Source organism: Bradyrhizobium sp. G127 (genome assembly GCF_021502575.1).
Lineage (GTDB): Bacteria > Pseudomonadota > Alphaproteobacteria > Rhizobiales > Xanthobacteraceae > Afipia.
The window spans coordinates 226,504-280,731 of sequence record NZ_JAKFGN010000001.1; the positions used below are offsets into that span (position 1 = coordinate 226,504).

The window sequence follows — 54,228 nt, forward strand, 5'->3', positions numbered from 1 at the left end:
GCGCGTCACGCCGCGCGGCGGGGCGGACGCCATCGACGGCATTGAAACGCTGACCGATGGCCGCAGCGTCGTGAAGGTCCGGGTCCGCGCCATTGCCGATGGCGGCGCCGCCAACCGCGCGGTGACCGAACTGCTTGCCAAGGCGCTGCGCGTGCCGAAAAGCCATGTGCGGGTCTTGTCCGGCACGACTTCGCGCCACAAGCAGGTGGCGGTGGATGGCGATCCGAAACAACTGGGTGAGGCCATGAGCGCTCTCACCGCCGCCAAAGGGGCCTGACGAAAGAAATTTGATGCCGGCAAAAATCATCGATGGAAAAATCATCGCCGCCGATCTGCGCGCGCGGGTTGCGGGCGAGGTGGCGAGGGTGAGCCGTGATCACGGCCTCGTGCCGGGCCTGGCTGTGGTGCTGGTCGGCAACGATCCTGCCTCCGAAGTCTACGTCCGCAACAAGGCCAAACAGACCGAAGCTGCGGGTATGGCGTCGTTCGAGCACAAGCTCGCTGCGGACACGCCGCAAAAGGATTTGCTGACGCTGATCGCGAAGCTCAACGCCGATACAAACGTGCACGGCATTCTGGTGCAGTTGCCGCTGCCGACGGGGCTCGACACCCAGACCGTCATCAACGCCATCGATCCGGCGAAGGATGTCGACGGCCTGCATCCGATCAACGCCGGGCGGCTTGCCACCGGCCTGCCGGCACTGACGCCGTGCACGCCGCTCGGCTGCATTATTCTCGCGAAAACCGTTCACGACTCTCTGGAAGGTATGAATGCGGTGATCGTTGGCCGCTCCAATCTGGTGGGCCGCCCGCTGGTGCAACTGCTGCTCAATGAAAACGCTACGGTCACCATCGCGCATTCGCGCACCCGCGATCTCGCCGATATCTGCAAGCGCGCCGATCTGCTGCTCGCGGCGGTCGGCAAGCCCGAGATGATCAAGGCGTCGTGGATCAAGCCGGGCGCGACGGTGATCGATGTCGGCATCAACCGGATTCCCGGTGCGGATGGCAAGAACAAGCTGGTCGGCGATGTGGCCTATCAGGAAGCGTTGGAGGTCGCTGGCGCGATCACCCCGGTGCCCGGCGGCGTCGGGCAGATGACGGTGGCGTGCCTCTTGGTCAATACGCTGCGCGCGGCTTGCGCACTCAAGGGGATCGCGGCGCCGGGAGTGTAGCGCGTCGTCCTCCTTCGAAGCTCGCCGAAGACGGCTCGCACCTCAGGAAGACGTTGTTTGCTTTGCCGGGATGACGACAGAATTTACTGCGCCGTATTCTGCACCAGCCGCCGGTAGAAGCGGATCATGTCCGCATAATTCTCCACGCTGAGCCGCTCGTTGGTGCCGTGAAAGCGCGCCAGATCCTCGGTGGCCGCGCGCACCGGCGAAAAGCGGAAGATATTGTCGGTCACGTCGAGATAGTTTCGCGAGTCCGTCGCCGCGACCATCAGACCGGGCACCACAAGCACATCGGGAAAGATTTCGCGGATGGTGCGCGCCACAGTCTGATAGGCGGGGCCGGCGCTGGATGTCACCGGCGGCGGATTGGTGTTGCCGGGACGCGGCGTCACCTTGACGCCGTCGTCCGCGACGACGGATTTGACCCGTGCGATCACGGTGTCTTCGGTCTCGCCCGGCAGCAGGCGGAAATTCACCGTTGCTTCCGCACGGCCGGGCAGCACGTTTTCCTTGTTGCCGGCGTTGAAGATCGTGGGCGCGGTGGTGGTGCGGATCGTCGCCGCTGTTTGCGGCGACCTTTCCAGTTGCATCCGCACCAGCGGTTCGAGCAACCACAGGTTGGACAGTGCGAGCCGGTTGGTGAATTTCATTTCCGGCGCGGTGGCTTCCAGCGTATCGCGCATCACGCCGCTGACCGATGCAGGAAACGGCTTGCTTTCCAGCCGTGCCAGCGCCGCGCTCAACTGGCCGATGGCGGTGGCGCGCGGCGGCAGCGAGGAATGGCCCGGCGTCGCCCGCGTGGCGAGATCGAGCGTGACGTAACCCTTCTCGGCGATGCCGATCAGCGCGACCGGCTTGTCGACGCCTTTGAGAATGCCTTCGGTAATCAGCAGGCCCTCGTCAAACACGAAGTCGAGGCGCACCCCGCGCGCTTGCATCAGCTTTGAGATCGCGGTCGCGCCGCGTTTGCCGGAGACTTCCTCGTCGTGACCGACGGCGAGATAGATCGTCCGCTTCGGGCGAAAATTCTCCTTCGCCAACTGCTCGGCGGCTTCGAGCATGGCGAACAGGTTGCCCTTGTCGTCCCACGAGCCGCGGCCCCAGATAAAGCCGTCTTTTACAATACCCGCGAACGGCGGCACCTGCCAGTCGCCCTCGGTGCCCGGCGCAATCGGCACCACGTCCTGATGCGCGAGCAGCGCGATCGGCGCGGCCTTCGGGTCAGTGCCTTCCCAGGTGTAGAGCAGGCTGTAGTTGGCGACGATTTCTCGCTTTGCCGCGGCATGAAACGCCGGGAAGCTCGCGGCGATGTGGTCATGCAGCGCGCGGAAGGTGTCCGCGCCCTGATCGGCGTCGGTGGCGCTGGCGATGGTCTGGAATTGCACAGCCTTGCCGAGCCGCTCCGCCGCGGCCTGTACGTCAACGGGCGCGCGTGCGACCGGTATGGCTGCGATCTGCTGCGACGGCTTGCGCCATGCATTCGCGACCATCACGGCGGCGAGCACAACGGCGGCGGTAATCAGGACGAGGGCGACGCTGCGGATGATCCTGATCAGGCGGCGCATCGATCGATCTCCCACCGCGCCCGGCCGCGCCGCGTTACTTCTTCTTCGCGCGCTCGATGCCTTCGAGAATCAGCTTGCGGGCATCGTCGGCATTGCCCCAGCGCAGCACCTTGACCCATTTGTTGGGCTCGAGATCCTTGTAGTGTTCGAAGAAGTGCTGGATCTGCTGCAAGGTGATTTCGGGCAGGTCGCTGTAGTTCTGCACCTTGTCGTAGCGCTGCGTCAGTTTCGATGTCGGCACCGCGATGATCTTTTCATCGCCGCCGGCCTCGTCCTCCATGAACAGCACGCCGACCGGGCGCACCGCGATCACTGCGCCGGGCACGATGGCGCGGGTGTTGGCGACCAGCACGTCGCATGGATCGCCGTCGTCCGACAACGTGTGCGGAATGAAGCCGTAGTTCCCCGGATAGCGCATCGCGGTGTAGAGAAAGCGGTCGACCACCAGCGTGCCGGCTTCCTTGTCCATCTCGTACTTGATCGGTTCGCCGCCAACCGGCACTTCAATGATGACGTTCACCTCAAGGGGTGGATTTTTTCCGATCGAGATCGCGTCGATGCGCATGACAGGCCTTGTGTGGGTTGGGCGAATGCGCGGACTGGTGTCCCGTATCCGACGTTCGCTTCAATCCGCCGCGCCTTCCGAGCGAACGTCGGATACGAACGGATACCAGCAAACAATAACTTCAGTGATCCTTTGATTCTGGCATTCGTAAATGTACCTGCAACGAAGGTCAGAACCGGATCACTGGTTAGCGAATCGGGACGAGCGCCGAAAGCCGAAAAAACGGTCTAAAAGTATCAGGCCGGACGTCTCGAACGGATTTGCCGGGTTCAGCCTTGAATATAGGACCATTTCGGCCTTAGGCCGTCCAGGCGAAGGCCACCTTGTCGAGCGACTTGCCGCCGAATCGCTCCGAGGAGCGCGCGACCATGCGGCCACCGAGGTTGCGGTAGAACTCGACTGCCGGCTCGTTGTCCGACAGCGCCCAGATCACCATGCTTTTCAGCCCGCTCTGGATCAGGTCGCGCTTGGCGGCCGAAAACAAACGGCGGCCGAAGCCGAGGCCCTGGAATTCCGGACGCAGGTAGAGCTCATAGATCTCGCCTTCGAAATGCAGGCTGCGGGCGCGGTTGCGGCCGTAATTGGCATAGCCCGCGACCCTGTCGCCGAACGACAACACGCTGACGCGGCTGCCCTTTCGGATCGCTGAGTCCCACCACTGCGGGCCTCGGCGATTGATCAGTTTCTCGAGTTCGGCGCCGGGAATAATGCCCTGATAGGCAGAGCGCCACGCTTCATCATGCGTCGAAGCGACAGCTGACGCATCAGAGGCCTTGGCTGGCCGGACTTCGATAAGGGTTGTGCTCATGGTGCAATCAAAGCAAGACAGCGCGCCGCCTTCAAGGTCCATCGTTAATTATCGGTTAATATGTGGGCTTTTTGCATCAGGTGAAAGGGCCGTTGTTCCGAAAGAGGACAGGCAAGCCGCCAAACCGCTTGGCTTGGCCGACCGGCGCGGGCAATGATCCCGCCAGATGAACGGAATGGATTCGATCAGGGCTGCGGCCATACTTCTTGCGGTTGGACTTTGGTCGGCTGTACCCGCGTGGGGCGAAACCCGGCTGGGTGCGCAGGGCGCTGAAGGAACGCCGAACCGGCGACAGGACTGGCTGGTGCCGACCCAGGACCAGATCACACCTTCGCGAGCGGTTCTGTTCCGGCCGCCGGGTAGGGGGCCGTTCCGGCTGGCCGTCATCGCGCACGCCTCGACCCAGAACCGGCTCGCGCGGGCGCAGATGCCGCAGCCGGAGTATTCGGCGCTCGCGGCGGCTTTGGTGGCACGCGGCTTTGCAGTGCTGGTTCCGCAGCGGCTCGGCCACGGCAAGACCGGCGGGCCTTATCTCGAAGACCAGGAAGGCTGCGACAACGCCGAATACGCGATGTCAGCGCACACCACTGCCGAGGCGATCACCACGGCACTGACCTTCATGCGCGCGCAGGCCTTCGTGCGGAAGGATGCGGCGGTGCTGGCCGGACATTCGGCGGGCGGCTGGGGCGCGCTGTCGCTGGCCGATCACAGTCCGAAGGAGATTTCATCCATCATCGTGTTCGCGCCGGGACGCGGCGGCCGCGCCAATGATCGCGCGGGCAACATCTGCGCGCCGGACAAACTCGTTGCTGCCGCCGCCGAGTTCGGCGATGGCGCGAAAATTCCGGTGACATGGCTGGTAGCGGAGAACGATTCGTATTTCCCGCCGGAATTCTCGAAAAAAATGGCCGACGCCTTTACCGAGGCCGGCGACGGCAAGGTCGATTTCCGCATGATTCCCGCGTTTGGCAATGAGGGGCACTGGGTGGCGGAAGCGGGGGAACAGCCGCTGTTCGATTCGATCATCGCGAATGCTGCGGGACTGAATGTTCAGGCGCCGGCGGTGCAGGGTGTCGCGGTTAAGGGCAAGAAGTAACTGGATTGCTTCGTCGCAAGCGCTCCTCGCAATGACGAAGCATTACCGGCTGTCAATTCTGCTCACCTCTCCCGTGGGGAAAGGGAGCCCATCTCGTCTCAGGTGGCATCGAAGCAAACGGTTCAATTCTGGTGAATCAGATTCTAGGCGTGTGATTGCGTAATAGGCTCGCCGCCGCCCATCGCTTCCCTCGCCGCCCGCACGCCGCTTTCCTGTGCGCCGTGGGCCGTCGTGAAGAAATCCGGCGACGTGGCTTCGCCCGCGAAAAACAAACGTCCGTCGATCGGCGCGGCCAGCGCCGCGCGTTTGTCGGCATGGCCTGGCAGCGCGTGGGAATAGGAGCCGCGCGCAAATGGATCGCGCGACCAGTGCGATTCGCCGAGCGGTGTCAGCTTGCTGCGATAGTTTGAGCCGAGCAGGCCGACGATTTCGTCGATGGCCGCCGCCGCCATTGCGCCGCCGCCCGCGTCTTCCAGCTCGCGCGCATAGCGGCCGCCGAAAAAGCCTTCGATGCAATTCCGGCCGAACGGGCGCAGATGATAGGTGCCCATGGCCGTGCGCATCGCCGGCGCGCGCAGGTTGCCGTCCTTCGGCAGATCGTTGTCGCCGTCGAGCGCCAGCATCACCTTGTCGTCGGCGCCGAGCGGCAGCATCGCCGCGGCATGCACCTTGTCCGGCAGGGCGGGATGAAAGCGGATTGCTTCCGCGGCCATCAGGTCGGTCGGGACGCAGACGATCACCTTGCCCGCGGTCAGCGTGCCGCGCGAGGTTTCGATTTTGATACGCGCGCCGGAATGATCGATGAGCGTGACGTTGCAATTCAGGGCGACGTTGCACCGCGCGCCGTAGGCGGCGATCAATGCGCCATAGCCGCGCGGCACGCGCCAGTTGATTTCGGTGTCTTCGTATTCCTCGAAATCCTTCACCGAGACTTGATCGAGCTCGCAGCCGTTGATGTAGGTCGAGACGGCGTCGATCATCGGATTCCAGCGGTTGCCGGGTTCGAGATAGTCGGCGGCGGCGCTGTCCTGCGCGGCTTGCGAAGCGGCATGGGTGCGCATGAAGAACGCATCGAGCGCGGCAAAGAAATCGTCGCGCTCTGCCTGCGGAAACACGTCCTTGTAGCTGCGTTGCCGCCATGGCGGCAGCGACCGGTCGATCTCGAAGCCGAGGCCTTCCGCGATGGCAACGAACGGATTCCTGTCGGCGGAATGCAGCCAGCCGCAGCCGAGATCGAACGGAATGCCTGCGCTTGTCATGATGGTGTGAGCCCGTCCGCCGATGCGGTCGCGCGCTTCCAGCACGAGGGACGAGAGGCCCGAGCGTTCGAGCGTGTGCGCGGCGGCGAGGCCGGCGGCGCCGGCGCCGATGATGGCCACATCGATGTCGGAGGGGAGGGTCATGAGCGGAGGCAACAATTGCTTTTCGGAAACGGCGTGTCTTGGGACATTGCTCAATTCAACCTTTGGCGGTTTCGCGCATGACATCGGACCAAGCGGCGAACGCGCGCGCGCCGCCACGCTCGAACGCGCGGGCCATCACGCGGCGCTCGTGCTCCGAAGCCTGATGCTCCACCTTCCGTCCGGCCGCGGTGAGGCGCAGCACTTTGAAGCGATGAAGAGTCGGATGCGCCGTCGCGGTGGCATAGCCTTTCTCGATCAGCAGCGTCATGGGCCGGTGCAGCGCTTGCTTCGAGATGTCGAGGATCGCGAGCAGGTCGGAGACCGTCAGATCGTTGCCGCGCGCGATCGAATACAGGATGCGGTGATGGACCCGCGTCAGGCCCACGGTGGCCAGATAGCGGTCCGCCTCGCGCGTCATCCCGCGCCAGCCGAAATACATCAGCTCCAGCGCCTCATCCATGGGATGGAGTTTTTTCAGGTCAACTATATTGACGTGTGAATTGGAAGGCTTCATGGTGGCGACAGTCCCGCGGGAGGCTGGTCATAACCGAGTTGGGAGAGATATCCCGTCTCGGCAGCAGGATAACTTGTTTTGAAGACTTCGCCCAATCGTGGATTGCAGCGGACGGCGCGATGGGTTTGCGGGTCGGACTGCGTGATCGCGGGAATATTAGGGTTGCTGCGGCGACAGCCGCGGCAGCGAACTATCAAAGGGAGAGAGCCGCATGCGCTTTGATATCGTCATTCTCGCCGCCAACATGCTGTGGTTCTGCGCGGCCTTCGTACAGTTCAGCTTGATGCAGGCCAACACCGTGAAAATTCTGGTGCCCCGCGAGGAGCGAAGCAATCCGATCGCGCCCACGCTGGGCGCCAGCGTTGCGTTTCTCGGCGGCATGAATCTGCCGATCGGATTGCTGAACGCCTATCTCCTGACCCGGCCGGAGTGGTTCGCATCGCCCGGCGCGGCGGCGGTGATGTTCCTGTTTTTCGGCTGCTGTCATCTCAGCCAGACCGCCTTCAACATTCCCGTGCTGCTGCGCGGCGGCCGTGTCGGGGCGGCCTACTGGCCGGTGCTGACCGGGCCGATGCTGCGCATTTTCGTGATCGACACGGTTTTGAGCGTGGCGAATTTCGGCTATGCGGCGTCGATTGCCGCCCGATAGGGTGGCCCCGTGATACAAAATGCCCGGCACGGGAGCCGGGCATCCACGTCTTCATTTTTATAGTCCCAAAACGTGGATGGCCGGGACGAGCCCGGCCATGACGCAGTCTCAAAGATGATCGCCGGGGCCTCAGCCGACCAGCGCGACCTTGCTCTTCTCGGCGCGCTTGCGCTCGTTCGGATCGAGGTGGCGCTTGCGCAGGCGGATCGACTTCGGCGTGATCTCCACCAGCTCGTCGTCCTCGATATAGGCTAGCGCCTTTTCCAGCGTCATGCGGATCGGCGGCGTCAGGCGCACCGCTTCGTCCTTCGAGGTGGTGCGGATGTTGGTGAGCTGCTTGCCCTTGAGAACGTTGATCTCGAGATCGTTCTCGCGGGTGTGCTCGCCAACGATCATGCCCTTGTAGACCTTCCAGCCCGGCTCGATCATCATCGGGCCGCGGTCTTCCAGCTTGAACATCGCATAGGCCACCGCCTCGCCCTGTTCGTTGGAAATCAGCACGCCGTTGCGGCGGCCCTGGATCTCGCCCTTGTAAGGGAGATAATCGTGGAACAGGCGGTTCATGATCGCGGTGCCGCGGGTGTCGGTCATCAGTTCGCCCTGATAGCCGATCAGGCCGCGGGTCGGCGCGTAGAACACCAGACGCAGGCGGTTGCCGCCGGAGGGGCGCATCTCGATCATCTCGGCCTTGCGCTCGCTCATTTTCTGAACGACCACGCCGGAGAATTCCTCGTCGACGTCGATCACGACTTCCTCGACCGGCTCCAGAATCTTGCCGTCGTCATCCTTGGTCAGAACCACACGCGGACGCGACACGGAAAGCTCAAAGCCTTCGCGGCGCATGTTTTCGATCAGGATCGCGAGCTGCAATTCGCCGCGGCCGGAGACCTCCATCGAATCCTTGTCGGCGGCCTCCACCACGCGCAGCGCGACGTTGCCTTCGGCCTCGCGCAGCAAACGGTCGCGGATCAGGCGGCTGGTGACCTTGTCGCCTTCGGTGCCGGCGAGCGGCGAGTTGTTGACGATGAACGACATCGACACGGTCGGCGGATCGATCGGCTGCGCCTGGATCGGTGTTTCCACCGACGGATCGCAGAACGTATCGGCGACGGTGCCCTTGGTGAGGCCCGCGATGGCGACGATGTCGCCGGCCTCCGCGAGATCGACCGGCTGGCGCTCGAGACCGCGGAACGCGAGGATCTTGGTGATACGTCCGGTTTCAACCACCTTGCCGTCGCGCGACAGCACCTTCACGGCCTGGTTCGGTTTCACCGAACCGGATGCGATGCGGCCGGTGATGATGCGGCCGAGATAGGGGTTGGCTTCGAGGATGGTGCCGAGCAGGCGGAACGGGCCTTCTTCCACCACCGGCGGCGCGACATGCTTGATGACGAGGTCGAACAGCGGCTTCATGCCGTTGCCGTTGTCGTCAGGCGCGGTGCCCATCCAGCCGTTCTTGCCGGAACCGTAGAGAATCGGGAAGTCGAGCTGTTCGTCGGTGGCGTCGAGGGCTGCGAACAGATCGAACACCTCGTTGACCACTTCGGTGACGCGCGCGTCGGGGCGGTCCACCTTGTTGATGGCGACGATCGGCTTGAGGCCGAGCTTGAGCGCCTTGCCGACCACGAACTTGGTCTGCGGCATCGGACCTTCGGCGGCATCGACCAGCACGATCACGCCATCGACCATCGACAGGATGCGCTCGACCTCGCCGCCGAAATCGGCGTGGCCCGGCGTGTCGACGATGTTGATGCGGGTGTCTTCCCACTCGACCGAGGTGCACTTGGCCAGAATGGTGATGCCGCGCTCGCGCTCGATATCGTTGGAGTCCATCGCGCGCTCGACCTGGCGCTGGTTCTCGCGGTAGGTGCCCGACTGCTGGAGCAGTTTGTCGACGAGAGTGGTCTTGCCATGGTCGACGTGCGCGATGATGGCGATATTTCGCAGATTCATGTTCGTTTCGTTCTGGCCGCCTTGAGCGCGGTCCGTAAAATGGGGGTCACCAAAAGACCCGCCCAAAAAGAGGTTGCCCGGTCCATGATGAACCGGGCAACTCGAATACCGTTGCGGCGCAATATAGTCAGGATTTCGCGAAAAACAATGCATTTCCGGGGGTCCGGAGCGGCAATTTCAGGCGGCAAAAGTGCCCTCAGGCCCCGTTTTCGACGGTCGGATAGACCCCGCGCAGCACTTCCTCGAAATGATATTTGACAGCTTCGTTACAGAGGCATGACCGAATCGCCAGCGCATCCGAATTGCGGATCAGGATCGCCCCCCGGCGGGTCTCCAGGATGCCCTCGGCCTTCAGGGTCTGGATCACGCGGCTGGTGTAGCTGCGGCCGACGCCCAGCATGGTGGAGAGCTGCTCGTGGGTCAGCGGAACGAGATCGCTGTCGATCCGCTCCCGCGCCGACATGATCCATTTCGCGGTTCGCTGCTCGATGGAATGGATCGCATTGCAGGCGGTGGACTGGAATATCTGCGCCAGCATGCAGTCGGCATAGCGCGCGAACAGATGGCGCATCGTCGGCGATTTCTCCTTTGCCGCGTCAAGTTTCGAGACACGCAGGCGTGCGCATGGGCCGCCGACCTTGACGACGATGCGCGTGTAGGCGGGCAGGTAGCCCTGACTGACGATGCCGCCCACCGCGCCTTCGCGGCCGACCAGAATGGTCTCGACATCGCGGCCGTCCTCGTTCGGCACGACGAAGGACACGAGGCTGGGACCACAGGGAAAATGCACGGTCTCGACGTCGTCGCCGGGGTTGTAGAGCAAGTCGTCCGCCTGCGCCTCGGCCATCTCAAGGAACGGCTCGATCAGGGCGAAGTCCGCGGCGTTCAGATGGCGCAGCAGATTGTTGAACGGACGGTCTCCGCTTTTGGTCGCAACCGGTGATCTTGCCATGGTCTCCCCTTGCCGCGCGCACCTTAGCGTGGCGCGTCGCGGGCTTGTGTTCAGAACTGCACAGACTACGCCCGGAATATGTGGTCGGTTCCGCGTGGGAACCGGCCTCGCGGCTATTTCAGCGCGAGGCCCGGGGTTCCAGCGGGCTTCTTCGCCATTCACCGGGACATGACCCATGACATCCATCGACCCCGAGGGGCCGACGGCCGCGAGCCCTGCCGATCTGCCGGATGATGTGCTGGTGGTGGAGGACGATCCGCTGATCGCCCTCGATGTCAGCGAGACGATCGTCGATTTCGGCGTGGCAACGGTGCGAACGGCACGTACCGTCGCGGCGGCGCTGCAACTGATTGCCGAGCGCGCACCGAAATTTGTGCTGCTGGATGTCGGGCTTGTCCGGGAAAAGAGTTTTGCCGTCGCCGAACAACTCGCAATCCGGAAAATTCCGTTCGTGTTCGTCACCGGATACTCCGGCGACGGAAAAATCCCGGCGGCGTTTGCGCGCATTCCGGTGCTGACCAAACCCTATATGCGCGATGCATTGCGGAATGCACTGCGCGCCTGGCGCGCGCAGACGTAAGCGTCAGGCGACGTGGCTGCGCACCGGCGGCACGACCTTCGACCCCATATCGAGCAGGAAGGTCTTCCGGTCGGCGACGGCGTTGTGGAATTGTTCGAGCGCGATGCTGAATGCAGTCAGCGAGCCTTCCTCGATGGCGCCGTCCTCGAAGCAATGCAGCGTATCGCGCATGATCTCGTCGGCCTCCGCCTGCATACCGTCGAGTTCGTCGATCGAGGTGGACTTGCGCGCGGCGGTCAGCATTTCCAGCAGGCGCTCGCGCAGGCCTGAATTGGTGACGCGCTCGTCCTTGCGCAGATAGCTCGCAAACCACGCGCCCGCCGAACCCAGCGCGGACAGCGCCATCAGGCTGCCCCAGATGTAATCGCTGTATTTGTCGAGGAAGGATTTCTCCTCGCCATCGACATAGGCGGCAGCACCCGGATGGGCCGGAATCGCGGCGTCCTTGTCGGTGTCGGGGGTTTCCAGCTTGGCGGTCTGCGGAAATTCATTCTGCACGGCCTGACGGATGGAGAACAGTTCGCGCGTCAGTGCGCCGACGGTGACTTCCGACAGCGATTTCCGCGCCACGATATGGTGCGCGAAGCTGATGGTGTCGATCTTGTCCTCGGGCCGCACCGGTTTCGCGCCGAAGGTGCCGGCAGGAATCTCGCCGGATTCGTAGACCGGATATTTCTGCGCGATGGCGTCGGCGGTATCGAGCGTCAGGAACGTGGCTGTCTTGCCGTCGCGGGTGGTCGCGGCGATGGCGTCCGCGGTGATCTTGCTGTTGAGCGGACCCACCGCGAGGAAGGCGTCGAGCTTTTCGTTCTTCACCGCGTCGGCGAAACCGGTGGTGGTGAACTGGACAACCTGGACGCTTTCCGGCTTCACGCCGGACTGGGTGAGGATCACCTTCAGCAGATTGACGTTGGCCTGGGTGCGGCCGATCACGCCGACGCGCTTGCCGGCAAGCTGCTCGATCTTGGTGATCGCGCCTTTCTTCTTGCCGGTGCCGATGGCCCACAGCACCGCGAAATTTTTGCGGATGCTGGCGACCGCCATTGCATCCTTCGGCAGTTCGGTATCGCCGCGGATCACGGCGAGATCGGTGGTGCCGGCGTTGAAGCTTGCAGCGCTTGCGCTGGTGCCTTCGGTTACGATCGGACGAAGTCGGACATACTTGCGGTCGCGCGACAGGGTCTGCGCGATCGACTGAATGACCTTGACGTCATCGCTGTAAGGAGGTCCGACCGCGATCCGCAGATGAACCGGGCGGTTCAGGTAATAGATCGTGCCGCCCACCGCCGCGACGGTCGCCAGCACCGCGGCGACGATCATCATCATGGCCTTCATCTTGTGAGGCCGCGGCGTGCTGGCCGGGCGCAGCCCGTCGCCGGCCGTCGATCTGGAAAACATGTCGCTGAAGCTCATGGTCCACCGCGCCTCCCGGCATTCGTCCTATTATACCAGATGTGCAGATGTTTCGCAGGTTCCATACCGTCATGGTTAGCGACCCGAGCGCGGCTTTTCCGTGACCCGGCCGGGACCCATTACCGTTCATATTCGTTTGAAGGGCGGGGGCGGCAGTTCTAACCTCCGGCTAAAGCAAGGGAGAAGGCGATGGTTGAACGGCTTACCGCTGATGCGCGCCGCGCGGCGCTGGCGAAACTGACCGGCTGGTCGGAGGTGCCGGCCCGCGACGCCATCGTGCGGACGTTCACGTTCAGGGATTTCAATGAGGCGTTCGGCTTCATGACCCGCGCCGCGCTGGTGGCGGAGAAGAGCGACCATCATCCGGAGTGGCGCAACGTCTACAAGACGGTGGAGGTGGTGCTGTCCACCCACGACGCCGGCGGCGTCACCAGCCGCGACATCGCGCTGGCCGAGGCGATGAACCGGCTCGCGGGTGCATGATCCCGATCTTGTGATGGCGCGCGCAATCCTTAACTAGAGCCTGCGGCGCTGTCAGCTCCGCCTGAGGGACTTGAACCATGACATCCGACCACACGGCCCATTTCGAGCGCGCGGAAAAGCTCGCGAAGGATCCGGAGCGCGTGCGCAGGAATTTCTGGATCAAGCTCAAGCGCGTCGCGGTGAAACTGCCGTTCGCGGAGGATTTGCTGGCGGCGTATTACTGCGCGTTCGACCGGGAGACGCCGCGCCATGTGCAGGCGGCGCTGTTAGGTGCGATCGCCTACTTCGTGCTGCCATTCGATTTTCTTCCCGACATGCTGCCGGTGCTCGGCTTCACCGACGACGCGGCGGTGCTCGCCACCGCGATCCGCATGGTGTCGAGCCACATCACGCCGGCGCACCGCAAGGCCGCGCACGCGGCGATGACGTGGGGACTGGAAGAGGCGGACGCGTAACTGATTCTCGAAATCAAATACCGTCATGGCCGGGCTTGACCCGGCCATCCACGACTGCTCGGCTTGTCTCCAAGACGTGGATGCCCGGCACAAGGCCGGGCATGACGAGTTGAGAGATAGAGTTGCGGCTTAAACTCTCACGGATGCAGGATCACCTTGCCCATGGCCTTGCGCTCGGCAAGCACCTTGAGCGCGTCGGTGGTCTTTTCCAGCGGGAAGGTGCTGTCGACATGGGATGAAATCTTGCCCTCGGCGGCCCACTTCATCAGCTTCTCGAGCGCGGCGCGGCCCTGCTTCGGCTCGCGCTTCATGTGCGCGCCCCAGAACACGCCGCGAATGTCGCAGCCCTTGAGCAGTGCGAGGTTGAGCGGGATTTTCGGAATATCGCCCGCGGCGAAACCGATCACCAGGAAGCGTCCCTTCCATCCGAGCGAGCGCACGCCGATTTCGGCATAGCTGCCGCCGACCGGATCGAACACGATGTCGATGCCCTTGTCGCCGCCGACCCGCTTGAGCGCTTCCTTCAGATCTTCCTTGGCGTAGTTGATGGTGAGATCGGCGCCGTGCTTTTTCGCAAACTCCAGCTTCTCGTCGCTCGATGCGCAGGCGATCACTTTGAGGCCAAGCACCTTGCCGAGTTCGCAGGCAGCTAAGCCGACGCCGCCGGCGGCGCCGAACACCACAAGCGTCTCGCCGGGCTTCGGATCGGCGCGGTCTTCCAGCGCATGCAGCGCGGTGCCGTAGATCACGATGACGCCGGCGGCGCGGTCGAAGTCGAGCGCGTCGGGAATCTTCACGATCGAATTCGCGGGCAGCGCGATCTTCTGGCGCGCGCCGTTATGTCCGCATGAGGCTGCGACGCGATCGCCCGGCTTGAGATCGGTGACGCCGGCGCCGACGCTCTCGACCACGCCCGCGATCTCGGCGGCCGGCGAAAACGGAAACGGCGGCTTGACCTGATACTTGCCCTGAATCATCAGCAGGTCGAAGAAATTCAGCGCCGCCGCCTTGATGGCGATGACAGCTTCGCCGGGACCCGCGACGGGATCAGGAATATCGCTCAGCACGAGATCGTCGGGACCGCAGTACTGCGAGCAGAGAATGGCTTTCATCGAAACACCTGACGTTCAAGGAAGTAGGCGGACTTCATGCCGGATTTGGCGGGGCGCGACAATCTGAATCGCGCGCGGCTTGCGTGGTATAACTATGTTTGAAACAGTGCGGCCGCTAAGTAAGATGGGTCGCGCGATCCGTCGCCGGTTGCTGCGTGCGGTCGCGCCGGTTTTCACCGGCGGCTGCGGCAAAGCGCGGCGGCGGGGGTTAACTTTCCGACAAGCGGTTTGGGGTCTATTGCACATCCCCACGCAACGGCGAGCCATCTTCCAGTCACAATATTGAAGGAACGAGTTCCGGTGATGTCCTTGCAGCGAACGATGGTCATTCTGGCGGCAGCCTTGCCGGTTTTCGGCTTTGCACATGCCGCCTCCGCGCAGACGCCGCCGAGCAAATCCGCCAAACCCGCGCCGAAAGCTGCGGCACCCGCCAAGCCTGCGCCGAAGAGCGCTGCGCCCGCCAAGCCCGCTGCCGCGCCAGCCGTGGCCGGCAATGCCGAGCCGTCGCTGATTGGACAATTCGGCACCTGGGGCGCCTACACCGCGACGCCGAACGGCAGGAAGGTTTGCTTCGCGCTGGCCAAGCCCGGCTCATCGAAGACCAATCCGCCGAACCGGCCGCGCGATCCGTCCTATGCGTTCATTTCGTCGCGTCCCGGCGAGAAGGTCTCGAACGAAGTCTCGATCATGATCGGCTACACGCTGAAGCCCGGCTCGGAAGGGTCGGTGGAGGTCGGCGGGTCGCGCTACGCGATGTACACCCAGGGCGACGGGCTCTGGATCAAGAATGCGGCCGAGGAAGATCGCCTCGTGGAGGCGCTGCGCAAGGGCGCGGACGCCGTGGTGAAGGGCGTCTCCGCCAAGGGCACCGAGACCATCGACACCTTCCCGCTGAAGGGTCTGGCGCAGGCGCTGGATAAGCTGGCGCAGGAGTGCCGGCGCTAAAGACGGGTCGCAATTGCCCGGTATTGGCTCTATATAGCGGGTTACGGAGCCCAGGTTCCGTCACGCCCGGCCCTGTGCCGCTGCAATTTCCCGAGACACGTATCGATATGACTATGACCGAAGCGACCGGCGTCCTCGAAAAGACAGCCATTGAAACCTACGTGCCGCCGGCCAAGCCGTCGCTGGTCGGGCTGTCGCGCGAGGAACTGGCCGAACGTCTCGGCGAGATCGGCGTCGCGTCAGGCCAGCGCAAGATGCGCGTGCAGCAGTTGTGGCACTGGATGTATGTGCGCGGCGCGCAGACCTTCGCCGACATGACTAACGTGTCGAAGGACATGCGCGCGCAGCTCGAACAGCATTTCACCGTGGACCGGCCCGAAGTCGTCGCCGAGCAAATCTCCAACGACGGCACCCGCAAGTGGCTGCTGCGCCTGCCAGGCGATGCCGCCGGGCGCGCGCACGAGGTCGAGTGCGTCTACATTCCTGAAACCGACCGCGGCACGTTGTGTGTGTCGTCGCAGGTCGGCTGCACGCTCAACTGTTCATTCTGCCACACCGGCACCCAGCGGCTGGTGCGCAATCTCACCGCCGGTGAAATTCTCGGGCAGGTGATGGTGGCGCGGGATCGTCTGAATGACTGGATCGACCGCGAGACGCCGAACGGTAATCGCCTCGTCACCAACGTCGTGATGATGGGCATGGGCGAGCCGCTGTACAATTTCGATGCGGTGCGCGACGCGCTGCTGATTGTTTCAGATAACGAAGGCATCGGCATTTCCCGCCGCCGCATCACGCTCTCGACCTCCGGCGTGGTGCCGAACATCGCGCGCACGGGAGATGAAATCGGCGTGATGCTGGCGATCTCGCTGCATGCGGTGCGCGATGAGCTGCGCAACGAGCTGGTGCCGCTGAACAAGAAATATCCGATCAAGGAACTGCTGGACGCCTGCCGCGCCTATCCCGGTTCGTCGAACTCGCGCCGCATCACGTTTGAATACGTCATGCTGAAGGGCGTCAACGACTCGCTCGACGATGCCAAGTTGCTGGTCAAGCTGCTCAAGGGTATTCCCGCCAAGATCAATCTGATTCCGTTCAATCCGTGGCCGGGCACGAAATATGAATGCTCGGACTGGGACCAGATCGAGAAGTTCTCCGAATATGTCTTCAATGCGGGTTATTCGTCGCCGGTGCGCACGCCGCGCGGACGAGATATTCTGGCCGCCTGTGGACAGCTGAAATCGGAAACTGAGAAGCTGTCGGCGCGCGAACGTCAGGCGCTGCGCGCGATGGCGATGACGGATTGAAGTGGATGGGCCTTGCTCGCAACTTGCTCCGTCGTCATGGCCGGGCTTGTCCCGGCCATCCACGTCTTGGGCTACGGACGCAAGAAAGGCGCGGATGCCCGGCATAAAGCCGGGCATGACGAACGAGAGAATTGTGCTCGTTGTTGAGATGCTAAAGTGACGGACTGACTCATGGCTTTGATCGGACGATTGTTCGCGGTGTTCTTCGGTTTCCTCGCCGCATGCATTGTTGCGAGCATCGTGGTGCTGTGGGCACTGTTCTTTCCGGAGGTGAGCGACATGTCGCTCGATGTCGATCAGGGCGCGATCAACATGGTGCTTGGATTCGGCTTTATCCTGGTGAGCGGATTCGCGCTGCTGCCGGCGGCGATCATCGCGCTGATCACCGAGGCGTTTTCGATCCGGCACATTCTGGCCTATGCGGTCGGCGGCGGCCTCGCCGGCCTGTTCTGTTATCTCGGTTTCATTCCGTTCGACACCGTGAACATGACATTCAACGGTATCGTGCGGCGGCATCTGGAAGTGATGGTCGGCGCGGGCGTTCTCGGCGGCGTGGTGTACTGGCTGATCGCCGGGCGCAATGCCGGCGGCTGGCGCGCCACCACGGCCGCGCCGCCGCCATTGCCGCCGCTCCCGCGCTAACGTTAACGCGGCGATGCGCCGCTTTTCATCGATGATCCCCTCGGCTAAACACCGGCCATGAACCGCACCGGCCTTATCATCGCGCTCGCGATCTCGCTTGCTTTCGGCTTGCTGTTCGGGCTTTACCCCGAACTCGATCTGAAGGTTTCCGCGTTTTTCTACAACGCAGCCACCAGGACATTTCCGATGAAGGACGTGACATGGGCGGCGTTTTTTCGTGATGCCGCGATGTGGATCGCGTGGGGATTCGTGGTGCCGTCGATCGTGGCCCTGATCGTCAAGCTGATCCGTCCGGTGAAGCCGCTGATCATGTCGGGCCGTGCCATGGTGTTTCTGATCGTCACCATGCTGCTCTGCGCCGTGGTTCTGTCCAATGTTGTGTTCAAGGGATATTGGGGCCGGCCGCGTCCGGTGCTGGTGACGGAGTTCAACGGCAAGCTCGAGTTCAAGCCGTGGTGGGACCCGCGCGGTGCCTGCCCGACGAATTGCTCGTTCTTCTCCGGCGAAGGCGCCACCGCGTTCTGGACCTATGCCCCCGCGGCGCTGGCGCCGCCGGCGTGGCGCCCGCTGGCCTATGTCGCTGCCACGGCCTTCGGCATTTTGACCGGCGGTCTGCGCATGTCGTTCGGCGGACACTTCTTCACCGACGTGCTGTTCTCCGGCACCGTCTCGTTCATCGTGATCTGGCTGGCCTATGCCCTGATCTATCGCTGGCCGTCGACGCGGCTCACCGATTACGGCATTGACGCGTGGCTGACGCGCTTCGGCTGGCCGGGCTACCGCTGGCGGCAGAAGCTGCTCGGCCGCGATGTCGGGGATTCGCCGCGCATGAGGCCGGTGGCGGAGGACGCCGCTGGCGAGACCGGCGCGCCGGTGCTGCGGCCTTAGCGCTCCATCGTCGTCCCTGCCGGGCCTTCCCATCACGCCTCAATCTTTCTATACCGGCACGTCAGCCGCCAATAGACGCGTTCCCGGCCGCGCGAGGTTTGTTCGTCGCGCATCCAGACCGCCACACAAAACTGCCCGAATGGACGTTCGATGACGACGATTCTGAAGAGCCTTCCCAAAGGAGAAAATGTCGGCATCGCTTTCTCGGGCGGGCTCGACACCAGCGCGGCGCTGCTTTGGATGAAGCAGAAGGGCGCGCGCGTCTTTGCCTATACGGCCAATCTCGGCCAGCCTGACGAGGCCGACTACGACGAGATTCCGCGTAAAGCGCGTGAGTTCGGCGCCGAGAAGGCGCGCCTCGTGGATTGCCGCACGCAACTGGTTCACGAAGGAATTGCCGCGATTCAATCCGGCGCGTTCCACGTCTCGACCGGCGGCATCGCCTACTTCAACACCACGCCGCTCGGCCGCGCCGTGACCGGCACGATGCTGGTCTCCGCCATGAAGGAAGACGGCGTCAACATCTGGGGCGACGGCTCGACCTACAAGGGCAACGATATCGAGCGGTTCTATCGCTACGGCCTGCTGACCAATCCGCAGCTGAAGATTTACAAGCCCTGGCTCGATCAGCTGTTCATCGACGAACTGGGCGGCCGCGCGGAAATGTCGGCGTTCATGACCGCGCATGGTTTCGCCTACAAGATGAGCGCCGAGAAGGCGTATTCGACCGACAGCAATATTCTCGGCGCGACGCACGAAGCCAAGGATCTCGAACATCTCGACAGCGGCATCAAGATCGTCAATCCGATCATGGGCGTTCCGTTCTGGCGTGACGACTGCGCCGTCAAGGCCGAAAAGGTCTCGGTGCGATTTGTCGAAGGTCAGCCGGTTGCGCTGAACGGCAAGACCTTTAGCGATCCTGTCGCGCTGTTCCTCGAGGCCAATGCCGTCGGCGGACGGCATGGCCTCGGCATGAGCGACCAGATCGAGAACCGGATCATCGAGGCGAAGAGCCGCGGTATCTACGAGGCGCCGGCCATGGCGCTGCTTCACATCGCCTATGAGCGTCTGGTCACCGGCATTCACAACGAAGACACCATCGAGCAATACCGGATCAGCGGCATGCGGCTTGGCCGCTTGCTCTATCAGGGGCGCTGGTTCGACTCTCAGGCCTTGATGCTGCGCGAAACCGCGCAGCGCTGGGTGGCGCGCGCGATCACCGGCGAGGTGACGCTCGAACTGCGCCGCGGCAATGACTACTCGATCCTCAACACCGAGAGTCCCAATCTGACCTATGCGCCGGAGCGGCTGAGCATGGAGAAGGTCGAGGATGCGCCGTTCACGCCGGCCGATCGCATCGGTCAGTTGACCATGCGCAACCTCGATATTTCCGATACGCGCGGCAAGCTCAATCTCTATACCAAGACCGGCTTGCTGTCGGCCGGCGAGGGCTCGCACATCCCGAAGCTCGATAACGACAAGAGCTGACACGCGGCTCAAATCGGAAGCGGGAGTGCACATGGGCTGGGAGCACATTGCTGCGGACGGCGAGATCTTCACGCCGCATCGATATCCGAACGGACTCTTCCGTGTGGCCGATCCCGCTTTGGGTGACGTCAAGCATCACGCCAAGAATCAGCTTTCGGTCCGGGAGGACCAGATCGAGGGCTATTTGCAGAAGGGTTTCCTGCTGCGCATGAAAGGCGATGTTGCGGGTAAAGTGGTTCTCATCGCGCCGGATGACATCAAGCGGACCTGAGAAGGCTTGCGCGTTGTATCTGCGATGACGCGTTTCCTCGCGTCACGCCTGCACCGGTGAAAACACCAGCTTCACGAAACTGCGGAACACCAGAATCTGCCGCTCGAGGCGGCGCGGATCGTTCAATGTCTTCGACATGATGATGCCGCCGTCGACGATGCATGACATGGTGTCGGCGAGATCGCCGAGATCGATCGGCTCGCGCGGCGGATGCACCGCCGCGATGCCGTCGAAGATCGCGCGGAAGCGCGCATTCCAGCTCCGCACCGAGTCGGCCGTGAGATCGCGCACCTCGCGGTCGAACAGCCGCTCCTGATAGCAGATGCTCGCGATCAGGCAGCCGGGATGGCCGTTCGGCAGATCGGCCATGATCTCCGCGAGCAGTTTCAGCGAAATCAGAAACGCCTGCAGCGGATCGTCGGACAGTTCAGCACCGCGCGCGAAGATGTCGTCAAACATCCTGTCGTTGGTATCGACATAGCGGCGCACCATTTCGCGGGCCAGCGCGTTCTTGTCCCTGAAGTGATAGAAGAAGCCGCTCTTGGTCAGCCCGGCTTCGGCAATCACCTCGTCGATGGATGTGGCGCCGAAGCCTTTGGCCAGCACGGCGGACTCGGCGATTTCAAGAATGCGCTCGCGTGTCGCTTCGCCCTTTCCCATCCGCGCCTCCGGTCAAATCAGCAACAAGACCTGCAATAAAACTGTACCGCCGGTACGGTTTTGCGCGCGCGCATCGTCGCGCGCCCCGCCGGCCGGTCGATCAAACATCTGATTTTATAGCACTTCGGGGCGGCGGCTTCAGCCGTACCATAAGGATTCTAGCCGCCCGCGACATCTTGCGGCATCTCTCCAGCCCAATCGACCGAGCCGTCGTCCGACGAACGGACCGGACAAGCTGGAGATATGCGATGGCCAAATATCGGAACGACCTGCCGCAGCGCCGTGGCGGGACTTTTCTCACCGACGGCGGCATGGAAACGACGCTGATCTTTCACGAGGGGGTCGAGCTGCCGCACTTCGCCTCGTTCGTGCTGATGGATACGGCGCAGGGCCGCGCGCTGCTGGCGAAGTATTACGAGTCCTATCTCGCCATCGCCCGCCAGCGCGGCGTGGGCTTCGTGCTCGACAGCCCCACCTGGCGCGCCAATCCGGACTGGGGCGCCAAGCTCGGCTACGGTGCCGATGCGCTGAAGGCGGTCAATATGAGCTCCATCGCCTTTCTCAAGGGCCTGCGTGCAAAATGGGAGAGCGCGGAGATGCCTTGCGTCATCAGCGGCGCGATCGGACCGCGCGGCGACGGCTACAAGGCGGGCAACATGGAGGCAGATGAGGCCGAGGCCTATCATGCCCCGCAGATCGAAGCCTTCGCCGAGGCCGGCGCGGACATGACGACGGCGTTCACGCTCAACACCATCAACGAGGCCATTGGCGTCGCGCGCGCGGCCCGCAACGCCGGTCTGCCCTGCGCCCTTTCGTTCACGGTGGAAACCGACGGCCGTCTCGTCAATGGCGAGAGCCTGTGCGAAGCCATCGAGACGGTGGACCGCGAGACGCAGAACGCGCCGGAATATTTCATGGTCAACTGCGCCCACCCGGTCCATTTCGAGCAGGCGTTGCAGGCGGGCGAAGCCTGGGTGGCACGCGTCCATGGCGTCCGCGCCAATGCGTCGACCAAGAGCCACGCCGAACTCGACGAGTCCGAGACGCTCGATGCCGGCGATCCGCTCGATCTCGGTGAGCGCTACCGCGCGCTGCGCCGCTCGTTTCCGGGGATGCGCATTCTCGGCGGCTGCTGCGGCACGGACCATCGCCATGTCGCGGCCATCTGCGAGGCCTGCATTCCGCCGCGTGCGCTCAGCGCTTGAGGCGGGATGCGGACCGCGTGTGAGAGAACAAAAGGAAATTGAAGAATGCGTGTGTCATTTCATGCCGGATCGCCCGGCGCGATCCCGTCCGGTTACCGCATCGCTGCGGCGATCCTGCTGCGGCGGATTGGACGCGCGATCGACAACTGGGTCGCCGGAATCATCGCCCGCCGCGAGCGGGAAGTCGTAAGCTCGATGCTTCATGGCTTCAGCGATACCGCTTCGCCTCCGCGCGGGCCGCTTATCGCAGTTGAACCGCTTCGCGCTTTTTGCAGGTCCATGTTCGCGCTTCGGATGACATCGGGCGGCTGAAGTTTGCGCCGATACTCGCCAGGACCCAGACCGGCATATCTGCGAAACAGCCGGCGGAACGACGCCGCGTCCTCGTAGCCGACTTCGCGGCCCACGGCCTCGACAGCCATATCGCTCGTCTCCAGAATCTGTTTTGCCTCCTCGATTCTCAAAGCCTGGATATAGGCTAGCGGCGAATAGCCGGTCGCGGCCTTGAACCGCCGGTCGAACGTGCGCTTGGGCAGCGACGACTCTTCCACGAGCTTGGTGACGATATCGGGCTTGTCGTAATTCTGAGCAATCCATTGCTGGCAGCGTTCGATGATTGCATCTCCATGGTGTGCGTTCTGAAGCATGGACGCGTAGGGCAATTGTCCGTCGCGATGCCACTGATAGAGGAACAGCTTCGATAGCCGGACGGCTTCTTTGGTCCCGCCGTGCTTGGCGACAAGAAGCAGCGCCAGGTCCTGCCATGACGATGCTCCACCGGAGCATGCCACCCTGTGCCCCTGTCCGGTCTGAACGAGCAGCCGGTCGACATGCAGGGTCACATTGGGATACTGCTCGCGAAACAATGGCGCGTAGGTCCAGTGCGTTGTTGCCTCGCGTCCGTCCAGAATGCCGGCTTCGGCCAGCACCATCGAACCGCCGCAAGCCGCATAGATCTGCGATCCGTGCGCGTTCATCGCGCTGATCCATTCCAGCAGGTCGCGATCCAGAGCCCGCAGCGCTTCCGGCGTTTCAACAATGACGTTCGGCACGAACACGATGTCGGTCTGCTCGACATCGGCGATGCTGTCCTGGGGAATGATGCTGACGCCGGTCACCAGTTGCAGGGGACCGTGATGAGCGCCGACGATCCGCGGCTCAAACAGCGGTTCGGACGGCCCGCCTCCCATGAAACGCCCGGCGGCCCATAGCGTGTCGAACACGCCGTAAACGATCGACGGGTCGCATTCCGGAAAGACAACGATGCTGACGTGAAAAGGCTTTTTCATCGCTTCAGCCGAATGGCCCAAATGGCTCTAAAGCGGCCATTCTGCCTCTCACCTTGTGGGCGGCCAAGTTCTATCTCACCCCGCGATCAAATATCGCACTCGAACCCATTTCAGAAAAGATCAGATCATGACCCTCGATATGACCAGACTCGAGCCTTTGCTCGGCACCGTTGTGAATGAAATCGGCGCTGCGTCCAATGCCGCGCTCGTGATCCTCGGCGACAAGCTCGGACTGTTCCGGGCTTTATCTGCTGGCCCCATGACGTCGGATGAACTGGCGAAAAAAACCGGCACGCATGAGCGTTACGTGCGCGAGTGGCTGTCGTCGCAGGCCGCCTCGGGATTTGTCACATACGACGCCGAGGACCACAGGTTTTCGATGTCGCCGGAGCAGACCGCGGTTTTTGCCGACGAGAACAGTCCCGTGCTGATGACCGGCGGCTTTTTTTCACTGAGTGCAATCTACGCCGATGAGCCGAAGCTTGCGGATGCGTTCACGACCGGCAAGGGACTCGGCTGGGGGGAGCATTGCAATTGCCTGTTCTGCGGTGTGGAGCGCTTCTTCAGGCCCGGCTACAGGACGCACCTTGTCGCGGAATGGCTGCCCGCTATGGACGGCGTTGTCGCCAAGCTAGAGCGCGGCGCAACCGTCGCAGACGTCGGTTGCGGGCACGGCGTATCGACGCTGCTGATGGCGCAGGCATTTCCGAACTCGGAGTTCGTTGGCATCGACTTTCATGATGCGTCGATCGCACATGCACGAAGCCATGGTCATGGGTTGAAGAATCTTCGTTTTCAGGTGGCGAAGGCGCAGGATTTTCCCGGCTCCGGTTTCGATCTCGTGACGATGTTCGACGCGCTGCATGACATGGGCGATCCGGTCGGCGCGGTGTCCCGGGCGAAAGATGTGCTCAAGCCCGACGGCACACTGATGCTCGTTGAGCCCATGGCGGGAGACAGCCTCGCGGAAAATCTCAATCCGGTGGGCCGCGTCTACTATGCGTCCTCCACGAACATTTGCGTTCCGACCTCGATGAATCAGGAAGTAGGCAGGGCGCTCGGCGCGCAGGCCGGCGAGAAGCGGCTTGCCGACGTCATCCGCGAGGGCGGGTTCGCCAGCGTCCGCAAGGTGGCTGCTACACCCTTCAACATGGTGCTTGAAGCGAGGCGTTAAGCACCTCGGGGCGGCATCTGCTGGCCGGCCACTGCGACCGACACAACCAAAGGAGCAGGCAATGAGCATTGTATTTTATGCCGGATCGCCCGGCGCGATCCCGCCGGGTTACCGCATCGCTGCGGCCATCCTGTTGCGGCGGATCGGACGCGCGATCGACAACTGGGTCGCTGGCATCATCGCCCGCCGCGAGCGGGAAGTCGCAAGCGCGATGTTTCATGGTTTCACGGAAGGCGCGCCACAGGATGCCGGCGTGCCGAAAAGCGAGATCGATGCCGTCCCGGCGCAGGCCGCGGACGACATTGGGAGATGAGCGAGCGTCTTTTTCCGCCCGCGCGGCGTCATAACAAAAGGCCGGGATTGCTCCCGGCCTTTTCAGGTTTCGCTGCGGTGAGGGATTAACGCGGCGTGGCGTTGGCCTCGCCGCCGTTGAGCAGCGGCGTGATGTTGCGCACGGTGACGCGGCGATTGCGGCGTTCGGGTCCGTCCGTCGGCACCTTGAGATACTGCTCGCCGTAGCCTTGCGACGTCAGGTTTTCCGCCGGCACGCCGAACTGCTGGGTCAGCAGGGTTGCTGCTGATTCCGCGCGCCGGTCCGACAGCGACAGGTTGTCGACATCGTTGCCGACCGCGTCGGTGTGGCCCTCGATCAGGAACACCGTCTGCGGATTCTGCTGGATCGTGCGGTTGATGCCGTCCGCGATCACCTGCAGCCGTCCGGCCTGATCGGGCGGAATCTCCCACGATCCGGTTTCGAAGACGATGGTGTCGAGATCAATCGACGGCATGCGCTGGCGCACCGACGGGCTGTAGCGGATTTCATCGAGCGTATAGGCACGCTCGATGCGCTCCACCGGCGGCGCCATCATCGTGTCGTAGATCAGATCCGGCGGCGCATCTTCCGCCTCCACGATGTAGCGGTTCTGCGGAATGCGCAGCACCGGCGGCGGCAGCGAGACGAAGTAGCCGCCGATGGCACCGGCGACCACACCGGCCGCAAGGCCCGCGCCGAAGCCGGGTCCGCGGCGGTTGTCGATGATCACCACCTCGCGGCCATCCGGTCCGCGGCGGCTGCGGCGCAGCAGGCCGCCACGATCGTCGCTGAGGGTGATGATCTGCGTGCCGTCGGGGCGGACCACGATGGTGCGGTTGTCGTTGCCCTGACGATCGACGCGCACGTCACGCGCCCCGTAACGGAAGCGGTCGACGTCGTTGTGACGCACGAACGATTGTCCGTTCGGATCGCGCACGATGACGCGGCCCGGTTCAGTGATGATGGTTCGGCCGCCCTCGGTGCGTTCCTGGCGCTGGCCGCGGAAGTCATCCATACGTCCGACCGGCCGCATGCCGGGCTGCTGTACCGGGATCGGTGTCGCCTGAACCGCAGGGGCGGGCGGCAGCGGCGCTGCGATGGGCGCGGTGGCCGGAGCAGTTGGCGTACCGGCGGGCATTCCCGGCGGTGGGCCAAGGCGCTGGCCGCGCCGTCCGTCCGGGGTCGGCTGCCCCGGCGCAGGCGGTTGCCCTGGTGCCGGAGAAGTTGCCCCTGGCGTTGCAGGTACTGCCGATGGCGCTGCGCCATTCGGCGCGGGCGTACGCTGCGGTGTCACGTCGCGAACGCCGGGCGCGACCGGAGGCGCGTTCAGAGGACGCGGTGCCGCAGGCGCGGTCGACGGCGCACCAGCAGGCGGTGTCGCCGTTGCAGGCGCGGGGGCTGCGCCCGGTGCGGGAGCGGGTGCAGGAGGAGGCGGAGCTGTCCGCGCGGCCGGAGGCGGTGGTGCGGTTGGAGCGGCCGTCGGCGCGGACGGTGCTTTCGGAGCCGCGGCTGGAGGCGGCGAAGGCGGAGGAGCCGCTTTCGGTGCTGCAGGAGGCGGCAGAGGCGCAGCCTTCGGTGCAGCCGGCGGTGGTGGCGGAGCGGGACGCGCTGCGGGAGGCGGCGGCGGGACAGGACGCGCAACAGGCGGCGGTGGAGGCGCTGGGCGTGCCGCAGGTGGCGGCGGCGGAGCGGGACGTGCAGCCGGTGGCGGCGGCGGAGCAGGACGCGCTGCGGGTGGTGGAGGAGGAGCGGGACGCGCGGCCGGCGGCGGCGGCGCAGGGCGCGCGGCAGGCGGCGCGGGTGGAGCCGCTTTCGGCGGAGCCTTCGGCGCGTTCGGATCGGCCGGGGCCGGGGCGGCGGCCTGCGCGACGACGAATGGCGACGTCTCGGCATGCGCGGGCATCTGCGAGAGTTGCACCGCGGCGATTGCAGTCGTCGTCAGCAGAATGAGTCGAATGTTCTTCATGATGACCTTATGGGTGAGAAGAAAACACAGCAGCCGGTGAGACCGCTGTCGCGCGAAAGTGTCCGTCAATCAGCCGATAGTGATTAGGCGGCAGCAATGTGGCGAAGCGCATCGATGCGCCAACTATTTTGATTCCAAACGCGAATCGGCGCGCGAGAATGAATGCACGTTAATCGAACGAGATAAAAACTACATCGGTCCCGGCGGCTGTCGCGGTGCACCGGGTCCGCGCACAGGCGCTTCCTCCGGTGTGTCCGGTGGAAGCTCGCGCGGCGGGGCGGGATCGGCGGGATCGTCGATCACGGGAGGAATCTCCGGACGCGGATTGCCGGGCGGACTTTCCTGCGGCGGCTCCGTCGGCGTGCCCGGCGTCGGCGGAGGAATGTCGGGCGGATCGCCCACGCCGGGAATCTGATCCTGCATTACATCATCCTTGCTCACCTGAGAGGCCTCACATGGCGACCTTGCGGTTCTCGCCGATGTCGGGACGGCTGCCGGTCGCGGCCGCCACCGCCATCTTGACCGTGCTGACGATCTTGCCGGGCGTGTCCCAGTATTCGGCCTGGGTCGGCACCACCTTCAGTACGCAGATGTTCGGGTCGTCGGGCGACTCCCACCAGGCCTTCGCCCACATCGTCCAGAGCTCCTTGATCTTCGCCCGGTCGTTCGACACCGAGGCCTCGCCGGTGATCGAGACGTATTTCTGGTCGCCCGGATCGGCGAAGGCGAGGCACACGGTGGAAAATTTCCGGATGTCGTCGTCCTTGTGATGACGCCGGTCGGCGAGAAAGTAGAACGCGTTCTCGTCGCGTGCGCAGTGCGCGCTCATCGGCCGCGAATGCGGATTGCGGCCGTCCCAGCTCGCCAGCATGGCGATGGAGATTTTTTGCGCAAGCTCCCATACGCGGTCGGTGTCCCTGGATGTGTCCGCCATCGGTTATCCTTCTGTTTGTTTCGACGGGACAACGGATGCCGCACAGGGATGTTCCGGATGGACGCCGCGCGCTCTCGCCCGGTTCCGCATATTGACAGCGCGGCGAAAAGCCCCGGAGAGTGGTGGAACAAACCTCGGGGAGATTGTCGGATGCCGCTGGCTTACTGGTGCGTGCTGTTCGCGGCGCTGCTGCCTTATGCGCTGGCGAAATACGCCAAGAGCGGCGCTCCCAGCGACAACCGCTATCCGCGCGAGGACTACGACAACCTGCCGCCGAAACACCGCCGCGCCTATGCCGCTCATCAGAACGCGCTGGAGAGTTTTCCGTTCTTCGCGGCGGCGGTGCTGATCGCGGTCACAATGGGCGCGCCGCCTGCGATGGTGAACCTGCTCGCCGCGCTCTACATCCTGCTGCGCGTCGCCCACGCGCTGTTGTATGTCTTCAACAGGCCGCCGCTGCGCTCGGCGGTGTTCGCCGCGGCGATGGCGGTCAATGTCGTGATCTTCGTGTTGCCGGCGTTCAGGTAGGCGTGTGGCAGACGGCCTCGATGTTGTGACCGTCGTGATCGAGCACGAACGCGCCGTAATAATTCGCATGATAGTGCGGGCGAAGTCCCGGCGCGCCGTTGTCGCGCGCGCCCGCGTCCATCGCCGCCTTGTAGAATGCATCCACCGCCGCGCGGGTCCTGGCGACGATCGCGATATGCAGCGGTTTGCTGAGAGCGCCTTCCCCGCCGATCCAGAAATCCGGCTTGCCGCCTTCGCCGAAGCCGGCCGCGGGGTGTCCGCCCGGATTGATGTCGCCGGGCATTTCCATCACGATGCTGTAGCCGAGCGGCGCCAGCGCTTTCAGGTAGAACGCTTTGGCACGCTCGTAGTCGGAAACCGGAAAACCGATGTGATCGATCATGCGTGCCTCCTGCATGTAGAGCATCTCACGCAATGAGTGTTGCGCTTATCTCCGTACCAGCAGCGTGTTGCTGCGGGTCTTGCCTGCCACCGCATAGCCGCGCGCGATCATGCCCTTGATGCAGTCTTCCTGCCACGCCTTCTGCTCGAGATGTTCGATGGCGACGGCGGCCGGCCACAGCGCCTGCGGTGCGTCGCGGAAAAACGGCGTCAGCACGCGGTCCTCGTAGCCCTCGACGTCGATCTTGAGCGCGTCGACATGGGTGATGCCGTTGTCGTTCAAAACGGTGAGCAGTTTGTACGACGGCACCTCGACGTCGCCGGTGGCGGAGACATGACTGGCGCCGAGATTGCCGCCGTCTGTCTCGATCTTCAGCGTGCCGTCGGTGTCGCCCGCGGCGCCCTTTACCAAAGTGAGATTGCTCAGTTGCGAGGCCTGTGCGTTGAAGGCAAGCCGCGCGCCCGCGCTCGGCAGCGGCTCGATGGCGATGACGCGGCCGCCAGCGCCAACGTGCTTCGCCAGCGCCACCGCATAGGTGCCGACATTGGCGCCGACATCGATGAACACGCCGCCCTTCGGGACGTGCTCGCGCAGAAAATCCAGCTCGGGCAGATTGTAGTCGGGATTGAACAGCGCGCCGCGTTCGGTGCCGCTGGCCAGATGATGCAGCCGGAACGACGCGCCCTGATAGGTCGCATCGACCGGCCCCGGGCCGAGCAGGTGGACGAGGCGGGACAGCCACGGCCGGAACGCACCGCGCTTGAGGCCGGAGCCGTGCGCGGCGGCGATCACCGCGCGTTGCAGCGCGTTGGGGGCATAGCTGCCGAAAGGTTTTTGATCTTCGCTCATGCGCCAGTCATCGCGCGGGTCAACGGAGGTTTCAAGAACTCATTCTCAACGGTCTTGCTCAACGGTCTTGCAGATAGCGCTCGAACGGACTGGCGGCCTGCCCTTCGGCCCTGATTGCGGGGTCGAGCGTGTACAGTTCCTGCGCCCGTCCGATGCCGCGCAGCGCGAACCGGCCGGTCGATACGAAGTGGCCGTTGCCGGAGCCCAGGCCGTCCAGAAACGCCGAGGAGACGAGAAGCTCCCGCTCGATGGAGCGGCACATCGACGCGATGCGGCTGACTTCGTTCACCGCCGGACCGACCACGGTGAAATCGAGCCGGTCCTCGCTGCCGATATTGCCGTAGAACACTTCGCCGACATGCAGTCCCACATAGGCGGTCGTGATGGGCCTGTTCTCGGAGGCGCGCCGCGCGTTGACGGTCTGGATGTTTTTCCTGAACTGATTTTCCGCGCGCAGCGCCGCGCGCCGTGCGGCTTCCATGTCGTCGGCATTGAAGATGGCCAGCACGCCGTCGCCGATCAGCTTGAGAACATCGCCGCCCTGGTCGTGAATCGCGCCGATGGCGGCGTCGGCGTAGTCGTTGAGAAAGGGGATGAACTCGGCGGGATCCATCGCCTCGCCGATCGCGGTCGAACCGCGCAGATCGGAAAACCACAGCACCGCGTTGATGCGGTCCGCGACGCCGCGGGAAATGCGCCCGCTCAGCACGCGCTCGGCGGCGTCCCGGCCGAGATAGACGTGGCCGAGCGTGCGCGCGACACGGGCGTGCGCCGCCGATTTCACCGCCAGTCCCAGCAGCGGCACGAGATCGCGCATGGCGCCGAGCGCATCGTCATCGAAGCCGTTGTGACGCCGCGTGCACCAGAGCGAATAGACACAATCCATTTCGCCGATGATTCCGGCGTCCCCGAACCGGTGGATGAATGCCACGAAATGCCTGTGGCCGTCGTTCGCGAGGTTCGAGGTTATTCTGAAGGCCTGCTCGTCGCCGATGCAAAGCTCGTTCTGGCCGTTCCGAAGCATGGCGTAGAACGGCGAGCGCTGCCAGCTTTCGGCGGCTTCGCCTTCGCGGGTCGACCCGTATTCGAAGGCGTCGGCCTCGTTCGATTCGACGTCGTTCCAGCGAAAGCCCCTGCCTTCGAAAATCGGATCGAGGGTGTCGATGAAAATGAGGCCGCGCGACAGCTCCAGTCCGGATGTCCTGCAGCGTTCGCAGAATTCGCGGACGAGATCGGCCTCCGCCACACCGGAGAGGCCGGCGCCGGTGAGCCAGTTCATGATCTCGATGCGCGAGGGCAGGTCCATCCGGATTGAGCTCGTCAGTCGAAGCAGATCGCGCGTGCCAGCCGCATATAGTAGCCGTCATGGCCGGGCTTGTCCTGGCTCGATGCATCTGCCGGTTGGCGTCAAAAATGCCGATGCCCGGCGCGAAGGCCGGGCATGACATAAAACATTTGCAGATGACGCTGGAACCGGCGGTCAGACCTGCCGTTCGACCATCTTCAATTTGAGGTCGGCGATGGCTTCCGACGGGTTGAGACCCTTCGGGCAGGCCTTCGCGCAGTTCATGATGGTGTGGCAGCGATAGAGCCGGAACGGATCTTCCAGATTGTCGAGCCGTTCGCCGGTGGCCTCGTCGCGGGAATCCTTCACCCAGCGGTCAGCGGCAAGCAGAGCGGCCGGGCCGAGGAAGCGGTCCGAATTCCACCAGTAGCTCGGGCATGATGTGGAGCAGCAGGCGCACAGGATGCACTCGTAGAGACCGTCGAGCTTGGCGCGGTCTTCCGGCGACTGCCGCCATTCCTTCTGCGGGGTGGCGGTGGTGGTATGCAGCCACGGCTCGATGGAGGCGTACTGCGCGTAGAAATTTGTGAGATCGGGCACAAGGTCCTTCACCACCGGCTGGTGCGGCAGCGGGTTGACCTTGATCGGGCCGGCTTCGACTTCGTCCATCGCGCGGGTGCAGGCCAGCGTATTCTGGCCGTCGATGTTCATGGCGCAGGAGCCGCAGACGCCTTCGCGGCAGGAGCGGCGGAAGGTCAGGGTCGGATCGACGTTGTTCTTGATCCAGATGAGGGCGTCGAGAATCATCGGGCCGCAGTCGCCGGTATCGACATGATAGGTGTCGATGGTCGGGTTCTTGCCGTCATCCGGATTCCAGCGATAGATCTTGTATTCGCGCAGCTTGTCGGGCGCCGCGCCGGCTGGCTTCGGCCATTCCTTGCCGCCGCTGATCGTGGAATTTTTCGGCAGTGTGAACTGAACCATGGTCTCGCCTCTGTCTCTGCTGCGTCATTGCCGGGCTTGACCCGGCAATCCATCTTCCAGTGTGATGGTGCGCGGGCATAGGCGTTTTTAGAACGCCGTTCTTCGAACGGCTATGCCCGCGCATGACAAATCAGTGCCCTCAGTACACGCGCGCCTTCGGCGGAATGTACTGAACGTCGTTGGTCATCGTGTAGTTGTGCACGGGGCGGTAATCGATGGTCGAGGTGCCCTTGCCGTCGATCCACGACAGCGTGTGCTTCATCCAGTTTTTGTCGTCGCGCTCGGAGAAGTCCTCGCGGGCATGGGCGCCGCGGCTTTCGGTGCGGTTGGCGGCGGAGTCCATTGTCACCACGGCCTGCACGATCAGGTTGTCGTATTCGAGGGTTTCCATCAGATCCGAATTCCACACCAGCGTGCGGTCGGCCACGGAAATGTCGCCGATGCCGCCGTGAACCTTGTGGATCAGCTCCTGGCCTTCCTTCAGCACGTCGCCGGTGCGGAACACCGCGCAGTTGTTCTGCATCACGTGCTGCATGTTGTCGCGCAGCTTCGCGGTCGGTGTGCCGCCGGACGCATGGCGGAAGTGATCGAGGCGGCCGAGCGCCAGTTCGGCGGAGTTGGCGGGCAGGTCGGGCTGCGAGCCGTTCGGCGTCAGCTTCTCGGCGCAACGCAGCGCTGCGGCGCGGCCGAACACCACGAGGTCGATCAGCGAGTTCGAACCCAGACGGTTCGCGCCATGGACCGAGACGCAGGCCGCTTCGCCCACCGCCATCAGGCCCGGCACAACCGCGTTGTCGTCGCCGTCCTTCTTGGTGACGACTTCGCCGTGATAATTCGTCGGGATGCCGCCCATGTTGTAGTGCACGGTCGGAATCATCGGGATCGGCTCGCGGGTCACATCGACGCCGGCGAAAATGCGCGCGGATTCCGAAATGCCCGGCAGGCGCTCGTGCAGAATCTTCGGATCGAGATGGTCGAGATGAAGGAAGATGTGATCCTTCTTCTTGCCGACGCCGCGACCTTCGCGGATTTCGATGGTCATCGCGCGTGAAACGACGTCGCGCGAGGCGAGGTCCTTGGCGGAGGGCGCATAGCGCTCCATGAAGCGCTCGCCCTCGGAATTGACCAGATAGCCGCCTTCGCCGCGGGCGCCTTCAGTGACCAGACAGCCCGAGCCGTAAATGCCGGTCGGGTGGAACTGAACGAACTCCATATCCTGCAACGGCAGGCCGGCGCGCAGCACCATGCCGCCGCCGTCGCCGGTGCAGGTGTGCGCCGAGGTGCACGACGCATAGGCGCGGCCGTAGCCGCCGGTGGCGAGGATCGTGGTCTGGCCACGGAAGCGGTGGATGGTGCCGTCGTCGAGCTTGAGCGCGATCACGCCGCGGCACACGCCCTGGTCATCCATGATGAGGTCGATGGCGAAGTATTCGATGAAGAATTCCGCCGAGTGGCGCAGCGCCTGGCCATACATGGTGTGCAGCATGGCGTGGCCGGTGCGGTCGGCGGCGGCGCAGGTGCGCTGGGCCTGGCCCTTGCCGTAGTCGAGAGTCATGCCGCCGAACGGGCGCTGGTAGATCTTGCCGTCTTCAGTGCGCGAGAACGGCACGCCCCAGTGTTCGAGTTCGTAGACGGCTTCCGGCGCGTGACGCACCATGTATTCGATGGAATCCTGATCGCCGAGCCAGTCCGACCCCTTCACGGTGTCGTACATGTGCCAGCGCCAGTCGTCCTTGTGCATGTTGCCGAGCGAGGCGGAGATGCCGCCCTGCGCGGCCACCGTATGCGAGCGGGTCGGGAAAACCTTGGTGATGCAGGCGGTGCGCAGTCCCGCCTCCGAACATCCGACCACCGCGCGCAGTCCGGCGCCGCCGGCGCCGACAACGATCACGTCAAAGGTGTGGTCTTCGATCGGGTAAGCCTGCCCGTTCGCGGCAGGCGCGCTCTGGCCGTTCGACGCCATCGATTAAACTCCAGACGACAGTTTGATGATGGCGTAGATCGATGCGAGACCGACCGCGGCCGAAAAGAAATTGTTGGCGATGATCGCCGCGAGCTTGGTCTTCTCGTCGGTGACGTAATCTTCCAGCACCACCTGCATGCCGATCTTCATGTGCCAGACGCTGGCGATGATGAAGAGGATCATGATGATCGCGATCAGCGGCGAGCCGAGGATCTGCGCCGCGCCGGCCTGATTGCGGCCGAGCAGCGACAGGATGACGATGATGACCGGCACGAACAGCAGCACCATGGCGATGGCGGTGATGCGCTGGCGGAAGAAGTCCGAGGTGCCGCCCTTGGCGGAGCCGAGTCCGCGGACGCGGGCGAGCGGCGTGCGCATGGAGTGCGATTTTTTCGGATTGCCGTGGGATTCCTGCACGCTCATCGTCCGCCTCCGACCATGTAGGCGACGATCCACACCACGATCGTCAGGGTGATGGAACCGATCAGCGCCGCGCGGGTGAGCCATTCGCGCTCGGACGGGCCGAAGCCGTAGCCGAGATCCCAGATCAGGTGGCGGATGCCGCCGAGCATGTGATGCAGCAGCGCCCATGTGTAACCGAACACGATGACGCGGCCGATCCAGCTCGAGGTGAAACCCTGGATATTGGCGTAGGCGCCGGGGCCGGAGGCGGTGGCGATCAGCCACCAGGCCAGCAGCAGGGTGCCGACATAGAGCGCGATACCGGTGATGCGGTGAACGATGGACATCGCCATCGTCAGCGTCCAGCGGTAGGTCATGAAAGGTGAAAGCGGACGGTCGATCCTTGGAGCCATGGGCGACTTTTAATGGTTTGCGGCAGAAAAACGCTGCCGACTTCTTGTGCGGGATCGCTTGTTAGAGGGTTTCTATTTACGGAGTCGGCCGAATGAGCGCAACGCAGAACTGAATAACAAATGAACTTTCGATCACTGCTTCCATTGTCTCCTTGGGCGCTCTGGTATACTTAGGCTTTGTATGCCACGGACGCCCGGTTCCCTTTCGGCAAGTGAAACTGGATTCATCTTATGCTGCGCTTCCGGATCGGGTCCCGCATGCTAAGGGATTGGCAGCATGGTCGCCGGACTGAATCTCTCCGAACTGCTTGAATTGGCTGTGTTGCTGGTGATGACCGGCGCGCTGGCGGGCTTTCTCGCGGGGATCTTCGGCATCGGCGGCGGTGCCGTGCTGGTCCCGGTGCTGTACGAATGTTTCCGCCTCGCGGGCGTGCCGCTGGAAGTGCGGATGCCGCTGTGCATCGGCACCTCGCTGGCCATCATCATCCCGACCTCGATCCGCTCATGGCAGGCCCATCACCAGCGCGGCAGCGTCGACATGGACATCCTGAAAAAGTGGGCGCTGCCGGTGCTGATCGGCGTGATCGCGGGCAGCGTGATCGCGCGCTATGCGCCGGAAAAACTGTTCAAGGTTGTGTTCGTCGGCGTGGCCTGGTCGGCGGCGGGGCGGCTGCTGCTCGGCAAGGAGAGCTGGCGGCTCGGCGACCAAATGCCGAAGGGCCTGTTCATGAAGGCCTACGGCTTCTTCATCGGCCTGCTCTCGACCCTGATGGGCATCGGCGGCGGGCTGTTCTCCAATCTGCTGATGACCTTCTACGGCCGCCCGATTCATCAGGCGATCGGAACGTCGGCGGGCCTCGCGGTGCTGATCTCGATTCCCGGCGCGATCGGCTACATCTATGCGGGCTGGCCGGCGGCGTCGCGCTTTCCGGAAGTGGCGGCGCTGCAACTGCCTTTTGCCATCGGCTACATCTCGATCATCGGCGCGCTGCTGGTAATGCCGACCAGCCTTTTGATCGCGCCGCTCGGCGTGCGCGTCGCGCATCTCATGACCAAGCGCAAACTCGAAATCGCGTTCGGAATTTATCTGCTGGTGGTGAGTTCGCGTTTCGTCGTCAGTCTGGCGACAGGGTATTGAGGCGCGCTGTTATGACGCGCGAACTCTCAACTGGTCGTCCCGGCGCAGGCCGGGACGACGTGGAGAGAGCGTTCGGAAATCGAAGCTCCTAAGCTTTGTAAATATTCTTGTAGCTGTCCCGCAGCACGTTCTTCTGCACCTTGCCCATGGTGTTGCGCGGCAGGTCGTCGACGAAGATCACGCGCTTCGGCATCTTGAATTTCGCCAGCCGGCCGTCGAGCGCACTGACAACAGTAGCCTCGTTCAATGTCGCCGCCTTGTCTTTCACCACCACGGCGGTGACGCCTTCGCCGAAGTCCGCATGCGGCACGCCGATCACCGCGCTCTCGATCACGCCGGGGATGGCGTCGATCTCGTTCTCGACTTCCTTCGGATAGACGTTGAAGCCGCCGGAGATCACCAGATCCTTGCCGCGCCCGATAATGTGGACATAGCCGCGCGGGTCGATCTTGCCGAGATCGCCGGTGATGAAGAAGCCGTCGGCGCGAAGTTCTTCCTTGGTCTTCTCCGGCATCCGCCAGTAGCCTTTAAAGACGTTGGGGCCCTTCACCTCGATCATGCCGATGGAATCGCGCGCCAGTTCCTTGCCGGTTTCCGGATCGGTAACGCGTACCGTGACGCCCGGCAGCGGGAAGCCCACCGCGCCCGGCACGCGATCGCCGTCGTAAGGATTTGACGTGTTCATGTTGGTTTCGGTCATGCCGTAGCGCTCCAGCACCGCATGTCCGGTGCGCGCCGACCATTCGCGATGGGTCTCGGCCAGCAGCGGCGCGGAGCCGGACACGAACAGGCGCATATGCTTCGTGGAGTCCTTGGACAGGTTCGGCGACTGCAACAGCCGCGTGTAGAAGGTCGGCACGCCCATCAGCACGGTCGCACGGCTCATGAGCTTGATGATGAGTTCAGGATCGAGCTTCGGCAGGAAGATCATCGACGCGCGCGCGAACAGCGTGACGTTGCTCGCCACGAACAGGCCATGGGTGTGATAGATCGGCAGCGCGTGGATCAGCACGTCGTCTTGCGTGAAGCGCCAGTAGTCCACCAGCGAGAGCGAGTTCGACGCCAGATTGTCGTGGGTCAGCATCGCGCCCTTGGAGCGGCCGGTGGTGCCCGACGTATAGAGAATGGCGGCGAGATCGTCGCTGGCCCGCGCCACGGTGGTGAACTCGGAATTTGCCTTCGCGGCGGCATCGGTCAGCGATCCCTTGCCGTTGGCATCGAGCGTCTCGACCTTCGCGTTCACTTTCGCCGCGAGCTTGCCGATGCCTTCGGCCTTCGACGGATCGCATACGATCAATGACGGCTCGGCGTCACCGATGAAGTATTCGAGTTCGGCCAGCGTGTAGGCGGTGTTGAGGGGCAGGTACACCGCGCCGGCGCGCACCGTCGCCAGATACAGCACCAGCGCTTCCACCGACTTTTCGGTTTGCGCTGCAACACGGTCACCCGGCTTGACGCCGCGCGCGACGAGAACATTCGCCACCCGGCCTGCCTGCGCGATCAGATCGGCATAGCTGATCCGCGCGCCGTCGGCGGTCTCGATGGCCAGCCGGCCGGTGTCGGTCAGTCCGTCGAACAGGCGGGAAAACAGGTTGGCGTTCGCGCTCGCGTTCATGCAACATTCCATCGGGAGAAATCGGATTTTTCCGGTTTTGAGTACACCAAAACCATCACTCGCAGCAACGGAGACAACCGGCATGAGCAATAACAAGAATCGTGTGGCCTGGATCACAGGCGGAGGAAGCGGCATCGGCCTCGCGGGCGCGCAGGCGCTGGCGAAGGAAGGCTGGACCGTGGTGATCTCGGGCCGCCGCAAGGACGTGCTCGACGAGGCCGTGGCAGGGATCGCGAAGGACGGCGGGCAGGCGGAAGCGATGGTGCTCGATGTCTCCAGCGCGGCGGACGCGGAGAAGGTGGCGAAGGCGATTGTCGCCAAACACGGCCGCATCGATCTTCTGGTCAACAGCGCCGGCGTCAACGTGCCGAAGCGAAGCTGGGAGGACATCACCACCGAGGGCTGGGACAAGCTGGTCGACATCAATCTCAACGGCGTGATGTATTGCATGCGCGCGGTGCTGCCGACGATGCGCGCGCAGAAGGACGGCGTCATCATCAACGTCGCCTCATGGGCGGGACGTCATGTCTCGAAGATGACGGGGCCTGCCTACACCACCACCAAGCACGCGGTGCTGGCGCTGACCCATTCGTTCAACATGGATGAATACAAGAACGGGTTACGCGCAACGTGTCTCTCTCCGGGCGAAGTCGCGACGCCGATTCTCAAGCTGCGTCCGGTGGTGCCGAGCGACGAGGAGATGGCGAAGATGCTGCAGCCGGAAGACCTCGGCCGCACCATCGCGTTTGTTGCCTCGATGCCGCCGCGCGCCTGCATCAACGAGATCCTGATCGCGCCGACCTGGAACCGGAGTTTTATCAGCGCGACGTTGTAACGGGTCTTTGCGTCGCTTCACCTCTCCCCGTAAACGGGGAGAGGGAGCGCATTGTGCTCGCATCGCCCGCACGTTCCGCTTCTGCAAAAGTTTCAAACTCCCGAAAATTTATTTTCTGAAACGCGCCGCGCGAAGCGCCGTAACTCGGCCAGCGACGGCGCGATGATCTGCAAGACGTGAGGATCGGTGCCGTCGTCCGTTCCGGCGGATGTCCGCCGGAACTTTTCAATTTCATCGGGAGACGACACATGCCCAAGATCAACTCAACCCGCTTTACCCTGTTGTCCGCCGCCGCCATCGGCGCGCTGGCGCTGACCGCTGCCGTGACTGCGCCGGTTCAGGCGCAGGACAAGATGATGAAGAGCGAAATGTCCGGCGAGAAGACCGTGATGGTCGGCGGCGCCGCGATGTTTCCCTCGAAAAACATTGTCGAGAACGCCGTCAACTCGAAGGACCACACCACGCTGGTCGCCGCGGTGAAGGCCGCGGGTCTGGTCGACACGCTGTCGAGCAAGGGCCCGTTCACCGTGTTCGCGCCGACCAACGCCGCGTTCGGCAAGCTGCCGGCCGGCACCGTCGATACGCTGGTGAAGCCCGAGAACAAGGCGGCGCTGACCAAGATCCTCACCTATCATGTGGTGCCGGGCAAAATGAATGCGTCGGCGCTCACCGACGGCAAGAAGCTCACCACCGTGGAAGGCGAGACGCTGACCGTGAAACTCGACGGCAAGAAAGTCTGGCTGGTCGACGCCAAGGGCGGCACCTCGGCGGTCACCATCGCCGACGTCAACCAGTCCAACGGCGTGATCCATGTCGTCGATACGGTGCTGATGCCGAAGTCGTAAGCGCCGCTTTACCTCTCCCCGTTTACGGAGAGGGTGAGATGAAATCGTATCTCTCGTCGTCCCGGCGCAGGCCGGGACGACGAAAAGTTGCCTCTCATTTTCGTGAAGTCGCATTGCGGCGTTTCATCGCCGGTTCCCGGCGCTAATTTTAATACGGCGCATCGTAACAGGGACTAGATTAGGCGCGTATGGTGTTGATGACATCGTGAAAACGGAAACGCTCATGTCCAACGTCATGTCCGGCATCTCGACCACCGATCATCCGACAGAAGCGGCGGCCGCCCGCAAGGCGATCCAGCCCGCCTGGGTCCGCATCGTGCACTGGATCAACGCGGTTGCGATCGTCCTGATGATTATGTCCGGTTGGCAGATCTACAACGCCTCGCCGCTGTTCAGTTCTCTCACCTTCTCGCGCTCGATCACGCTGGGCGGCTGGCTCGGCGGCGCGCTGCAATGGCACTTCGCGGCGATGTGGCTCCTGATGGTCAACGGCCTGGTCTATCTGACCCTTGGCCTCGTCACCGGGCGCTTCCGCAAGAAATTGCTGCCGATCACCGCGAGCGGCGTCCTTGGCGACACCAGGGCGGCGCTGACCGGAAAGCTCTCCCACGCCGATCTCACCGTCTACAATCAGGTCCAGAAACTGCTCTATGCCGGCATCATCGTGGTCGGCATCGTGATCGTGCTGTCGGGTCTGGCGATCTGGAAGCCGGTGCAACTGCAATGGCTCACCGCCGTGTTCGGCGGTTATGACGTGGCGCGCTACGTCCACTTCTTCTGCATGGCGGCGATCGTGGGATTCCTCGTGATCCACGTCGCGCTGGCGCTGCTGGTGCCGAAAAGCCTGCGCGCCATGATTATTGGCAAGTAGGCATGACCCCGAAAAGTGGGCGCCGGTTTTCGGACCAGGTCATGCCCAAGGAGAACACATCATGGGACGCATGCGCAAACTCCTGATCCCCGGCGTCGACAAGAAGCTGCTTGTGAAAGACGCCGTCAAGCTGATGCCCGATCTGTCGCGCCGCCGTTTCATCGCCGGCGGCGCCAGTCTCGGCGCGCTGACGCTTTTGACCGGCTGCGATGTCACCGACAGTTTCTCGGCGGAATCGATGCTGGTCCGGATGTCCAAGTTCAACGACGCGGTGCAGGCGAAGCTGTTCAATCCGAACACGCTGGCGCCGACCTTCCCGGAAAGCGCGATCACCAAGCCGTTTCCGTTCAACGCCTATTACTCCATCGATGACGCGCCCGACGTCGATGGTTCGGCGTGGAAGCTCGAGGTGCGCGGGCTGGTCGAGAACAAGAAGCCGTGGACGCTGGAAGAACTCTACAAATTGCCGCAGGAAAAACAGATCACCCGCCACATCTGCGTGGAGGGCTGGAGCGCGATCGGAAGCTGGACCGGAGTGCGGCTCAGCCACTTCCTGCAACTGATCGGCGCGGACACCAAAGCAAAATATGTCTGGTTCAACTGCGCCGACATGGACGGCTATAATTCGCCGCTCGACATGGCGACCGCGCTGCACCCGCAGACCCAGATGACGTTCAAATTCGCCGACGAGATCCTGCCGCGCGCCTACGGCTATCCGATGAAGATCCGGGTGCCGACCAAGCTCGGCTTCAAGAACCCCAAATACGTGGTCGCGATGGAAGTCACCAACGACTACAAGGGCGGCTACTGGGAAGACCAGGGCTACAACTCGTTCAGCGGAAGCTGACGGCCGGGGCATCGCATCGATGCAGCGTGCTCCCGTCGCGCCATTCCGTCATGCCCGTGCGGGCGAATGCCTATGGCCGGGCGCGCTGTCGCGTCATCACCAAAACGTCAAGCCGCCACCGGCCATCGGGACTTGCGTGGCTACCTACTAGAAGGTAGAAAGTCGCATGGCCCAAGCCCAGACCACGTCTGACGAGATTCTGAATTGCGCGCGCTCGCTCATTCTCGAGGGCGGTTACAACGGCTTCAGCTACGCCGACATCGCCAATGTGGTAGGCATTCGCAACGCGAGTATTCATCACCATTTCCCCAGCAAGTCCGATCTCGTCCGCACCCTGGTCGTGCAGTACCGGCGGGAGGCTGAAGCGGGTCTTGCGGAACTGGAGCGTCGGGTGTCCGATCCGCTGGCGCGGCTGCGCGCCTATGCCGGTTACTGGGAAACCTGCATCACCGATGCAACGGCTCCGTTCTGTGTCTGCGCCCTGCTCGCAACCCAGATCCCGGTTCTTCCAGAAGAGGTCGCCGTGGAGGTGCGCGGGCATTTTCGCGCGCTGTCAGCGTGGTTGGCGTCGGTTCTGGAGCGGGGCGCAAAGCAGGGCAGTCTGCGGCTGACCGGTACGGCGAAGGCCGAAGCTGAAGTGTTCATGGCTGCGGTTCACGGCGGGATGCTGTCGGCCCGCGCCTATGGCGACCCCAAGATCTTCGCGGTGGTGATCCGTCCGCTGCTGAAGCGTCTCGCCCCCTGAAAACGAAGCCCGGTGAAACGCGTTCCGAAACGTCCCGAAAGCCTACCAACTAATAGGTAGTCACACTCAATCGTAACCTCGCCCTCGACGAAAAGGATAGTCTGATGTTTGGAATATCTCCGCTCGGCTGGATTCACACGCTCGGCAGTCTGCCGGCGATTCCGGTGGCCGTGTACATGTTTGCCCGCTATGGCCGGATCGTTCCGCGATCGCTTCCCGGCCTGATCTATTTCATCGCGATGCTGATCGGCGCGGTCACGGTCTTTCTCGTCGCGCATGAACCGGCCGGTTATGTCATCGGCGCGGTCACCCTTGTGCTGCTGCTGGCGGGATATGGTGTCGGACACCTTCACGGCCTGGGGCGTGCGGCGAGATATATCGAAACGGTCTGCCTGAGCCTGACAGCATTTCTGCTGATGCTGCCGACGGTAACCGAGGTGCTGCGCCGCGTTCCGGACGGCCATCCGCTGGTGACGGACTTGAAGTCGCCACTGCTGCTTGGCTCCCAGGGCAGTCTTCTGGTCATCCTGATTATCGGCCTGACGGCTCAGATCATCTCCCTGGGCCGGCAAGCAGGATAGTCGCGCCATAACAATTCGCGGGGCGATCAACCGCTGCGGGTGGGAAAGGAGCGGCTGAATGGGGGAGCTAAACCCCTTGCCGACATGCATTTTTAGCGGTCCTCGGCGCTGGTATTGCAACTTATGCGCGAAATGCGCGGCTACTGCTCCGATTGCTGAAAAATAAGGCATTTGCCGCAGTTGCACACTTTCGCCTCTGCGGAGGCAGATACCTTCACCTGATCTGACGCAATTGTGAGCAATCTTAACGCAGGTTAATTCCTTATATAACAAATACTTAACAGAACCGCGACATCGGGTCACCCCGTGGGGATGTTGCGATGCACACCGGCACGATTCATGCTGAGGACTGTCAGCAAGGATCGTGAATCGGTTACGCGAAAGCGGATTGGTCCCGGTCGTTCTGATTTTCGGCTATGCGAAAATAAGAAGGATAGACAATGCAAGCGCGTCCCCACGCGATCACGTCACTCGCCCTCCTTTTTGGGGCAGCGGTTCTGCTTTCCGGCTGCAACGACGTCAGCGTCGCTTCGTCAGCCCCGCCGGAGCCGCCTGAAGTCAGCATCGTGACCCTGAAGGCGCAGCCCCGTTCCATCGTCAGGGAGCTTCCCGGGCGCATCGCGCCGCTGCGGGTCGCCGACGTGCGCCCCCGCGTCTCTGGAATCATTGTCGGGCGGACCTTCGAGCAGGGCCGCGAGGTCAAGGCCGGCGAACCGCTGTATCAGATCGATCCGAGGCCGTTCGAAGTGGAACTGCAGGCGGCGGAAGCCGCGCTGGCCAAGGCCGAAGCGGCGCTGCTGCAAGCCTCCCAGCATGCCACGCGCATCGAAATCCTGGCCAGGAGCAATGCCGCCTCGCAGGCGTCGAACGAAGTCGCGGTCGCCAATCTGGCGCAGGCCAAGGCCGAGCTTGCCGCGCGCAACGCCGACCTGTCGCGCGCGCGTCTCAACCTCGACTATGCGACCATCAAGGCGCCGATCAACGGCATCATCGGCGCGGCGCTGCTCAGCGAGGGCGTGCTTGTGGTGCAGAACGAAACCCATGCGCTGGCCACCATCCAGCAGATCGATTCGGTCTATGCCGACTTCACCCAGTCGGTGAACGAACTCAACCGCCTGCGCCGCGATTTCGATCGCGGCGATCTCGACGCGGTGGCGCCCGATGCGGCGAAGGTTAAGCTCGTGCTCGACGACGGCTCGATCTATCCGCTCGACGGCAAGCTGCTGTTCTCCGATGCCAAGGTCGATGCCGGCACCGGACAGGTCACGCTGCGCGGCGAGTTCAAGAATCCGAAGCGCGAGCTGCTGCCCGGCATGTTCGTCCGCGTGCTGATCGAGCAGGGCCGCGATCCTGATGCCATCACCGTGCCGCCGCAGGCGGTGCAGCGCAACGGCACCGGCGCCAGCGAAGTCTATCTGGTGAAGGACGACAACCGCGTCGTATCGCAGCCGGTGCGCACCGGCGGTCTCGTCGACGGCCAGTGGCTGATCACAGAAGGCCTGCAGGCCGGCCAGCGCGTCGTGGTCGAAGGCTTCCAGAAGTTCGCCATCGGCGATGCGGTGCGCACCAGCGCCTGGACCGAGGCGGAGGCGACCGACCTGACCGGCAGCCTGCAGCGATCCGCGGCGGCAAGTTCGTCCGACCAGTCGCAGGTGCGTTGAATCGATCACGTGTGTCCGGCGCAAAAGGGTTGCGCCATCATTGCAGTGAAGCAGTCCGGCATCACGGATGCCCCCGGGCCGGATTGCTTCGCGAGATGCGTCACCGGGCGGCGCGCGCTTTTGACGCCGGTCCGATGACCGCAATGACCCCCGGGTGAGATGTTCCGCCCGGGTCTAGTCCGTTTCAGGGAGTCATGATGCCGAGTTTCTTTATCGACCGCCCAATCTTCGCTTGGGTGGTGGCGCTGTTCATTTGTTTGCTCGGCATCATCGCGATTCCGTTTCTGGCCATCGCGCAGTATCCGATCATCGCGCCGCCTTCGATCTCGATCTCGACCAGCTATCCCGGCTCCTCGCCGGAGGAGCTTTACAACTCGACCACGCGGCTGATCGAGGAGGAACTCAACGGCGCCTCGGGCATCCTGAATTTCGAATCCACCTCCGACTCGCTGGGCCAGGTGGAAATCACCGCCAACTTCGTGCCGGGCACCGATTCCAATCTCGCCTCGGTCGAGGTTCAGAACCGCATCAAGCGGGTCGAGGCGCGGCTGCCGCGTCCCGTGATCCAGCAGGGCATTCTCGTCGAGGAAGCCTCCAGCGCTGTGCTGCAGATCATCACGCTGAATTCCACCGACGGCTCGCTCGACGAAGTCGGCCTCGGCGACTTCATGATCCGCAACGTGCTCGGCGAAATCCGCCGCATCCCCGGCGTCGGCCGTGCCACGCTGTATTCCACCGAGCGCTCGCTGCGCATCTGGATCGATCCGGTCAAGCTGGTCGCCTACAACCTCACCGCCGATGACGTGACCAAGGCGATCACCGCGCAGAATGCGCAGGTCGCCTCCGGCAGCGTCGGCGCCGAGCCGAGCAAGAAGGACCAGACCATTTCCGCGCTGATCCTGGTGAAGGGACAGCTCGGCTCCGCCGACGAATTCGGCGCCATCGTGCTGCGCGCCAATCCGGACGGCTCGACGGTGCGTCTGCGCGACGTGTCGCGCATCGAGATCGGCGGCATGGGTTATCAGTTCACCACGCGGCTGAACGGCAAGCCGAGCGCCGGCCTGTCGGTGCTGTTGTCGCCGACCGGCAACGCGCTGGCGACCGCAAGCGCGGTCGAAGAGAAGATGAAGGAGCTGTCGAAATATTTCCCCGGCAACATCACCTACGACATTCCCTACAACATCACCCCGGTGGTCGAGGCCTCGATCACCAAGGTGATCCAGACGCTGGTCGAGGCCATCGCCCTCGTCTTCGTGGTGATGTTCCTGTTCCTGCAAAACTTCCGCTACACGCTGATCCCCACCATCGTGGTGCCGATCGCGCTGCTCGGCACCTGCACGGTGCTCTACATGTTCGGCTATTCCATCAACATGCTGACCATGTTCGGCATGGTGCTGGCAATCGGCATCCTGGTCGACGATGCCATCGTGGTGGTGGAGAACGTCGAGCGCATCATGTCGGAGGAGGGGCTGTCTCCGAAGGAAGCCACCCGCAAGGCGATGTCGCAGATCACCAGCGCCATCGTCGGCATCACGCTGGTGCTGATCGCGGTGTTCGTGCCGATGGCGTTCTTCCCCGGCTCCGTCGGCATCATCTACCGCCAGTTTTCGGTGACGATGGTGGCGGCGATCTCGTTCTCGGCACTGATGGCGCTGTCGCTGACGCCGGCGCTGTGCGCGACGCTGCTCAAGCCGGTGGAAGCGGGACACGCCCACGGCAAGACCGGCCTGTTCGGCTGGTTCAACAACCAGCTTGAATCGGTGAAGGGCCGCTATGGCCGCGTGGTCGGCTGGTCGGTGAAGCGCACCGGCCGGCTGATGCTGGTCTATGTCGCGCTGCTGACCGGCCTCGTCTTCGCCTTCACCCGGCTGCCCGGCGGCTTCCTGCCGGTGGACGATCAGGGCTTCATCACCGTCGACGTGCAGACGCCGTCGGACTCCTCGTTCAACCGCACCCAGGCCGCGGTGGAGAAGGTGGAGAAATTCCTGAAGGAGCGTTCGGGCGTCGACGAAGTGACGTTCCTCACCGGCTTCAGCTTCTTGGGCCAGGGCCAGAACACGGCGCAGGCCTTCGTCACGCTGAAGGACTGGTCGGAGCGCGGGCCGAACGATTCCGCCGCCGCCATTGTCGACGACATCAACCGCTCGCTGCGCTCGATCAAGGACGCCAAGGTGTCCGCGTTGCAGCCGCCGCCGATCGACAATCTCGGCAACTCATCGGGCTTCTCGTTCCGTCTGCAGGATCGCGGCCAGAAGGGCTACGCCGCGCTGATGAAAGCGAAGGAGGATCTGCTGGCGCTGGCGAAAAACAGCCCGGTGCTGCAGAACGTCTACGCCGAAGGCCTGCCGGAAGCGCCGCAGGTGCAGCTCATCATCGACCGCGAACAGGCGGCCGCGCAGGGCGTCACCTTCGCCGACATCAACAGCACGATCTCGACCAATCTCGGCTCGGCCTATGTCAACGACTTCCCGAACCGCGGCCGCATGCAGCGCGTGATCGTGCAGGCCGACAGCGTCGGGCGCATGAATGCGTCGGACATCCTGTCCTACAACGTCAAGAACAGCCGCGGCGATCTGGTGCCGCTGTCGTCGTTCGCCACGATCAAGTGGGCGGTGGGACCGACGCAGATCGTCGGCTTCAACTACTATCCCTCGGTGCGCATCTCCGGCGAAGCGAAGGCGGGTTACACGTCCGGCGACGCCATCGCGGAAATGGAGCGGCTGACGGCGAAGCTGCCGCGCGGTTTCGGTTACGAGTGGACCGGCCAGTCGTTGCAGGAAAAGCTGTCGGGCTCGCAGGCGCCGTTCCTGCTGGCGCTCTCGGCGCTGATCGTGTTCCTGTGCCTTGCCGCACTCTATGAAAGCTGGACCATTCCGCTGGCGGTGCTGATGACGGTGCCGCTCGGCATCTGCGGCGCGGTGCTGGCGGCGATGTCGCGCGGTCTCGCCAACGACGTCTACTTCACCGTCGCGCTGATCACGATCATCGGTCTGGCGGCGAAGGACGCGATCCTGATCATCGAGTTCGCCAAGGATCTGCGCGCGAAAGGCACGCCGCTGCTACAGGCGACGATGGAAGCCTGTCACCTGCGCTTCCGCCCGATCCTGATGACGGGTCTGGCCTTCGTCTGCGGCGTGCTGCCGATGGCGATTGCGTCCGGCGCAGGCGGCAGGAGTCAGCAGGCCTTGGGCACAAGCGTGATGGGCGGCATGATCGCGGTGGTGATTCTCGCGCTCTTGATGGTGCCGGTGTTCTTCGTCGCGGTGACGCGGTTCTTCTCGAAGGACGAACGCGACGGCGAAGTCACATCTGAAAAGGACTCCAGGTTGGCGCGCGCTATGAAGCTCTTGCGCCGCTCGCGCGCGGCGCAGACCCCGGCCTCGTAACGCGTAATTTCTCGACACGTCGTCCCGGCCTGCGCCGGGACGACCATCTCTTAAATTTTGCAATGACGGCGCTACACCTTCACCGGCCGTCGCCTGACCTGTGTTGGCGGTCTCCGGTAGACCTCGGCGAAGACCGCGTTGAACCGGCGCAGGCTGCGAAAGCCCGCCCGAATGGCGATGTCGGTCACGGACAGTTCGGTGGAGTCGAGCAGGCGCTTTGCGCGCTGAACGCGTGCGGTCTTCGCCACCTGAACGGGTGTTGCATTCAGATGGCGAGCGAACAATCTCGACAATTGGCGCGCTCCGATGCCCAGCCTCGCCGCCAGGTCTTCGACACAGGCATGTTCCGCATCGAGTGCGCCCTCATCGACGATGAGGCGCAGCGCTCTATCCACGGTCGCGCGGGTGCCTTTCCATGCCGGACTGAAAGGTGCGGTTTCCGGACGGCAACGAAGGCAAGGCCGGAAGCCGGCCAGTTCCGCCGCGGCGGCGGATGAAAAATAGCAAACGTTTGCGGATCGGGGCTGGGCCGGGCACACGGGTCGGCAATAGATTCTCGTGGTGCGGACTCCGGTGAAGAACCGTCCGTCATACTTCGGGTCGCGTGTGACGCGCGCCCTGTCGCACTCGGCAAATTGCAGCGTCATGGCACAATGGAATCTAGCAGCTTTCGTTGTCTCGGGCGAGGCGGCCCCGACGATGATGTCCGAATCCGGCGAGCGAGGTCATGGCGCGAATTTTATGGTGGCGTCCGGTACACGCTGTTCAACGGGAGAAGACGATGACGGGACGAGGCGCCAGCAAGAGTTACGGGACTGTTCCCGCCGGCCGGCAGAAAGAGATGAGCGGTCTTGAGTTCGTTCAGGGTCTCGCCGAGGGGACGCTGCCGCTGAATACGATCGCGCAGACCCTGGGTTACGATGTCACGGAGGCCGAGAACGGGCGCGTTGTCGTGACGGCCGAGCCGAAAGACATCCATCTCAATCCGGCGGGTACCGTGCATGGGGGCCTCGCCGCCACTATGCTCGACAGTTGCATGGGGCTCGCGATCCAGTCGACGCTGGACAAGGGAATCGGCTCCACGACACTTGAGTTCAAGATATCGTTCGTCCGCCCGATCACGCCGGAGACAGGCGCCATCAGGGCCGAGGGCACGGTGATCAACCGGGGCCGCCGCATCGGCATCGCAGACGGACGCGTCACGGACAGCAAGGGCCGCTTGCTCGTGCACGGGACAACCACCTGTCTGATTTTTGAAAGTTGATTGTGCTGCTGCTGCTCGCGGCGCAATCGTCATCCTGATCATAGTCTCCCCACTATCTTCCCGTCATTGCGAGGAGCACTTGCGACGAAGCAATCCAGACTGAACGAGTATCAAGCAAGAACCGGATTGCTTCGCTTCGCTCGCAATGACGGCGAGATGCAGATTTCTACCGACGCCGATATTGACTGCATATGAAGAGCTGACAGTCTTGCTGCGTGAAGCAGCCCTGCGTCTACATGATGGCGAATCAACGCAACGGAACGCTCTATACTGGCGTAACGGCAAATCCTGCGCGGCGCGTTTTTGAGCATCGCGAAGGCCAAATAGAGGGCTTCTCTCGGAAATATGGTTGCAAGATTCTGGTCTGGTACGAGATTCACGCGACCATGCAGGATGCGATCGCCCGAGAGAAGCAGATCAAGGCGGGCAGCCGGACAAAGAAGCTGCAACTCATCGAAAGTCTCAATCCGGACTGGACGGACCTTTACGATTTGCTGATCTAGACGCCGCAACAGTCATCGCGCAATGCATTCTTTCGTCATTGCGAGGAGCGTTAGCGACGAAGCAATCCAGACTGCGCTTGCCGGGCGCGCGATCTGGATTGCTTCGCTTCGCTCGCAATGACGAGAAGGCCCCTACTCCTTCACCGGCCGCTGGAACGCGCACAGCACCGCGCTGAGCGCCAGTGCCGCCGTCGAGACGGTGAGCGCGTAGGACAGCCCCATCACGTCGGTGATCGCGCCGGTGACGAACGGGCCGAGCGTCTGGCCGAGGCCGAAGGTGATGGTCAGGATGCCGATCACTTTCGGCCACGCCTCCGGCGGATAATTGAGGCGCGCAAACACCGTGGTGGCGGCGACCACCGGAAAGAACGACAGGCCGAACACGAACGCCGATGCCACCAGCAGCATCGGCGAGGTGCCGAGCAGCGCGATGAAAGTGCCCAGACACGTCACCGCGATCATGATCGCGATGGTGGTTCCGCTGTTGCCGCGCGCCATCAGCCCGCGCCACAGCCACGATCCCGCGAACGACATCAAGCCGATCAGACACCAGAACGCGCTCTGCGCGGCTGCGCCGCCGCCGCCGTCGCGCACATAGGCGATCATGAAGGTCATGTAGGCGATGTAACCCGCGCCGAACAGGAAATAGCCGGCGAGATAGAAAGCGATCGGCCGCAGCGGGATGGACGCTGCCGCGGCCGATGTCTCGCTTGCGGGCACGTCGATCGGATTCAGCAGCAGCGGGATCATCATCAGGGTGGTCAGGATCGTCAGCGCAGTCCAGACGATCCACCACGAGCCGGGGCCGAAATATTGCAGCAGGAACGGCGCGGCCAGTCCCGACACGATCAGCCCGGTGCCGGGACCGGTGTAGAACAGGCTGAGCAGCAGCGCCGATTTCGCCGGCCGCGATTGCGCGATGGTCGCCGCCAGCGTGCCGCCGCCGACGAATGTCGCCGCCGCGCCGAGTCCCGAGAGCAGGCGTCCGAAACCGAAAATGAAAACATTGCCCGACAGCGCGCAGATCGCCAGCGACACCACACACGCGATTGCGCCGATCCACGTCGCGCGGAACAGGCCGGCGCGGCGGATGAAGGACGCGGCGCCAAGCGCGCCGGCGAGATAGCCGATGGCGTTGATCGTGTTCATGAAGCCCGCGGTGGAATACGACCAGCCAAGGCTGTCGCGCATGTCGGGCAGCACCAGCGAATAGCCGAAGCGCCCGATGCCGAGCCCGATGGCCGGCGCCAGCGCGAGGATCAGGATCATGCGCATCGGGCGCGGAAAGCGGACGGCGGAATCGGGGAATGTCATTGGAAGCTCAGGCTCCGGCAGGAGCGGTACATTTGGCAGTTTCCGCCGGACTTGGCCAATCGGATCGGGACAATGGTGTCTTGCCAATTGTGCAAGGGCGCTTTAGCAAGTCCGCGAAATGCGGACCGCCGGCTTATTTGCAGACAGTCAACGCGTCCGCGAAGAGTCAACAATTCCAAAGGCATTCGATCATGGCATCGCACAAGCTCCTCCTTCTCCCCGGCGACGGCATCGGCACCGAAGTGATGGCGGAGGTGAAGCGCATCATTGACTGGCTCGGCACGCGCGGCATCGCGTCGTTCGAGACCGAGACCGGCCTGGTCGGCGGCTCCAGCTATGACGCCGACAAGGTCGCGATCACCGATGCCACCATGGCGCGGGCGCAGGCCGCGGATGCGGTGATCTTCGGCGCGGTGGGCGGTCCGAAGTGGGCCGATGTTCCTTATGAAGCTCGCCCCGAGGCGGGCCTGCTGCGGCTGCGCAAGGACATGGCGCTGTTCGCCAACCTGCGTCCGGCGATCTGCTATCCGGCGCTGGCTGAGTCATCGAGCCTCAAGAAAGAGGTCGTCGAAGGCCTCGACATCATGATCGTGCGCGAACTGACCGGCGGCGTGTATTTCGGCGAGCCGAAGACCATCACCGATCTCGGCAACGGCCAGAAGCGCGCCGTCGACACGCAGGTTTACGACACCTACGAGATCGAGCGCATCGCGCGCGTCGCCTTCGATCTCGCGCGCAAGCGCCGCAACAAGATGACGTCGATGGAAAAACACAACGTCATGAAGAGCGGCGTGTTGTGGAAGGAAGTCGTGACGCAGGTTCATGCGCGCGAATACAAGGATGTCGAGCTTGAGCATCAGCTCGCGGATTCCGGCGGCATGCAACTCGTGCGCTGGCCGAAGCAGTTCGACGTCATCGTCACCGACAACCTGTTCGGCGATATGTTGTCCGACATCGCCGCGATGCTGACCGGCTCGCTCGGCATGCTGCCCTCCGCCTCATTGGGTGAGACCGATCCGAAGACCGGCAAGCGCAAGGCGCTGTATGAACCCGTGCACGGCTCGGCGCCCGACATCGCCGGCAAGGGCATGGCCAATCCCGTGGCGATGATCGCGTCATTCGTGATGTCGCTGCGCTACTCGTTCGATCTGCAGAAGGAAGCCGACCTGATCGATCAGGCCATCGCCGCAACCCTCGCCAAGGGCCTGCGCACCGCCGACCTCAAGGCGGACGGCGCGAAAATCATCTCGACGTCGCAGATGGGCGAGGCGATCGTCGCGGAACTGGACGCGCTGACGGCCTGACACCATTTCGCCTTTTGCGGCGAAGTTCGTCACCATCCTGCCATATGCAATTCGCCATAAAAAATGCCCGGCGCGAGCCGGGCATTTTGACGTTCGGCAGGCGCCGAAAAATCAGTACAGCGGGAACGGGAACGGCGTGCCGGTATCCCACTGGTCGCCGAGCGGGCGGCGGCTGGTGTACAGGCGGTCGATCTGCTGGCCGTAGGAGTAGCCCGGCGGGAAGGCGTAATCGGTGAACTTGCGTTCGCCGGGGCGCACTTCGGTGCCGGCATCGAGCCACGAGCGCCGGGTCACGTAAACGCGGGTGCGGCCGCGCTGATAGACGCGGTTTTCCGGCCTGCGCGGCGCGCCGTCATAGGTCGGATCGTCCTGGACCACGCGCTTGCGGGGCGCGGCATCGGCGGTCCCGAATCCGACGACCGTAACCGCAGCCGTCGCGAGCAAAATCGCCAGTGTTTTCGCGCCTAAGTGCTTCAAAGCCATCATATCCTCGTCGAATTCCAATTCGGGCCACCATACCCGTTCCGGGGAGGCGGCCACAAGGACCAATGGGCCACACCTGGCGCGTATCGTACCGGTCTTACTGTGCGATATAGGACGCAACACGCCTCGGTCTAGAGCCTGCGGGGCGGTCGCGGCGGCCGGGTGTCGGTGGTTTGTGACACCGGCTCCGCGCTGCAACGTCCGGGACGCTTCATTCGTTCCTCGAAGAAGTTTTGCGCGGCCGCGGTCGGCAGCACGCCCTTTACGGTCACGCGGTCGAGAAGGCAGGCCAGGGCGTGGAAATTCGGGCGCGCGCCGCTGGCCTCGCACAGCCACCCTTTGAGATACACGGCATCGGTATCGAAGCGGCTGAGATAGGACACGCAGAGTTTGATCTGGCCGTCGGAGTTGGCCTGAAAGCTCGCCGCGCGGACCGGGCCGAAGCGGGTTTGCAGATCGTAGTAGGTTGCCGCGCCCATGTAGGAGGTGGAGCGCAACAGCGGCCGCAGGCTGGACATTTCCGATGAATAGTCCCGGACCACCGGCGTTCCCGGATTGGCCGGCATATTCACGACCATCGTGAAGTCGGTGTCGCGATCATAGATCCGGCCGTATTGCAGCACTTCCTGCCATCCGCCGTTGAATTTCGCCGAACTGGTTGCGGGCGGCAAACGCGCGAGATCGGATGATGCGATCTGGAATGACGCCTTGGTGCTGACGCTGGATGGCTGGCCGAAGAAGCTGGAAACGCGCACGGCGCCGATGGCGATCAGGGCGAATGCGACGGTGCCGGCCACGTAGAAAGAATAACGCACGGCTTTGCCTGCGTAGCCGCTGACGGTGGCGATATGGTTTTGATCGAAGGACATGCCGGTATTTCTCCAGTCCGGATCGTCAGTCTTGCGCGAGCCGTCCGCGCAGCGGCGGCGTGTCGCCCGCGGCGATCCAGTTTGTGGCTGTCGCGGTGGTCATGTTGCAGGTGTCGCGCCTGAGTTCGGCGCGCGCGAATAGCTCGGCCATTTTCGGATCGTTGCCGGCGGACAGCAGGGTCAGCCGGTTCAGCGTGCAGCCGAGAAACGTCTTCTGGGCGGCGAGCGACCCTGCCTGGCACGACCATCCGCTCAGCGTGACGTTCGGGGCCGTAAAGGTCTTTACGAAGCCCAGGCAGGTCTGCTTGGCGGGCAGGGCAGCCCCGCTCAGGCGCAGCAGGGCGACGCGACCGAACTTGGTCTCGAGAACACCCGCGGGTTCGACCTCAGTGGCGGGCTGACCGGCCATCCGGGCTGCCAGGCCGGCGTCAGCCGCGGTAAAGGCGTCCAGTTCACCGCCGGGACGATAAATCTCGATCTCCGCAGTGGGGGCCTCGCCGGCGCTGGCGGCCCAGCGCAGGATGTCCCTGCGGCCGCCTTCCGGATGCCGAAGAATTTCGTAAGCATCTGGTCTGTCGGACAAATCCAGCTTGCTGATGGCGAAGGCCGGGTGCGGGCGGCTGGCCGGTGTCCAGCCCGGGAGGGCGGGCGTGTCCGTATTGGCGGCGACCGGCACGGCGGAGAACAGGTCCACGGCGATCACCGCCAGCACAGCGAGCCCGCAGACATAAGCCAGGATTCGCACAGCCACGGCGCTGCATTCGTCCGCGAAATTGCGGAGCGCCGGATGGATGCCGGAGGTATTCAGGGCGGGCTGATCAAGGATGATCGGACTCATGGCATACTCTTGGCGGACGTTCTGTTCCGGTCGTGAAAACGGGAACGAGCCACCGCTGCGGCCCTGGATGAAGAACTCCCGCCGCCTGACGCCAGACCTGCCCCCGCAGTCGCTTCTGCGTTGTATTTGGGCGGTTTTTCGCATAGAAGCGCTGCCTCTTCCCTTTCCGCGAGGCGTGAGGGCGAGGCATTTTTCTTCGGAGAGTCAACGATGGGTTACAAGGTTGCGATAGTTGGAGCGACCGGCAATGTGGGCCGGGAAATGCTCAACATCCTGGACGAGCGCCGCTTCCCGGCAGACGAGGTGGTCGCACTGGCCTCCCGCCGGAGCATTGGCGTCGAAGTGTCCTACGGCGACCGGACCCTGAAATGCAAAGCACTTGAGCACTACGATTTCAGCGATGTCGATATCTGTCTGATGTCGGCGGGCGGCGCCGTGTCGAAGGAATGGTCGCCGAAGATCGCTGCCGCGGGTGCGGTGGTAATCGACAACTCGTCGGCCTGGCGCATGGATCCTGATGT

58 protein-coding genes and 1 pseudogene (2 of these 59 cut by a window edge) are annotated in these 54,228 nt (G+C 63.4%); 31 read left to right on the forward strand and 28 right to left on the reverse strand.

Going from position 1 to position 54,228, the window contains the following annotated elements; translation table 11 throughout:
- Together LVY71_RS01115 and folD are read left to right on the forward strand one after the other, a co-directional pair.
- Positions 1-277, forward strand: the 3' portion of a protein-coding gene (locus LVY71_RS01115; protein WP_235097376.1) for a DUF167 domain-containing protein. The gene continues 47 nt to the left of window position 1, outside the view; 277 of the gene's 324 nt are visible here — the last part of the coding sequence; its start codon lies beyond the left edge, outside the window; its stop codon occupies positions 275-277.
- 13 nt (positions 278-290) lie between these two features.
- Complete coding sequence (folD, locus tag LVY71_RS01120; RefSeq protein ID WP_235097377.1) at positions 291-1,175, forward strand: bifunctional methylenetetrahydrofolate dehydrogenase/methenyltetrahydrofolate cyclohydrolase FolD; 885 nt, start codon at positions 291-293, stop codon at positions 1,173-1,175.
- A gap of 83 nt (positions 1,176-1,258) precedes the next feature.
- On the opposite strand, the gene LVY71_RS01125 is transcribed toward folD, so the two are convergent.
- The 3 genes from LVY71_RS01125 to LVY71_RS01135 form a co-directional block, all read right to left on the reverse strand.
- Entirely contained in the window at positions 1,259-2,740 is a 1,482-nt protein-coding gene (locus LVY71_RS01125) for a M20 family peptidase (protein ID WP_235097378.1), read from the reverse strand.
- A 34-nt stretch (positions 2,741-2,774) separates the two neighbouring features.
- Positions 2,775-3,305, reverse strand: a complete 531-nt coding sequence (gene ppa / locus LVY71_RS01130) for an inorganic diphosphatase (RefSeq protein WP_235097379.1) — start codon at positions 3,303-3,305, stop codon at positions 2,775-2,777.
- 298 nt (positions 3,306-3,603) lie between these two features.
- On the reverse strand, positions 3,604-4,113 hold the full coding sequence (locus LVY71_RS01135) for a GNAT family N-acetyltransferase (protein ID WP_235097380.1): 510 nt from the start codon (positions 4,111-4,113) through the stop codon (positions 3,604-3,606).
- Between the two features lie 175 nt (positions 4,114-4,288).
- Between LVY71_RS01135 and LVY71_RS01140 the strand changes: the two genes are divergently transcribed.
- Positions 4,289-5,209 carry an alpha/beta hydrolase family protein gene (locus LVY71_RS01140; RefSeq protein ID WP_235097381.1) on the forward strand — a complete coding sequence of 307 codons (921 nt, stop codon included), beginning with the start codon at positions 4,289-4,291 and terminating at the stop codon, positions 5,207-5,209.
- Between the two features lie 143 nt (positions 5,210-5,352).
- Here LVY71_RS01140 and LVY71_RS01145 read toward each other — a convergent pair whose 3' ends face one another.
- The gene (locus LVY71_RS01145; protein WP_235097382.1) at positions 5,353-6,612 is read right to left on the reverse strand and encodes a flavin monoamine oxidase family protein; all 1,260 of its coding nucleotides are present in this window, start codon (positions 6,610-6,612) and stop codon (positions 5,353-5,355) included.
- Between the two features lie 55 nt (positions 6,613-6,667).
- Positions 6,668-7,072 carry a MarR family winged helix-turn-helix transcriptional regulator gene (locus tag LVY71_RS01150; RefSeq protein WP_235097383.1) on the reverse strand — a complete coding sequence of 135 codons (405 nt, stop codon included), beginning with the start codon at positions 7,070-7,072 and terminating at the stop codon, positions 6,668-6,670.
- A 265-nt stretch (positions 7,073-7,337) separates the two neighbouring features.
- Here LVY71_RS01150 and LVY71_RS01155 point away from each other — a divergent pair, with 265 nt between their 5' ends.
- Positions 7,338-7,775 (forward strand): hypothetical protein, encoded by a 438-nt coding sequence (locus LVY71_RS01155; RefSeq protein WP_235097384.1) that lies wholly within the window; start codon positions 7,338-7,340, stop codon positions 7,773-7,775.
- Positions 7,776-7,904: 129 nt separating this feature from the next.
- On the opposite strand, the gene typA is transcribed toward LVY71_RS01155, so the two are convergent.
- Together typA and LVY71_RS01165 are read right to left on the reverse strand one after the other, a co-directional pair.
- Complete coding sequence (typA, locus tag LVY71_RS01160; RefSeq protein WP_235097386.1) at positions 7,905-9,728, reverse strand: translational GTPase TypA; 1,824 nt, start codon at positions 9,726-9,728, stop codon at positions 7,905-7,907.
- 196 nt (positions 9,729-9,924) lie between these two features.
- Positions 9,925-10,680: a Crp/Fnr family transcriptional regulator gene (locus LVY71_RS01165; protein ID WP_235097387.1), complete on the reverse strand. Its 756-nt coding sequence runs from the start codon at positions 10,678-10,680 to the stop codon at positions 9,925-9,927.
- Positions 10,681-10,855: 175 nt separating this feature from the next.
- Between LVY71_RS01165 and LVY71_RS01170 the strand changes: the two genes are divergently transcribed.
- Positions 10,856-11,260 (forward strand): response regulator, encoded by a 405-nt coding sequence (locus LVY71_RS01170; protein WP_235097388.1) that lies wholly within the window; start codon positions 10,856-10,858, stop codon positions 11,258-11,260.
- 3 nt (positions 11,261-11,263) lie between these two features.
- Here the strand turns inward: LVY71_RS01170 and LVY71_RS01175 are convergent, their stop codons facing one another.
- Positions 11,264-12,673, reverse strand: a complete 1,410-nt coding sequence (locus LVY71_RS01175; protein WP_235097389.1) for a TAXI family TRAP transporter solute-binding subunit — start codon at positions 12,671-12,673, stop codon at positions 11,264-11,266.
- A 180-nt stretch (positions 12,674-12,853) separates the two neighbouring features.
- Between LVY71_RS01175 and LVY71_RS01180 the strand changes: the two are divergent.
- Both LVY71_RS01180 and LVY71_RS01185 read left to right on the forward strand, forming a co-directional pair.
- Positions 12,854-13,156, forward strand: a pseudogene (locus LVY71_RS01180) (4a-hydroxytetrahydrobiopterin dehydratase); the annotation flags it as partial.
- 77 nt (positions 13,157-13,233) lie between these two features.
- Positions 13,234-13,611 carry a YkvA family protein gene (locus tag LVY71_RS01185; RefSeq protein ID WP_235097391.1) on the forward strand — a complete coding sequence of 126 codons (378 nt, stop codon included), beginning with the start codon at positions 13,234-13,236 and terminating at the stop codon, positions 13,609-13,611.
- Positions 13,612-13,748: 137 nt separating this feature from the next.
- Here LVY71_RS01185 and LVY71_RS01190 read toward each other — a convergent pair whose 3' ends face one another.
- On the reverse strand, positions 13,749-14,723 hold the full coding sequence (locus LVY71_RS01190) for an NADPH:quinone oxidoreductase family protein (protein ID WP_235097392.1): 975 nt from the start codon (positions 14,721-14,723) through the stop codon (positions 13,749-13,751).
- Positions 14,724-15,026: 303 nt separating this feature from the next.
- On the opposite strand from LVY71_RS01190, the gene LVY71_RS01195 reads away from it, so the two are divergent.
- The 6 genes from LVY71_RS01195 to LVY71_RS01220 all read left to right on the forward strand — a co-directional run bounded on the left by LVY71_RS01195 (position 15,027) and on the right by LVY71_RS01220 (position 20,261).
- Positions 15,027-15,668 (forward strand): invasion associated locus B family protein, encoded by a 642-nt coding sequence (locus LVY71_RS01195; RefSeq protein WP_235097393.1) that lies wholly within the window; start codon positions 15,027-15,029, stop codon positions 15,666-15,668.
- Between the two features lie 107 nt (positions 15,669-15,775).
- Complete coding sequence (rlmN, locus tag LVY71_RS01200) at positions 15,776-16,972, forward strand: dual-specificity RNA methyltransferase RlmN (RefSeq protein ID WP_235097394.1); 1,197 nt, start codon at positions 15,776-15,778, stop codon at positions 16,970-16,972.
- A gap of 171 nt (positions 16,973-17,143) precedes the next feature.
- Positions 17,144-17,614, forward strand: coding sequence for a hypothetical protein (locus LVY71_RS01205; RefSeq protein ID WP_235097395.1), 471 nt, complete (start codon positions 17,144-17,146; stop codon positions 17,612-17,614).
- 57 nt (positions 17,615-17,671) lie between these two features.
- Complete coding sequence (locus LVY71_RS01210) at positions 17,672-18,502, forward strand: phosphatase PAP2 family protein (RefSeq protein ID WP_235097396.1); 831 nt, start codon at positions 17,672-17,674, stop codon at positions 18,500-18,502.
- Positions 18,503-18,652: 150 nt separating this feature from the next.
- On the forward strand, positions 18,653-19,990 hold the full coding sequence (gene argG / locus LVY71_RS01215; RefSeq protein ID WP_235097397.1) for an argininosuccinate synthase: 1,338 nt from the start codon (positions 18,653-18,655) through the stop codon (positions 19,988-19,990).
- Positions 19,991-20,021: 31 nt separating this feature from the next.
- The gene (locus tag LVY71_RS01220; protein WP_235097398.1) at positions 20,022-20,261 is read left to right on the forward strand and encodes a hypothetical protein; all 240 of its coding nucleotides are present in this window, start codon (positions 20,022-20,024) and stop codon (positions 20,259-20,261) included.
- A 42-nt stretch (positions 20,262-20,303) separates the two neighbouring features.
- On the opposite strand, the gene LVY71_RS01225 is transcribed toward LVY71_RS01220, so the two are convergent.
- Positions 20,304-20,921 (reverse strand): TetR/AcrR family transcriptional regulator, encoded by a 618-nt coding sequence (locus LVY71_RS01225; protein WP_235097399.1) that lies wholly within the window; start codon positions 20,919-20,921, stop codon positions 20,304-20,306.
- A gap of 248 nt (positions 20,922-21,169) precedes the next feature.
- On the opposite strand from LVY71_RS01225, the gene LVY71_RS01230 reads away from it, so the two are divergent.
- The gene (locus LVY71_RS01230; protein ID WP_235097400.1) at positions 21,170-22,126 is read left to right on the forward strand and encodes a homocysteine S-methyltransferase family protein; all 957 of its coding nucleotides are present in this window, start codon (positions 21,170-21,172) and stop codon (positions 22,124-22,126) included.
- 54 nt (positions 22,127-22,180) lie between these two features.
- Here the strand turns inward: LVY71_RS01230 and LVY71_RS01235 are convergent, their stop codons facing one another.
- Both LVY71_RS01235 and LVY71_RS01240 read right to left on the reverse strand, forming a co-directional pair.
- Positions 22,181-22,330 carry a hypothetical protein gene (locus LVY71_RS01235; protein WP_235097401.1) on the reverse strand — a complete coding sequence of 50 codons (150 nt, stop codon included), beginning with the start codon at positions 22,328-22,330 and terminating at the stop codon, positions 22,181-22,183.
- Positions 22,327-23,415, reverse strand: coding sequence for a GlxA family transcriptional regulator (locus LVY71_RS01240; RefSeq protein WP_235097402.1), 1,089 nt, complete (start codon positions 23,413-23,415; stop codon positions 22,327-22,329). The genes LVY71_RS01235 and LVY71_RS01240 overlap by 4 nt, the downstream gene beginning before the upstream one ends.
- Positions 23,416-23,542: 127 nt before the next feature.
- Between LVY71_RS01240 and LVY71_RS01245 the strand changes: the two genes are divergently transcribed.
- Positions 23,543-24,589 carry a class I SAM-dependent methyltransferase gene (locus LVY71_RS01245; RefSeq protein ID WP_235097403.1) on the forward strand — a complete coding sequence of 349 codons (1,047 nt, stop codon included), beginning with the start codon at positions 23,543-23,545 and terminating at the stop codon, positions 24,587-24,589.
- 61 nt (positions 24,590-24,650) lie between these two features.
- Complete coding sequence (locus LVY71_RS01250; protein ID WP_235097405.1) at positions 24,651-24,902, forward strand: hypothetical protein; 252 nt, start codon at positions 24,651-24,653, stop codon at positions 24,900-24,902.
- A gap of 85 nt (positions 24,903-24,987) precedes the next feature.
- On the opposite strand, the gene LVY71_RS22915 is transcribed toward LVY71_RS01250, so the two are convergent.
- A complete protein-coding gene (locus LVY71_RS22915; protein ID WP_349629871.1) occupies positions 24,988-26,040 on the reverse strand; it encodes an OmpA family protein in 1,053 nt (350 codons plus the stop codon).
- Between the two features lie 74 nt (positions 26,041-26,114).
- Between LVY71_RS22915 and LVY71_RS22920 the strand changes: the two genes are divergently transcribed.
- Complete coding sequence (locus LVY71_RS22920; RefSeq protein ID WP_349629872.1) at positions 26,115-26,852, forward strand: hypothetical protein; 738 nt, start codon at positions 26,115-26,117, stop codon at positions 26,850-26,852.
- Between the two features lie 205 nt (positions 26,853-27,057).
- Here the strand turns inward: LVY71_RS22920 and LVY71_RS01260 are convergent, their stop codons facing one another.
- Together LVY71_RS01260 and LVY71_RS01265 are read right to left on the reverse strand one after the other, a co-directional pair.
- Complete coding sequence (locus tag LVY71_RS01260) at positions 27,058-27,291, reverse strand: hypothetical protein (protein WP_235097408.1); 234 nt, start codon at positions 27,289-27,291, stop codon at positions 27,058-27,060.
- 28 nt (positions 27,292-27,319) lie between these two features.
- Positions 27,320-27,802: a pyridoxamine 5'-phosphate oxidase family protein gene (locus LVY71_RS01265; protein WP_235097410.1), complete on the reverse strand. Its 483-nt coding sequence runs from the start codon at positions 27,800-27,802 to the stop codon at positions 27,320-27,322.
- Positions 27,803-27,952: 150 nt separating this feature from the next.
- Between LVY71_RS01265 and LVY71_RS01270 the strand changes: the two genes are divergently transcribed.
- Positions 27,953-28,330: an MAPEG family protein gene (locus LVY71_RS01270; RefSeq protein ID WP_235097412.1), complete on the forward strand. Its 378-nt coding sequence runs from the start codon at positions 27,953-27,955 to the stop codon at positions 28,328-28,330.
- Here LVY71_RS01270 and LVY71_RS01275 read toward each other — a convergent pair.
- From LVY71_RS01275 to sdhC, 7 genes are all read right to left on the reverse strand, one after another.
- Complete coding sequence (locus LVY71_RS01275; protein ID WP_235097414.1) at positions 28,323-28,712, reverse strand: VOC family protein; 390 nt, start codon at positions 28,710-28,712, stop codon at positions 28,323-28,325. The two genes, LVY71_RS01270 and LVY71_RS01275, sit on opposite strands and share 8 nt — an antisense overlap.
- 45 nt (positions 28,713-28,757) lie before the next feature.
- Positions 28,758-29,561 carry an FkbM family methyltransferase gene (locus tag LVY71_RS01280; protein WP_235097417.1) on the reverse strand — a complete coding sequence of 268 codons (804 nt, stop codon included), beginning with the start codon at positions 29,559-29,561 and terminating at the stop codon, positions 28,758-28,760.
- A 58-nt stretch (positions 29,562-29,619) separates the two neighbouring features.
- Positions 29,620-30,867, reverse strand: a complete 1,248-nt coding sequence (locus LVY71_RS01285; RefSeq protein WP_235097419.1) for an adenylate/guanylate cyclase domain-containing protein — start codon at positions 30,865-30,867, stop codon at positions 29,620-29,622.
- A 174-nt stretch (positions 30,868-31,041) separates the two neighbouring features.
- Positions 31,042-31,830 (reverse strand): succinate dehydrogenase iron-sulfur subunit, encoded by a 789-nt coding sequence (locus LVY71_RS01290; RefSeq protein WP_235097421.1) that lies wholly within the window; start codon positions 31,828-31,830, stop codon positions 31,042-31,044.
- Positions 31,831-31,969: 139 nt separating this feature from the next.
- Entirely contained in the window at positions 31,970-33,793 is a 1,824-nt protein-coding gene (gene sdhA / locus LVY71_RS01295) for a succinate dehydrogenase flavoprotein subunit (RefSeq protein WP_235097423.1), read from the reverse strand.
- 3 nt (positions 33,794-33,796) lie between these two features.
- Positions 33,797-34,216 (reverse strand): succinate dehydrogenase, hydrophobic membrane anchor protein, encoded by a 420-nt coding sequence (gene sdhD, locus LVY71_RS01300; RefSeq protein WP_235097424.1) that lies wholly within the window; start codon positions 34,214-34,216, stop codon positions 33,797-33,799.
- On the reverse strand, positions 34,213-34,608 hold the full coding sequence (gene sdhC, locus LVY71_RS01305) for a succinate dehydrogenase, cytochrome b556 subunit (RefSeq protein WP_235097427.1): 396 nt from the start codon (positions 34,606-34,608) through the stop codon (positions 34,213-34,215). Before sdhC ends, sdhD begins: the two co-directional genes overlap by 4 nt.
- Positions 34,609-34,885: 277 nt before the next feature.
- On the opposite strand from sdhC, the gene LVY71_RS01310 reads away from it, so the two are divergent.
- Entirely contained in the window at positions 34,886-35,746 is an 861-nt protein-coding gene (locus LVY71_RS01310) for a sulfite exporter TauE/SafE family protein (RefSeq protein ID WP_235097429.1), read from the forward strand.
- Between the two features lie 88 nt (positions 35,747-35,834).
- On the opposite strand, the gene LVY71_RS01315 is transcribed toward LVY71_RS01310, so the two are convergent.
- A complete protein-coding gene (locus tag LVY71_RS01315; protein WP_235097431.1) occupies positions 35,835-37,361 on the reverse strand; it encodes a malonate--CoA ligase in 1,527 nt (508 codons plus the stop codon).
- 82 nt (positions 37,362-37,443) lie between these two features.
- Here LVY71_RS01315 and LVY71_RS01320 point away from each other — a divergent pair, with 82 nt between their 5' ends.
- The 8 genes from LVY71_RS01320 to LVY71_RS01355 all read left to right on the forward strand — a co-directional run bounded on the left by LVY71_RS01320 (position 37,444) and on the right by LVY71_RS01355 (position 47,132).
- Entirely contained in the window at positions 37,444-38,196 is a 753-nt protein-coding gene (locus tag LVY71_RS01320) for an SDR family oxidoreductase (protein ID WP_235097433.1), read from the forward strand.
- 248 nt (positions 38,197-38,444) lie between these two features.
- Positions 38,445-39,041 carry a fasciclin domain-containing protein gene (locus tag LVY71_RS01325; RefSeq protein ID WP_235097435.1) on the forward strand — a complete coding sequence of 199 codons (597 nt, stop codon included), beginning with the start codon at positions 38,445-38,447 and terminating at the stop codon, positions 39,039-39,041.
- Positions 39,042-39,276: 235 nt separating this feature from the next.
- On the forward strand, positions 39,277-39,912 hold the full coding sequence (locus LVY71_RS01330; protein WP_235099980.1) for a cytochrome b/b6 domain-containing protein: 636 nt from the start codon (positions 39,277-39,279) through the stop codon (positions 39,910-39,912).
- A 61-nt stretch (positions 39,913-39,973) separates the two neighbouring features.
- Entirely contained in the window at positions 39,974-40,759 is a 786-nt protein-coding gene (locus LVY71_RS01335; RefSeq protein WP_235097437.1) for a molybdopterin-dependent oxidoreductase, read from the forward strand.
- Between the two features lie 166 nt (positions 40,760-40,925).
- A complete protein-coding gene (locus LVY71_RS01340; protein WP_235097439.1) occupies positions 40,926-41,504 on the forward strand; it encodes a TetR/AcrR family transcriptional regulator in 579 nt (192 codons plus the stop codon).
- Between the two features lie 104 nt (positions 41,505-41,608).
- A complete protein-coding gene (locus tag LVY71_RS01345) occupies positions 41,609-42,085 on the forward strand; it encodes a hypothetical protein (RefSeq protein WP_235097441.1) in 477 nt (158 codons plus the stop codon).
- Between the two features lie 440 nt (positions 42,086-42,525).
- On the forward strand, positions 42,526-43,746 hold the full coding sequence (locus LVY71_RS01350; RefSeq protein WP_235097442.1) for an efflux RND transporter periplasmic adaptor subunit: 1,221 nt from the start codon (positions 42,526-42,528) through the stop codon (positions 43,744-43,746).
- 197 nt (positions 43,747-43,943) lie between these two features.
- Positions 43,944-47,132 carry a multidrug efflux RND transporter permease subunit gene (locus tag LVY71_RS01355; RefSeq protein WP_235097444.1) on the forward strand — a complete coding sequence of 1,063 codons (3,189 nt, stop codon included), beginning with the start codon at positions 43,944-43,946 and terminating at the stop codon, positions 47,130-47,132.
- A gap of 71 nt (positions 47,133-47,203) precedes the next feature.
- Here LVY71_RS01355 and LVY71_RS01360 read toward each other — a convergent pair whose 3' ends face one another.
- Positions 47,204-47,779 carry a bifunctional transcriptional activator/DNA repair enzyme AdaA gene (locus LVY71_RS01360; protein ID WP_235097446.1) on the reverse strand — a complete coding sequence of 192 codons (576 nt, stop codon included), beginning with the start codon at positions 47,777-47,779 and terminating at the stop codon, positions 47,204-47,206.
- A 134-nt stretch (positions 47,780-47,913) separates the two neighbouring features.
- Between LVY71_RS01360 and LVY71_RS01365 the strand changes: the two genes are divergently transcribed.
- Both LVY71_RS01365 and LVY71_RS01370 read left to right on the forward strand, forming a co-directional pair.
- A complete protein-coding gene (locus tag LVY71_RS01365; protein WP_235097448.1) occupies positions 47,914-48,396 on the forward strand; it encodes a PaaI family thioesterase in 483 nt (160 codons plus the stop codon).
- 215 nt (positions 48,397-48,611) lie between these two features.
- A complete protein-coding gene (locus tag LVY71_RS01370; protein WP_235097450.1) occupies positions 48,612-48,899 on the forward strand; it encodes a GIY-YIG nuclease family protein in 288 nt (95 codons plus the stop codon).
- A 132-nt stretch (positions 48,900-49,031) separates the two neighbouring features.
- Here the strand turns inward: LVY71_RS01370 and LVY71_RS01375 are convergent, their stop codons facing one another.
- Positions 49,032-50,213 carry a YbfB/YjiJ family MFS transporter gene (locus tag LVY71_RS01375; RefSeq protein ID WP_235097452.1) on the reverse strand — a complete coding sequence of 394 codons (1,182 nt, stop codon included), beginning with the start codon at positions 50,211-50,213 and terminating at the stop codon, positions 49,032-49,034.
- A 191-nt stretch (positions 50,214-50,404) separates the two neighbouring features.
- Between LVY71_RS01375 and leuB the strand changes: the two genes are divergently transcribed.
- A complete protein-coding gene (gene leuB, locus LVY71_RS01380) occupies positions 50,405-51,517 on the forward strand; it encodes a 3-isopropylmalate dehydrogenase (protein WP_235097454.1) in 1,113 nt (370 codons plus the stop codon).
- Between the two features lie 111 nt (positions 51,518-51,628).
- Here leuB and LVY71_RS01385 read toward each other — a convergent pair whose 3' ends face one another.
- From LVY71_RS01385 to LVY71_RS01395, 3 genes are all read right to left on the reverse strand, one after another.
- On the reverse strand, positions 51,629-52,000 hold the full coding sequence (locus tag LVY71_RS01385; protein ID WP_235097455.1) for a hypothetical protein: 372 nt from the start codon (positions 51,998-52,000) through the stop codon (positions 51,629-51,631).
- A 131-nt stretch (positions 52,001-52,131) separates the two neighbouring features.
- The gene (locus tag LVY71_RS01390; protein ID WP_235097457.1) at positions 52,132-52,869 is read right to left on the reverse strand and encodes a hypothetical protein; all 738 of its coding nucleotides are present in this window, start codon (positions 52,867-52,869) and stop codon (positions 52,132-52,134) included.
- Between the two features lie 25 nt (positions 52,870-52,894).
- Positions 52,895-53,707 carry a hypothetical protein gene (locus LVY71_RS01395; RefSeq protein ID WP_235097459.1) on the reverse strand — a complete coding sequence of 271 codons (813 nt, stop codon included), beginning with the start codon at positions 53,705-53,707 and terminating at the stop codon, positions 52,895-52,897.
- 210 nt (positions 53,708-53,917) lie between these two features.
- Between LVY71_RS01395 and LVY71_RS01400 the strand changes: the two genes are divergently transcribed.
- Positions 53,918-54,228 carry the 5' portion of an aspartate-semialdehyde dehydrogenase gene (locus LVY71_RS01400; protein ID WP_235097461.1) on the forward strand. 724 nt of this gene lie beyond the right edge of the window, so 311 of the gene's 1,035 nt are visible here — the first part of the coding sequence; the start codon lies at positions 53,918-53,920; the stop codon falls past the right edge of the window.

Coding starts and splice junctions, on each gene's coding strand:
- LVY71_RS01165 (WP_235097387.1), bottom strand. CDS start 10,680: ATGGCAAGATCACCGGTTGCGACCAAAAGCGGAGACCGTCCGTTCAAC.
- LVY71_RS01390 (WP_235097457.1), bottom strand. CDS start 52,869: ATGTCCTTCGATCAAAACCATATCGCCACCGTCAGCGGCTACGCAGGC.
- rlmN (WP_235097394.1), top strand. CDS start 15,776: ATGACTATGACCGAAGCGACCGGCGTCCTCGAAAAGACAGCCATTGAA.
- LVY71_RS01280 (WP_235097417.1), bottom strand. CDS start 29,561: ATGAGCGAAGATCAAAAACCTTTCGGCAGCTATGCCCCCAACGCGCTG.
- LVY71_RS22915 (WP_349629871.1), bottom strand. CDS start 26,040: ATGCCCGCCGGTACGCCAACTGCTCCGGCCACCGCGCCCATCGCAGCG.
- LVY71_RS01340 (WP_235097439.1), top strand. CDS start 40,926: ATGGCCCAAGCCCAGACCACGTCTGACGAGATTCTGAATTGCGCGCGC.
- sdhC (WP_235097427.1), bottom strand. CDS start 34,608: ATGGCTCCAAGGATCGACCGTCCGCTTTCACCTTTCATGACCTACCGC.
- LVY71_RS01365 (WP_235097448.1), top strand. CDS start 47,914: ATGACGGGACGAGGCGCCAGCAAGAGTTACGGGACTGTTCCCGCCGGC.
- LVY71_RS01320 (WP_235097433.1), top strand. CDS start 37,444: ATGAGCAATAACAAGAATCGTGTGGCCTGGATCACAGGCGGAGGAAGC.
- LVY71_RS01325 (WP_235097435.1), top strand. CDS start 38,445: ATGCCCAAGATCAACTCAACCCGCTTTACCCTGTTGTCCGCCGCCGCC.
- LVY71_RS01210 (WP_235097396.1), top strand. CDS start 17,672: ATGAACCGCACCGGCCTTATCATCGCGCTCGCGATCTCGCTTGCTTTC.
- LVY71_RS01205 (WP_235097395.1), top strand. CDS start 17,144: ATGGCTTTGATCGGACGATTGTTCGCGGTGTTCTTCGGTTTCCTCGCC.
- LVY71_RS01140 (WP_235097381.1), top strand. CDS start 4,289: ATGGATTCGATCAGGGCTGCGGCCATACTTCTTGCGGTTGGACTTTGG.
- LVY71_RS01225 (WP_235097399.1), bottom strand. CDS start 20,921: ATGGGAAAGGGCGAAGCGACACGCGAGCGCATTCTTGAAATCGCCGAG.
- LVY71_RS01265 (WP_235097410.1), bottom strand. CDS start 27,802: ATGGCGGACACATCCAGGGACACCGACCGCGTATGGGAGCTTGCGCAA.
- LVY71_RS01135 (WP_235097380.1), bottom strand. CDS start 4,113: ATGAGCACAACCCTTATCGAAGTCCGGCCAGCCAAGGCCTCTGATGCG.
- LVY71_RS01335 (WP_235097437.1), top strand. CDS start 39,974: ATGGGACGCATGCGCAAACTCCTGATCCCCGGCGTCGACAAGAAGCTG.
- LVY71_RS01185 (WP_235097391.1), top strand. CDS start 13,234: ATGACATCCGACCACACGGCCCATTTCGAGCGCGCGGAAAAGCTCGCG.
- LVY71_RS01315 (WP_235097431.1), bottom strand. CDS start 37,361: ATGAACGCGAGCGCGAACGCCAACCTGTTTTCCCGCCTGTTCGACGGA.
- sdhD (WP_235097424.1), bottom strand. CDS start 34,216: ATGAGCGTGCAGGAATCCCACGGCAATCCGAAAAAATCGCACTCCATG.
- typA (WP_235097386.1), bottom strand. CDS start 9,728: ATGAATCTGCGAAATATCGCCATCATCGCGCACGTCGACCATGGCAAG.
- LVY71_RS01195 (WP_235097393.1), top strand. CDS start 15,027: ATGTCCTTGCAGCGAACGATGGTCATTCTGGCGGCAGCCTTGCCGGTT.
- LVY71_RS01230 (WP_235097400.1), top strand. CDS start 21,170: ATGGCCAAATATCGGAACGACCTGCCGCAGCGCCGTGGCGGGACTTTT.
- LVY71_RS01150 (WP_235097383.1), bottom strand. CDS start 7,072: ATGGATGAGGCGCTGGAGCTGATGTATTTCGGCTGGCGCGGGATGACG.
- LVY71_RS01220 (WP_235097398.1), top strand. CDS start 20,022: ATGGGCTGGGAGCACATTGCTGCGGACGGCGAGATCTTCACGCCGCAT.
- LVY71_RS01285 (WP_235097419.1), bottom strand. CDS start 30,867: ATGGACCTGCCCTCGCGCATCGAGATCATGAACTGGCTCACCGGCGCC.
- LVY71_RS01260 (WP_235097408.1), bottom strand. CDS start 27,291: ATGCAGGATCAGATTCCCGGCGTGGGCGATCCGCCCGACATTCCTCCG.
- LVY71_RS01240 (WP_235097402.1), bottom strand. CDS start 23,415: ATGAAAAAGCCTTTTCACGTCAGCATCGTTGTCTTTCCGGAATGCGAC.
- LVY71_RS01270 (WP_235097412.1), top strand. CDS start 27,953: ATGCCGCTGGCTTACTGGTGCGTGCTGTTCGCGGCGCTGCTGCCTTAT.
- sdhA (WP_235097423.1), bottom strand. CDS start 33,793: ATGGCGTCGAACGGCCAGAGCGCGCCTGCCGCGAACGGGCAGGCTTAC.
- argG (WP_235097397.1), top strand. CDS start 18,653: ATGACGACGATTCTGAAGAGCCTTCCCAAAGGAGAAAATGTCGGCATC.
- LVY71_RS01290 (WP_235097421.1), bottom strand. CDS start 31,830: ATGGTTCAGTTCACACTGCCGAAAAATTCCACGATCAGCGGCGGCAAG.
- LVY71_RS01250 (WP_235097405.1), top strand. CDS start 24,651: ATGAGCATTGTATTTTATGCCGGATCGCCCGGCGCGATCCCGCCGGGT.
- ppa (WP_235097379.1), bottom strand. CDS start 3,305: ATGCGCATCGACGCGATCTCGATCGGAAAAAATCCACCCCTTGAGGTG.
- LVY71_RS01345 (WP_235097441.1), top strand. CDS start 41,609: ATGTTTGGAATATCTCCGCTCGGCTGGATTCACACGCTCGGCAGTCTG.
- LVY71_RS01125 (WP_235097378.1), bottom strand. CDS start 2,740: ATGCGCCGCCTGATCAGGATCATCCGCAGCGTCGCCCTCGTCCTGATT.
- LVY71_RS01330 (WP_235099980.1), top strand. CDS start 39,277: ATGTCCGGCATCTCGACCACCGATCATCCGACAGAAGCGGCGGCCGCC.
- LVY71_RS01385 (WP_235097455.1), bottom strand. CDS start 52,000: ATGGCTTTGAAGCACTTAGGCGCGAAAACACTGGCGATTTTGCTCGCG.
- LVY71_RS01310 (WP_235097429.1), top strand. CDS start 34,886: ATGGTCGCCGGACTGAATCTCTCCGAACTGCTTGAATTGGCTGTGTTG.
- LVY71_RS01350 (WP_235097442.1), top strand. CDS start 42,526: ATGCAAGCGCGTCCCCACGCGATCACGTCACTCGCCCTCCTTTTTGGG.
- LVY71_RS01190 (WP_235097392.1), bottom strand. CDS start 14,723: ATGAAAGCCATTCTCTGCTCGCAGTACTGCGGTCCCGACGATCTCGTG.
- LVY71_RS01155 (WP_235097384.1), top strand. CDS start 7,338: ATGCGCTTTGATATCGTCATTCTCGCCGCCAACATGCTGTGGTTCTGC.
- LVY71_RS01145 (WP_235097382.1), bottom strand. CDS start 6,612: ATGACCCTCCCCTCCGACATCGATGTGGCCATCATCGGCGCCGGCGCC.
- LVY71_RS01395 (WP_235097459.1), bottom strand. CDS start 53,707: ATGAGTCCGATCATCCTTGATCAGCCCGCCCTGAATACCTCCGGCATC.
- LVY71_RS01170 (WP_235097388.1), top strand. CDS start 10,856: ATGACATCCATCGACCCCGAGGGGCCGACGGCCGCGAGCCCTGCCGAT.
- LVY71_RS01360 (WP_235097446.1), bottom strand. CDS start 47,779: ATGACGCTGCAATTTGCCGAGTGCGACAGGGCGCGCGTCACACGCGAC.
- LVY71_RS01275 (WP_235097414.1), bottom strand. CDS start 28,712: ATGATCGATCACATCGGTTTTCCGGTTTCCGACTACGAGCGTGCCAAA.
- LVY71_RS01245 (WP_235097403.1), top strand. CDS start 23,543: ATGACCCTCGATATGACCAGACTCGAGCCTTTGCTCGGCACCGTTGTG.
- folD (WP_235097377.1), top strand. CDS start 291: ATGCCGGCAAAAATCATCGATGGAAAAATCATCGCCGCCGATCTGCGC.
- LVY71_RS01355 (WP_235097444.1), top strand. CDS start 43,944: ATGCCGAGTTTCTTTATCGACCGCCCAATCTTCGCTTGGGTGGTGGCG.
- LVY71_RS01175 (WP_235097389.1), bottom strand. CDS start 12,673: ATGAGCTTCAGCGACATGTTTTCCAGATCGACGGCCGGCGACGGGCTG.
- leuB (WP_235097454.1), top strand. CDS start 50,405: ATGGCATCGCACAAGCTCCTCCTTCTCCCCGGCGACGGCATCGGCACC.
- LVY71_RS01375 (WP_235097452.1), bottom strand. CDS start 50,213: ATGACATTCCCCGATTCCGCCGTCCGCTTTCCGCGCCCGATGCGCATG.
- LVY71_RS01235 (WP_235097401.1), bottom strand. CDS start 22,330: ATGAAGCATCGAGCTTACGACTTCCCGCTCGCGGCGGGCGATGATTCC.